General features: G+C 56.4%; 51 protein-coding genes, 1 other RNA gene and 1 riboswitch (1 of these 53 running past the window's edge). Of the genes, 34 read left to right on the top strand and 18 right to left on the bottom strand.

Going from position 1 to position 57,671, the window contains the following annotated elements:
* Positions 1–703: the 5' portion of a sensor histidine kinase gene (locus O9H85_RS33370; RefSeq protein WP_269885688.1), read on the bottom strand. The gene continues 452 nt to the left of window position 1, outside the view; the window shows 703 of its 1,155 coding nt (coding positions 1–703); the start codon lies at positions 701–703; its stop codon lies beyond the left edge, outside the window.
* Positions 704–1,138: 435 nt separating this feature from the next.
* Positions 1,139–1,329: a transfer-messenger RNA gene (gene ssrA, locus O9H85_RS33365) on the bottom strand.
* Positions 1,330–1,764: 435 nt separating this feature from the next.
* Between ssrA and O9H85_RS33360 the strand changes: the two genes are divergently transcribed.
* The 6 genes from O9H85_RS33360 to O9H85_RS33335 all read left to right on the top strand — a co-directional run bounded on the left by O9H85_RS33360 (position 1,765) and on the right by O9H85_RS33335 (position 9,934).
* On the top strand, positions 1,765–3,480 hold the full coding sequence (locus tag O9H85_RS33360) for an efflux RND transporter periplasmic adaptor subunit (protein ID WP_269885687.1): 1,716 nt from the start codon (positions 1,765–1,767) through the stop codon (positions 3,478–3,480).
* A gap of 41 nt (positions 3,481–3,521) precedes the next feature.
* Complete coding sequence (locus O9H85_RS33355) at positions 3,522–4,250, top strand: ABC transporter ATP-binding protein (RefSeq protein WP_269885700.1); 729 nt, start codon at positions 3,522–3,524, stop codon at positions 4,248–4,250.
* A complete protein-coding gene (locus O9H85_RS33350) occupies positions 4,247–5,425 on the top strand; it encodes an ABC transporter permease (protein ID WP_269885686.1) in 1,179 nt (392 codons plus the stop codon). The genes O9H85_RS33355 and O9H85_RS33350 overlap by 4 nt, the downstream gene beginning before the upstream one ends.
* Before the next feature lie 169 nt (positions 5,426–5,594).
* A complete protein-coding gene (locus tag O9H85_RS33345; protein WP_269885685.1) occupies positions 5,595–8,015 on the top strand; it encodes a hypothetical protein in 2,421 nt (806 codons plus the stop codon).
* An 88-nt stretch (positions 8,016–8,103) separates the two neighbouring features.
* Positions 8,104–8,868, top strand: coding sequence for a TIM barrel protein (locus O9H85_RS33340; RefSeq protein WP_269885684.1), 765 nt, complete (start codon positions 8,104–8,106; stop codon positions 8,866–8,868).
* A gap of 97 nt (positions 8,869–8,965) precedes the next feature.
* The gene (locus O9H85_RS33335) at positions 8,966–9,934 is read left to right on the top strand and encodes an acetylxylan esterase (RefSeq protein ID WP_269885683.1); all 969 of its coding nucleotides are present in this window, start codon (positions 8,966–8,968) and stop codon (positions 9,932–9,934) included.
* Here the strand turns inward: O9H85_RS33335 and O9H85_RS33330 are convergent.
* Positions 9,926–11,098, bottom strand: a complete 1,173-nt coding sequence (locus O9H85_RS33330) for an acyltransferase (RefSeq protein ID WP_269885682.1) — start codon at positions 11,096–11,098, stop codon at positions 9,926–9,928. The genes O9H85_RS33335 and O9H85_RS33330 overlap by 9 nt on opposite strands.
* A 138-nt stretch (positions 11,099–11,236) precedes the next feature.
* Here O9H85_RS33330 and O9H85_RS33325 point away from each other — a divergent pair, with 138 nt between their 5' ends.
* The 6 genes from O9H85_RS33325 to O9H85_RS33300 all read left to right on the top strand — a co-directional run bounded on the left by O9H85_RS33325 (position 11,237) and on the right by O9H85_RS33300 (position 15,964).
* On the top strand, positions 11,237–11,410 hold the full coding sequence (locus tag O9H85_RS33325; RefSeq protein WP_269885681.1) for a hypothetical protein: 174 nt from the start codon (positions 11,237–11,239) through the stop codon (positions 11,408–11,410).
* A gap of 27 nt (positions 11,411–11,437) precedes the next feature.
* Positions 11,438–12,661, top strand: a complete 1,224-nt coding sequence (chrA, locus tag O9H85_RS33320) for a chromate efflux transporter (protein WP_269885680.1) — start codon at positions 11,438–11,440, stop codon at positions 12,659–12,661.
* 281 nt (positions 12,662–12,942) lie between these two features.
* Positions 12,943–14,175, top strand: a complete 1,233-nt coding sequence (locus O9H85_RS33315; RefSeq protein WP_269885679.1) for a GTP-binding protein — start codon at positions 12,943–12,945, stop codon at positions 14,173–14,175.
* 48 nt (positions 14,176–14,223) lie between these two features.
* Positions 14,224–14,373, top strand: coding sequence for a 50S ribosomal protein L33 (gene rpmG, locus O9H85_RS33310; protein WP_269885678.1), 150 nt, complete (start codon positions 14,224–14,226; stop codon positions 14,371–14,373).
* A 417-nt stretch (positions 14,374–14,790) separates the two neighbouring features.
* Entirely contained in the window at positions 14,791–15,501 is a 711-nt protein-coding gene (locus O9H85_RS33305) for a hypothetical protein (RefSeq protein WP_269885677.1), read from the top strand.
* Between the two features lie 22 nt (positions 15,502–15,523).
* The gene (locus tag O9H85_RS33300; protein ID WP_269885676.1) at positions 15,524–15,964 is read left to right on the top strand and encodes an NUDIX hydrolase; all 441 of its coding nucleotides are present in this window, start codon (positions 15,524–15,526) and stop codon (positions 15,962–15,964) included.
* A 25-nt stretch (positions 15,965–15,989) separates the two neighbouring features.
* Here the strand turns inward: O9H85_RS33300 and O9H85_RS33295 are convergent, their stop codons facing one another.
* Entirely contained in the window at positions 15,990–17,156 is a 1,167-nt protein-coding gene (locus O9H85_RS33295) for an MFS transporter (protein ID WP_269885675.1), read from the bottom strand.
* 226 nt (positions 17,157–17,382) lie between these two features.
* Here O9H85_RS33295 and O9H85_RS33290 point away from each other — a divergent pair, with 226 nt between their 5' ends.
* The 3 genes from O9H85_RS33290 to O9H85_RS33280 all read left to right on the top strand — a co-directional run bounded on the left by O9H85_RS33290 (position 17,383) and on the right by O9H85_RS33280 (position 19,893).
* A complete protein-coding gene (locus O9H85_RS33290) occupies positions 17,383–18,249 on the top strand; it encodes a M15 family metallopeptidase (protein WP_269885674.1) in 867 nt (288 codons plus the stop codon).
* A gap of 188 nt (positions 18,250–18,437) precedes the next feature.
* Positions 18,438–18,896, top strand: coding sequence for a chemotaxis protein CheX (locus tag O9H85_RS33285; protein WP_269885673.1), 459 nt, complete (start codon positions 18,438–18,440; stop codon positions 18,894–18,896).
* A 220-nt stretch (positions 18,897–19,116) separates the two neighbouring features.
* Entirely contained in the window at positions 19,117–19,893 is a 777-nt protein-coding gene (locus O9H85_RS33280) for an SDR family NAD(P)-dependent oxidoreductase (protein WP_269885672.1), read from the top strand.
* A 107-nt stretch (positions 19,894–20,000) separates the two neighbouring features.
* Here the strand turns inward: O9H85_RS33280 and O9H85_RS33275 are convergent, their stop codons facing one another.
* Positions 20,001–20,270, bottom strand: coding sequence for a DUF2573 family protein (locus O9H85_RS33275; protein ID WP_269885671.1), 270 nt, complete (start codon positions 20,268–20,270; stop codon positions 20,001–20,003).
* 270 nt (positions 20,271–20,540) lie between these two features.
* Here O9H85_RS33275 and O9H85_RS33270 point away from each other — a divergent pair, with 270 nt between their 5' ends.
* The 3 genes from O9H85_RS33270 to O9H85_RS33260 all read left to right on the top strand — a co-directional run bounded on the left by O9H85_RS33270 (position 20,541) and on the right by O9H85_RS33260 (position 23,499).
* Positions 20,541–21,350, top strand: a complete 810-nt coding sequence (locus tag O9H85_RS33270) for an alpha/beta hydrolase family protein (protein ID WP_333474299.1) — start codon at positions 20,541–20,543, stop codon at positions 21,348–21,350.
* Between the two features lie 79 nt (positions 21,351–21,429).
* The gene (locus O9H85_RS33265; RefSeq protein WP_269885669.1) at positions 21,430–22,896 is read left to right on the top strand and encodes a DEAD/DEAH box helicase; all 1,467 of its coding nucleotides are present in this window, start codon (positions 21,430–21,432) and stop codon (positions 22,894–22,896) included.
* 45 nt (positions 22,897–22,941) lie between these two features.
* The gene (locus O9H85_RS33260; RefSeq protein WP_269885668.1) at positions 22,942–23,499 is read left to right on the top strand and encodes a hypothetical protein; all 558 of its coding nucleotides are present in this window, start codon (positions 22,942–22,944) and stop codon (positions 23,497–23,499) included.
* A 91-nt stretch (positions 23,500–23,590) separates the two neighbouring features.
* Here the strand turns inward: O9H85_RS33260 and O9H85_RS33255 are convergent, their stop codons facing one another.
* Together O9H85_RS33255 and O9H85_RS33250 are read right to left on the bottom strand one after the other, a co-directional pair.
* Positions 23,591–25,066, bottom strand: a complete 1,476-nt coding sequence (locus O9H85_RS33255) for a DHA2 family efflux MFS transporter permease subunit (protein ID WP_409348244.1) — start codon at positions 25,064–25,066, stop codon at positions 23,591–23,593.
* Positions 25,067–25,165: 99 nt separating this feature from the next.
* The gene (locus tag O9H85_RS33250) at positions 25,166–25,594 is read right to left on the bottom strand and encodes a MarR family winged helix-turn-helix transcriptional regulator (protein ID WP_269885667.1); all 429 of its coding nucleotides are present in this window, start codon (positions 25,592–25,594) and stop codon (positions 25,166–25,168) included.
* Positions 25,595–26,199: 605 nt separating this feature from the next.
* On the opposite strand from O9H85_RS33250, the gene O9H85_RS33245 reads away from it, so the two are divergent.
* From O9H85_RS33245 to O9H85_RS33215, 7 genes are all read left to right on the top strand, one after another.
* On the top strand, positions 26,200–27,210 hold the full coding sequence (locus tag O9H85_RS33245; protein WP_269885666.1) for a LacI family DNA-binding transcriptional regulator: 1,011 nt from the start codon (positions 26,200–26,202) through the stop codon (positions 27,208–27,210).
* A 156-nt stretch (positions 27,211–27,366) separates the two neighbouring features.
* Positions 27,367–28,797, top strand: a complete 1,431-nt coding sequence (locus O9H85_RS33240) for an extracellular solute-binding protein (RefSeq protein ID WP_269885665.1) — start codon at positions 27,367–27,369, stop codon at positions 28,795–28,797.
* A gap of 74 nt (positions 28,798–28,871) precedes the next feature.
* A complete protein-coding gene (locus tag O9H85_RS33235; protein WP_269885664.1) occupies positions 28,872–29,747 on the top strand; it encodes an ABC transporter permease subunit in 876 nt (291 codons plus the stop codon).
* A 6-nt stretch (positions 29,748–29,753) separates the two neighbouring features.
* Positions 29,754–30,620, top strand: a complete 867-nt coding sequence (locus O9H85_RS33230) for a carbohydrate ABC transporter permease (RefSeq protein WP_269885663.1) — start codon at positions 29,754–29,756, stop codon at positions 30,618–30,620.
* A gap of 40 nt (positions 30,621–30,660) precedes the next feature.
* Positions 30,661–31,962, top strand: a complete 1,302-nt coding sequence (locus tag O9H85_RS33225) for a CehA/McbA family metallohydrolase (RefSeq protein WP_269885662.1) — start codon at positions 30,661–30,663, stop codon at positions 31,960–31,962.
* Between the two features lie 11 nt (positions 31,963–31,973).
* Positions 31,974–32,789, top strand: coding sequence for an endonuclease/exonuclease/phosphatase family protein (locus O9H85_RS33220; RefSeq protein WP_269885661.1), 816 nt, complete (start codon positions 31,974–31,976; stop codon positions 32,787–32,789).
* Between the two features lie 44 nt (positions 32,790–32,833).
* On the top strand, positions 32,834–35,506 hold the full coding sequence (locus O9H85_RS33215) for a DUF5054 domain-containing protein (protein ID WP_269885660.1): 2,673 nt from the start codon (positions 32,834–32,836) through the stop codon (positions 35,504–35,506).
* Positions 35,507–35,632: 126 nt separating this feature from the next.
* Here O9H85_RS33215 and O9H85_RS33210 read toward each other — a convergent pair whose 3' ends face one another.
* Positions 35,633–37,258, bottom strand: a complete 1,626-nt coding sequence (locus O9H85_RS33210; protein WP_269885659.1) for an FAD-dependent oxidoreductase — start codon at positions 37,256–37,258, stop codon at positions 35,633–35,635.
* A 293-nt stretch (positions 37,259–37,551) separates the two neighbouring features.
* On the opposite strand from O9H85_RS33210, the gene O9H85_RS33205 reads away from it, so the two are divergent.
* Both O9H85_RS33205 and ilvA read left to right on the top strand, forming a co-directional pair.
* A complete protein-coding gene (locus O9H85_RS33205) occupies positions 37,552–38,826 on the top strand; it encodes an S-layer homology domain-containing protein (RefSeq protein ID WP_269885658.1) in 1,275 nt (424 codons plus the stop codon).
* Between the two features lie 179 nt (positions 38,827–39,005).
* Entirely contained in the window at positions 39,006–40,262 is a 1,257-nt protein-coding gene (ilvA, locus tag O9H85_RS33200; protein ID WP_269885657.1) for a threonine ammonia-lyase IlvA, read from the top strand.
* A 185-nt stretch (positions 40,263–40,447) separates the two neighbouring features.
* Here the strand turns inward: ilvA and O9H85_RS33195 are convergent, their stop codons facing one another.
* Both O9H85_RS33195 and O9H85_RS33190 read right to left on the bottom strand, forming a co-directional pair.
* Positions 40,448–41,656: an MFS transporter gene (locus O9H85_RS33195; RefSeq protein ID WP_269885698.1), complete on the bottom strand. Its 1,209-nt coding sequence runs from the start codon at positions 41,654–41,656 to the stop codon at positions 40,448–40,450.
* 821 nt (positions 41,657–42,477) lie between these two features.
* Positions 42,478–43,785, bottom strand: coding sequence for an aminotransferase class I/II-fold pyridoxal phosphate-dependent enzyme (locus O9H85_RS33190; RefSeq protein ID WP_269885656.1), 1,308 nt, complete (start codon positions 43,783–43,785; stop codon positions 42,478–42,480).
* A gap of 188 nt (positions 43,786–43,973) precedes the next feature.
* Between O9H85_RS33190 and O9H85_RS33185 the strand changes: the two genes are divergently transcribed.
* A complete protein-coding gene (locus tag O9H85_RS33185; protein ID WP_269885655.1) occupies positions 43,974–44,741 on the top strand; it encodes a DeoR/GlpR family DNA-binding transcription regulator in 768 nt (255 codons plus the stop codon).
* 91 nt (positions 44,742–44,832) lie between these two features.
* Positions 44,833–45,666, top strand: a complete 834-nt coding sequence (kduI, locus tag O9H85_RS33180; RefSeq protein WP_269885654.1) for a 5-dehydro-4-deoxy-D-glucuronate isomerase — start codon at positions 44,833–44,835, stop codon at positions 45,664–45,666.
* Positions 45,667–45,744: 78 nt separating this feature from the next.
* Here kduI and glsA read toward each other — a convergent pair whose 3' ends face one another.
* From glsA to O9H85_RS33165, 3 genes are all read right to left on the bottom strand, one after another.
* The gene (gene glsA / locus O9H85_RS33175) at positions 45,745–46,689 is read right to left on the bottom strand and encodes a glutaminase A (protein ID WP_269885653.1); all 945 of its coding nucleotides are present in this window, start codon (positions 46,687–46,689) and stop codon (positions 45,745–45,747) included.
* 167 nt (positions 46,690–46,856) lie between these two features.
* Complete coding sequence (gene csaA / locus O9H85_RS33170) at positions 46,857–47,186, bottom strand: chaperone CsaA (RefSeq protein WP_269885652.1); 330 nt, start codon at positions 47,184–47,186, stop codon at positions 46,857–46,859.
* A gap of 57 nt (positions 47,187–47,243) precedes the next feature.
* A complete protein-coding gene (locus O9H85_RS33165; RefSeq protein ID WP_269885651.1) occupies positions 47,244–47,876 on the bottom strand; it encodes a pyridoxamine 5'-phosphate oxidase family protein in 633 nt (210 codons plus the stop codon).
* 214 nt (positions 47,877–48,090) lie between these two features.
* Between O9H85_RS33165 and O9H85_RS33160 the strand changes: the two genes are divergently transcribed.
* Positions 48,091–48,813 (top strand): metallophosphoesterase family protein, encoded by a 723-nt coding sequence (locus O9H85_RS33160; RefSeq protein WP_269885650.1) that lies wholly within the window; start codon positions 48,091–48,093, stop codon positions 48,811–48,813.
* A 131-nt stretch (positions 48,814–48,944) separates the two neighbouring features.
* On the opposite strand, the gene O9H85_RS33155 is transcribed toward O9H85_RS33160, so the two are convergent.
* The 3 genes from O9H85_RS33155 to O9H85_RS33145 all read right to left on the bottom strand — a co-directional run bounded on the left by O9H85_RS33155 (position 48,945) and on the right by O9H85_RS33145 (position 51,534).
* On the bottom strand, positions 48,945–49,898 hold the full coding sequence (locus tag O9H85_RS33155; RefSeq protein WP_269885649.1) for an NAD-dependent epimerase/dehydratase family protein: 954 nt from the start codon (positions 49,896–49,898) through the stop codon (positions 48,945–48,947).
* Positions 49,899–49,971: 73 nt separating this feature from the next.
* Positions 49,972–50,820: a MerR family transcriptional regulator gene (locus O9H85_RS33150; RefSeq protein ID WP_269885648.1), complete on the bottom strand. Its 849-nt coding sequence runs from the start codon at positions 50,818–50,820 to the stop codon at positions 49,972–49,974.
* Between the two features lie 234 nt (positions 50,821–51,054).
* Entirely contained in the window at positions 51,055–51,534 is a 480-nt protein-coding gene (locus tag O9H85_RS33145; RefSeq protein WP_269885647.1) for a GNAT family N-acetyltransferase, read from the bottom strand.
* 143 nt (positions 51,535–51,677) lie between these two features.
* Here O9H85_RS33145 and pdxR point away from each other — a divergent pair, with 143 nt between their 5' ends.
* From pdxR to O9H85_RS33125, 4 genes are all read left to right on the top strand, one after another.
* Positions 51,678–53,141 (top strand): MocR-like pyridoxine biosynthesis transcription factor PdxR, encoded by a 1,464-nt coding sequence (pdxR, locus tag O9H85_RS33140; protein ID WP_269885646.1) that lies wholly within the window; start codon positions 51,678–51,680, stop codon positions 53,139–53,141.
* A 309-nt stretch (positions 53,142–53,450) separates the two neighbouring features.
* Positions 53,451–54,026, top strand: coding sequence for a cupredoxin domain-containing protein (locus O9H85_RS33135; RefSeq protein WP_269885645.1), 576 nt, complete (start codon positions 53,451–53,453; stop codon positions 54,024–54,026).
* Positions 54,027–54,271: 245 nt separating this feature from the next.
* Entirely contained in the window at positions 54,272–54,697 is a 426-nt protein-coding gene (locus O9H85_RS33130; protein ID WP_269885644.1) for a hypothetical protein, read from the top strand.
* Positions 54,698–54,713: 16 nt separating this feature from the next.
* On the top strand, positions 54,714–55,685 hold the full coding sequence (locus tag O9H85_RS33125) for an HD-GYP domain-containing protein (RefSeq protein WP_269885697.1): 972 nt from the start codon (positions 54,714–54,716) through the stop codon (positions 55,683–55,685).
* 72 nt (positions 55,686–55,757) lie between these two features.
* Here O9H85_RS33125 and O9H85_RS33120 read toward each other — a convergent pair whose 3' ends face one another.
* Complete coding sequence (locus O9H85_RS33120) at positions 55,758–55,913, bottom strand: hypothetical protein (protein ID WP_269885643.1); 156 nt, start codon at positions 55,911–55,913, stop codon at positions 55,758–55,760.
* Positions 55,914–55,944: 31 nt separating this feature from the next.
* Entirely contained in the window at positions 55,945–56,736 is a 792-nt protein-coding gene (gene asd, locus O9H85_RS33115) for an archaetidylserine decarboxylase (protein WP_269885642.1), read from the bottom strand.
* A 563-nt stretch (positions 56,737–57,299) separates the two neighbouring features.
* Positions 57,300–57,405: riboswitch (TPP riboswitch) on the top strand.
* Positions 57,406–57,671: the final 266 nt, after the last annotated feature.

Here is a 57,671-nt window from a genome sequence, read left to right as displayed (position 1 = left end):
AACTTCTTCGCAAATACTGCGCAAACTCAAGCGTCAGCTCTTCCGCTTTACCAGGGTCCTTGACACACAATGCTGCAATCGAATTCAGGGTGTTATACAGGAAATGCGGTTTGATCTGGGAACGCAAGAAGGCGATTTCCGCATCCTGGGCTTTCCGGATCATTTCCCTTATCATTTCGTTTAGCATACTGAAGAACAATAACGCCGCCGCATTAATCACGATATGAAGGTAATCAATCCGAACAACCTCCATGAATGAAAGCCCTCTGACTAATGACACCGACGCTATTCCTGCAACACTGTAATAGAGCAGTAGCATAAACGCAATTTGCACCCGTTTGCTCTTCTTCGCTTTGATGAAAGAATTTTGAAAGAGCAAAATAACCGGCATACTGAATAGAAGGGCCAAAGTGGACGAGTACAGTCCCATATTGAACCCCATATACCAAAGGTACAGGATGATGACGGACGATAAAATAATGCCTGTTCCCGGGCCGCCATATAATGTCCCGAGCAGCAGCGGAACGATTCTGATATCTGTGTGGTAATAGGGAGTGACGGTGGCGGGAAAAGCCATACAAAAAAGGATGGATAGCCCGAATAGTACACTGAGGATGATCTTTTCGCTCTTCTGCCCGGACCTCTCCGCAAAAAATATTTGATAGGTAAAGATTAGCGTTGTTATAAACGCCAGCTGCAGCATAAAGTCCTTAAATAAAACTAAGTTCATCCTATCACCTTTGCAAAATAAATCGCTACAATTCTATAATATTCGACTTTATTTTCAAAATTCCTGTAACCTTTTCCTTGGAAACCTAATCCAATTTCGGCTTAGCAGCTACGGTTCCCTTTGCCAAAACATCGTACACCCCGACGCTGTTCCCCTACACTCTGCCTATCATTAGAACCCTCTGAACCCTCGGGGGCAAGGCAGACGATGGTAAGAACTGCCCCGACAAACGGAAAAAGCAGCAGTAAACAGAAGAATTCCTGCGACAACTGCTTTCTCAGTTCTAAGCCCCTATAGCAACCGCGACATTCCCGAGATCAAGAAGTTCATCGGCAGCTATGTGGAAAAGGTAATCGTCTATAAAGAGCATGTAGAGGTTAACTTTTAGCTCCAAGTTGTGGATTTTGCATATGGAGGCGAGGGGAGTTGAACCCCTTTCCGAAAATAACACCACACAAACTTCTACGGGTGTATTCCCAGTTTTGATGTCACCCGAGCATCACCCCGGAACCGGTTACGCGTTGGGTCAGCCTGATTGTCTTCTTCAGCTAGCCGCAGGCGAGACTAGAACCATTCCCGTCGAATCCAAGAACGCCCCCGCATCATAAATAACTATCAAAAAAATCATGCATATTTTTGCCGAACCTAAAATCATGCCTATGCTTGCCAAAGCGGCAAAATTATGACTGATTTTTCATACGCAGCAATGGGAGCTGTAGTGAACCGCCGGTCGCTACTCCTCCTCCTTATGAACCTGGGTTCGACTGACCACCATGCACCGCCGTTAACGCGTACGGCCTGGAGCGGCTAGCATCAGAAAGCATGGCAGCAACCGCTTCGCATCCTCCTCTCGGGCAAAGGCTCCGCCTTGATAAGCAAGGAACATGCAGCCGTAAACTTTGGGTATCCTTTAAGCGGGCGCTCAACTTCGTTTCACACTTCATTCACAAATCGCTTTTACAATTTTTCATAGGATGTGGCGCGAAGTCCGGAGCCTGAGGCCGAGGGATGCGTGTGAAGGAGGAAGAGGAAGCATGAGGCTGAACAAGCCATGGATCGCCGCCGTAACCGCCGTTGTCGTGCTGGGCGGGGCAGGCGCCTATTATTTTTTCCCGAAAACGAAGGCCAAATCGGCGGCCTCTGCGGTGACGGAGACGACGGTTACCGTGACCAAAGGAAATATCCGCTCGACGATATCGGGCACTTCCCAATTTGAAGCGAAGGATCAGCAAAATATTATTGCGCCCGCCGACGGCACCATCAAGACGATGAACCTGACGCGGAACCAGGCGGTGAAGAAGAGCGACGTGCTGTTCGTTATTTCAGATCCGACCAAGGAAACGAGCTTGCAGGAGGCGCAAAATTCGCTCGATCAGATGCAGAAGGATCTTGCGGATTTGCAGGACCAGAAGGCTCATATGACGTTTTTTGCCCCGACGGAAGGGAAGCTGACGCTTTCGAACAACATCGACGTTGGCTCGAATGTGAGCAAGAATGCGAAGATCGGCACGATCTCGGATTACAAGCATTTGAAGGTGACGCTGCCGTTCCCGCTCGACAGCGCCGTGCAGCTGAAGCCGGGGGATACGGTCGATCTGAGCGTGGACGGCTTTAAGCTGAGCAAATCCGCGTCGGTCCGCTCCGTCGACACAACGGCCAAGGCCGATTCCGACGGCTCCAAGCTGGTCGATGTGGAGCTCGCCGTCGATAACGACGGCACGCTGGATGCGGGCGTGAAGGTCAAGGGGTCGTTCAGCGTAAACGGGTTGAAGGTCGAATCCCGCAGTCAGGCGGCCTTGGATTACACGACGGTGGCCAATATCATGTCCGGAGCCTCCGGCAGTATCAAGCAGCTGAACTTCAAGACGGGAGATATGGTGCCGAATGGGGCTGTTCTAGCCGTGATGGGCAGCGACACGCTGCCTAACGATATCGTCAACAAGCAATCGCAGATCGAGCGTCAGCGCAATACGGTCGCGGATTTGACGAACAAGGTGAACGAGCTGACTGTGGTGGCGCCGTTTGACGGCGTGTTCTCCACCGATTTTGCCAACAAGAAAGCGAATGTCCTCGCCAGCTACCCGGTTGGCTCGAAAATTACGGCCAACACCCAGCTCGGCGCAGTAGCCAGCACTGACAGCATGCAGCTGCCGATTCAGGTGGACGAGCTGGATTTGCCGCAGATTAAGATGGGCATGAAGGCGGACATCAAGGTTGACGCGATTCAAGGAAAAACGTTCCAGGGCGAGGTCAGCCAGGTGTCGACGGTCGGGACGACGACCAACGGCGTGACGGCGTACGACGTCGTGCTGAGCGTTAAGGATACGAGCCAGCTGAAGTACGGCATGACGGCGACGGCGGATATATTGATCCAGGACAAGAGGGATGTGCTCCAGCTGCCGATTCAGGCGCTGCAGTCGCAGAGAGGGAACTACTCCGTCACGCTGCTGAAGCCCGACGGGACGCGGGAGGACAATCATGCGGTGAAGATCGGCGTCCGCAGCAAGACGAACGCCGAAATTACGGAAGGGCTGAACGAGGGAGACAAGGTGATCGTGAAGAGCCGATCCACGCAGCAAAGCTTGAGCCAACAGGAGCTCGACCGTTTGCGCCAGCAAATGCAGGGAGGCCAAGGATTCCCCGGCGGGTTCCAAGGTGGTCAAGGGGGCTTCCAAGGAGGAGGAAACTTCCAGGGCGGCGGCGGCTCAGTTCAGATTCAGAGAAGCTCTGGCGGCGGCAGAGGAAATTGATAGCTCAGAAGCAAGCGGGAAAGGAAGTGCCGCAAGTGAATATGATCGAATTGACGGATATCGTCAAGACGTATCAGAGAGGCACGCAGCAGCTGCATATTTTGAACCGGATCTGCTTCACCGTGGAAAAAGGCGACTTCGTCGCCATCGTCGGACCCAGCGGATCGGGCAAATCGACGCTGATGAACACGATCGGTCTGCTGGACGTGCCGAATTCCGGTACATATAAGCTGGACGGGATCGACACAATCAACATGTCGGATAACCAGCTGGCGGAGCTGAGGAACCGCAAGATCGGATTTATTTTTCAACAATTCAATCTGCTGCCGCGCCTCACGGCCATGGAAAACGTGGAGCTCCCGATGATTTACGCCGGCATCCCGCCCAAGGAGCGGAGGGAGCGGGGACAGGCGATGCTGGAGCTGCTCGGCATGGGTACCCGGGGCCACCACAAGCCTAGCGAGCTGTCCGGCGGACAGCAGCAACGGGTGGCGATCGCCCGGGCGCTGGCCATCGGCCCTTCGCTGCTGCTCGCGGATGAACCGACGGGAGCGCTCGATTCCAAGACCGGCGAAGAGGTGCTGGAGCTGGTGCAGAACCTGCATCGGCAGGGCAATACCATCGTGCTGATTACGCATGACCATCATATCGCCGAATCGGCCAGCCGGGTCGTCTCCATTCGGGACGGCATCATCGTGAACGATGAGCGGAACCTCCCAATGCTTGCGGAGGACCGCGCTAAAACGTTGGCCGGAGGTGCCGCGGTATGAGAACGATAGAGCTGCTGGCCATGGCTCTGCGTACGGTCACCGGCAATCCGATGCGCAGCTTTCTCACGATGCTGGGCGTTATTATCGGGGTGAGCTCCGTGGTGACGCTGGTTGCGATCGGCCGCGGTTCGTCGGATCAGATTGCGAAGCAGTATGAGAATATGGGCACGAACCAACTGGTTGTGAACGCGGGAGGGACCGGGAGAGCGACTCAGCTCGATTATAACGAGCTCATGCAGCTGGAGCTGTTTCCCGAGTTCCAGACGGTCGCGCCGACGATTTCTTTGAACGGCGCCAACATCAAATATGATCGTACGCAGGATAAATATAATGTCATCGGCACGAACGACAGATATTTGCCCTTAATGAAAGCGGATTTGGCGGAAGGGCGAAACATCGCGGAGGCGGACCTCGATTTCCGCAATCCGGTAGCGATTTTGGGCAGCGAGGTGGCTGACAAATATTTCGGCAATGCAAGTCCCATAGGCGAGGATATCAATATTAACGGCGTTGTATTTACGATCGTCGGCAAGCTGAAGAGCAAAGGCTCGAACACGGCCGGAACGTCCATCGATAAAGCGGTCATCGTGCCGCTCGTGACGGCTCAGCGCGTGTTCAAGCTCGGCCAAATCCGAACCACGTATATTGAAGCGTCCTCGAGCGATCAGCTCGCCAAGGCGCAGGATTTCGTCAAGCGCTACTTGACCAACAAGTTCAAGAGTGATACGGGCTTCACCATCATGAACCAGGAGGAGCTCATGAACGCGCGGATCGCAGCGACCAGCACGATGACGAACCAGCTGATCAGCGTAGCCGCCATTTCCTTACTTGTAGGCGGGATCGGGATCATGAACATCATGCTCGTCACCGTCAGCGAGCGGACGAGGGAGATCGGGATTCGAAAGTCGATCGGCGCGAAACGGCGGAACATCCTGTTCCAGTTCCTCGTGGAGGCCGTTGTGATCAGCGGTCTCGGCGGGTTGATCGGGCTGATCCTCGGGATCGCCGCCTCCTACGTGTGGCCGATGCTGAGTCCGGGTCAGGCGACGAAGGTCTCGTGGGATATCGGATTGTACTCGTTCCTGTTCTCCGTGTTCGTCGGCATGGTCTTCGGATTGTATCCCGCGAACAAGGCCTCCAAGCTTCGGCCGATCGATGCGCTGCGCACGGATTAAGCCGTTATGCCAGGAAGCTTCTCCTTAATCATAACGCCAAGAGATTAGTTATTGGAAAGCAACAAAGTCCAGCCAGAAATACTACGAAAAAGGCTTGGCCTCGCAAAGCCCAACCAGAATGCTTTACGAAGAAAGCTTTGCAGCGCCAAGCCCGGAGGAGGTAAACGGATTGAAAAGACAACCATCATGGAAACGCGCAGCCGTCAAAACCGCCATTACCGCAGCTTGCCTCGGTCTTATCCTTCCTGTCGTTCCTGCGCCAATGGCTCATGCAGGCAAGGAAGGCGTATTCATTAACGATGTCACTTACTTCACGCTGGAGGAAGCGCTGCTGTCGACCAGCGCCGATTCCGGCACCCTGCAGTTTACCGTGCGCCTGAACAACGGCGGCAGCCAGGCCGTTGACTTCAACGCCTACGGCGTTAGGGTGACCGACGACAGCGGGCACAGCTTCGCCGCCAGGCTGACGGAGCAGCAAAGCGCAAGGGTGCAAGCAGGGGAGAACCGCGATTTCCGGTTCACGGCCCAAGTGCCGCCGGGAGAGAAGCCGGGCCAATTGACGGTGAATATCATTGCATGGGATTATGGCAGCTCGTCGCTTTCGCGGGAGGTAGGGGGACTCCATGTCGGCTACGTGGCCGCTCAGGACACGAACCTGAAGCGTACCGTGATCTCCCTGAACGAGGTCGACTCCACGCTGCCGCAGAACGCCACGGTATCTTTTACCGCCGGGCGCACCGTGCCGGCTGCCGAAGACGGCAAGCTGATGCTATACACGGACGTTACCGCGCGCAACGTCGGCTCCAGCAATTTCAAGCTGCCCTCGGCATTGAAGTTCCGTTACAAGGATAACAGCGGGCAATATTATACCGCTTCCGTTCAGCAGGGCGGCGATCAGGCGCTGCTACCTAAACAGGACCGCAGACTCGTCTTCAAGACGGAGGTTCCGCTCGCTGCATCGAGCAGCGGGTATACGCTGGAGGCGGCCTATGCTAAGGACAGCCAGGACGTGGTCATCGGAGCTCTTCCGCTCGGCGCGGTAACGGACCCGATCGCCCTTGGCGGCAAGACTCCGTATTCGTTGACGACTGGAACCGGGCTGCAGCTCACGGCGGACAAGGCAGTCATCTCCAGCCAGGACGACGGGCTTCATGTGCAAACGACCATTACCGTCAGCAACGAAGGCAATCAGGTCGAAGCGCTGCCTCAGCTGTCCGCTTCGTACCAGTTCGGCAAAGACGGCGCAAGCGTCGCTTCGAGCGACCTGGCGGCTCACAGCAGTTTCCTATCGCCCAAAGAAAAGGCCAGCTACTACTTCTATGTTCTGCTTCCGCTGGGGGTGGACCCGAAGTCGCTTCAGATGGTTGTGCTGGAGAACGGTCAAGCGTCCGGCAGCACATCCAAAACAACGAGCGCCGGCAGCTCGGGCAGCAGCTCCGGCAGTTCCGGGGGCTCGGGCAATACCGCCGGCTCCGGCATTACGAGCAGCAGCACAAGCGCCGGCTCAGGTAGTATAGGCAGCAGTACAAGCACCGGCTCCGGCAGCACAAGCTCCAGCTCCGGAAGTACGGGCAATACAGGCAGCGGAAGCGCAAGCGCCGGGTCCGGCTCGGCGTCGTCCGGTACGAGCGGTGCCTCCGGAAGCTCCTCAAGCTCCGGCTCTTCCTCGGGAACCGGCACGACGACGTCGGCACTTTCCGGCAGCAGCGCCTCTGCGGTTCCGGTCATCGCCGTAAGCTTGGCCGATGCCCAGTCCGTGGATGCCGCGGGCATTCAGGCCGTCGAAGCGCAGGATTATCAAATGGGCACTCCATTCCCGCTGCTCGCTGACGGTGTGCTAGATAAGCACCTGCAAATCGCGATGATGGAGTATACGCTGAACGAGAGCAGCGACTACGGCTATAAAACGATCATCGGCAAATACAAGCTAACGAACAGCGGAACTTCTTCGATCCCGATGCCGAGCTTCCAGACCGAGCTGCTCAGCGGGAACGGCTTCACCTACGGAGGCACCAAGCAAGCGGTCTCGGCGGGCGAGATTCTCCCGAATACGAGCGCAGTGGTCAGCTTCGCTTACTCGCTGCCGGAATGGGAGACCGGAGAAAATCTGGCGCTGCACTTCTACGATACCAAGTCTTCGGCCGCTTACAAGCGTTCCCTCGGCACTTACAAGGTAGCGCTGCAGACGGAGCCGAAGCCGGAGGAAAGCAAAGATACGGATCCGATGAATCTGTATCCGTTCAAGGTTGCGATCGAGAACTATCAGCTGAGCACTTCGTTCAACAAGAACGATTTCACCTACTCCTACCAGCTGAAGCTGAATCTTCAGGTGGACCGGACGGATCCGGTCGTCGTCGACCAGAACTTCTCCAAGCTGGAATTCGCCGTCGTCGACAGCCGCGGAAGAGAACTCGGCACGCAGTCGTTCGCCTTCACAGGTCAGAATAAGCTGGTCAGCGGTTTGCAGTACGTCAATTTTGCCAGCGTGAAGACGGATTACTTCGAGGCGAATACAACCATTAATATATACGAGGTGATCTCTACGCCGAACGGCGAAATGAGACGGCTTGTGAAGCAGCTGAAGCAATAAAAGAAATAGTTGCCAATCCCGGTCCCGTATGGTAAACCAATCAATGAAGCCATATTATCGTCCTGCGGGACCGGGGGAGCGATCGGACATGAACTATTCGCTGTGCATCGGCGCATATCGGGGTCAAGATGCGCTATATCATCTGCGCAAGGTGAAGGAGCACGGGCTCGGCGGCTTGGAGGTTTACAAATGGTGGGAGCTGGGCGACCTGCAGTCTTTTGCGGCTGAACAGGAAGCGATCGGCGCGGGCATCACGGCCACCTGCACGAAGGTGTTCGATTTGGTGGACCCGGCGAAGCGGGAGAGCTATCTGGACGGGCTGCGGCAAACGATTGAAGCCTGCCGTCTGCTCGGGATCCGTTCCATCATTACGCAGACCGGTCAGGAACGGGCGGGCGTTTCAAGAGTGCTTCAACAGGAGGCCATGGTAGAGACGCTGAAGCGCTGCGCCGAGCTGCTGCAAGGCACGGAGATCGTGCTGGAGGTGGAGCCCTTGAACGGACTGGTAGACCATCCGGGTCATTACCTGCAGCGCTCGGATGAGGCGGTTGAGGCGATCGACCGGGTGGGGAGCCCGAACGTGAAGCTCGTTTTCGACGTGTACCACCAGCAAATTACGGAAGGCAACGTCATCCGCAACATAAAGGCTTACGCCGGGCGAATTCATCATTATCATATCGCCGACAATCCGGGCCGCAAGCAGCCGGGGACGGGCGAATTGAATTTTGTAAACATTTTGCGGGCGATCCGGGAAACGGGGCATGACGGCTATATCGGTTTGGAATGCGGGTATACCGTAGACACGGATGAAGCGCTGCAGCAGTTCAAGGAACAAATTCTGGCAAAGCTCTGAGAATAATGAAGAAGTCCGTTAAGCCGTAACGCGGTAAACGGACTTTCTTGCCGTTTGCCGTTAGCGGATAATAGAGCAGGAAGGGAAGGAAAAGCAGATGCCCGAGAGCTACGCGAATGCCATTGAGAAACGAATCCAGGAACTCTATCACTACATGCCGCCCCGGACGGCCAAATCCGATTTATCGGCCTTCTGGGAACGGAATCTGCGTTCCATCGAGAGCAAGCCGCTGAACGCGAAGAGGGAAGCGGCCGTAACGCCGTTAGCTGCAGTAACGGCTTACAGGGTCACCTATGAAGGGTTCGACGCTACGCCGATTCACGGCTGGTTTCTTCTGCCGAAGCATGGCGGCGCGGAGCCCAGGCCGTGTATCGTCAAATTTCACGGGTATACGGGGGGAAGCGAGTATCCGGAACAGCACGCACAGTGGCTGCTTATGGGCTATGCCGTTTTTGCAGTCGATATTCGGGGGCAAGGCGGGGAGACCGGCAATCTGCTGCCTCAAACGTTCGGCATGACGAAAGGGTGGATCACCCAGGGAATCCTCGATCGGGAAGCGTGCTATTACAACGCCATTACGGCCGATGCCCTTAAGGCGTTAGCCTGGGCAAGGGAGCAGCCCGAGGTCGACTCCAGCCGCATCGCCGTCGTCGGCAGCAGCCAGGGAGGCGGCCTTGCCTTGATGACGGCCGCGTTGTCGGACATTCCGTCCGCAGCCATAGCCCACATTCCGAATATGTGCCACATGGATTACGGGCTCCTCCACTCCACCGGGTCGCTGACGGAAGCGGCGGCATTCGTCGCCAAATTTCCGGATCGGCTGGAGCGGGTGCTGGAGACGTTGAGCTATTTTGACCTGATTAATCTCGCGGATCGGATCTCCATCCCCGTTCATGTTTCCGTAGGATTGAAGGATACCGTCTGTTTGCCGGAAACGGTGTTCGCCGCCTGCAACCGGATTGCCGCGCCTAAGATAATCGAGGTCCATCCCTTTAGCGGTCATGAGGTAGGTACTTATCAGAACCGTCAGGGCTTGCTGTTCCTGCAGGAATGGCTATTAGGCTGACGGGGTCCGGGGCTTCCGGACAGCTTCCTGCCGCCCGGCAGAGATGCGGCGCAGCAGCGCGGCGCTGGCCGACCGGATGACGCAGGCCAGAGCTACGGAGAGCAAACTGCAGAGCGCGAAGGCCGTAACCGTGCGCAGCGTTGGAGAAAGCGCCGGCAAGAGCTTGTCGCTGATGACTATGGCAGGCGTCAGCAGCAGCGCATGAGCCAGATAAGCCACATAGGAATAAGCGCCGGTCAGGGTCAGCATCTTCTTCCAAAAAGCCGAGGCGCCCTCATCCAAGGTCAGGGCGGCCAAATACATGGCGGGCATGGAAACGATCAGCATGAGCGCCATCCTCGGCTGCAGCAGAAATGTGTCGTTATATTGGATCGATAAAGGCGCAAGCTCGAAATGATTCACGATCCGGTACAGCATCCACAGCAGCATTGCGCCGAACAAGCCGAGCACGCCGTTACGGTAATGCCTCAGCAGCCCGCGGAACCGGTCCAGGTGAAGCCCGGCAAATGCACCCATCACCAGATAGTAATAAAAATATAGGACGTTCCGGTCGCCGTACTCTCCGAAGAACGCCGAGACGGCCGGAATGCCAAGGCTTGCGGTCCAGTCCTGGATCGCGGATATTTGTCCCGTCAGCCATACATAGATGACGCCGAGTCCGAAGACGAGGGCGAGACGGAGCCGATCCGTCAGCATACGGTCCAGGCGCAGCACGGCTCTATGGAACAAGGGAAACAGCAGATAGCATTGAAAGATCATGACGACATACCAGAGATGATAGCTCGCTTTGCCGGTGAGCAGCTTCAGCCCGAGGGCGTACCAGCCGCCGGACCACGGCCAATCCCAGCCGTCCCCGTCGATGGACGCATACAGAAGCGCCCAAGGCAAATACGGGAGCAGTATGTCCTTGCCCCTTTTGCGAAGAAAGGTGAAGTAAGGAATGCCGCTTTCGCGGTACCGGTAAAAGAGCAGCAGTCCGGTAATGAAAATAAACGCGGGAACCGCGAATTTAGCAAGCAGCAGGAGTATGCCCAGCAGCACACCGTCGGCCAGCGGCGTACCGGGGATATAAGCGTAATGTCCGATCGCATGCTGCAGGACCACCGCCAAAAAGGCAAAAGCCCGCAAATATTCCAGTTCCGTAATTCGGGCCGGTTTTCCCATGATGCCATCCTTCCCTTCTTTGAAAAATCCATTATATTCGTTTTGGGAATAGATTGCATTAAAAAAAATTTCCCGCAGCGGAGAAATAAGGTATACTTAGCGCTGAAAACCGCAACAGACATGAAGGGAGTGCATCCGATGAAAATATATGTGGTTATCGCGTTAAGCGGCGAACAAATGGATAACGTCTTCGTCACGACCGAAGAGGAGCAAGTGAACGCGCTGACGCTGGAGGATTTCGAAGCATGCGACGCGCTGTTCGTCGAGGTATGGGAGAACGGCGGCAAAATCGACGATTACCGGCTGATCTGATCCGGATGAAATGAGGTTAAGCAGCGAATGAACGACAATCCTTCGATCCATGAAACAGCCCCGTCGGCCCAGGCCGCTCCCGGGGGCTCGCTTCGGGAGCTCTTCGGCGCAGCGCTGAAGCTGGGGCTCACCTCCTTTGGAGGACCGGTGGCGCATTTAGGTTATTTCCGCGAGGAATATGTGAAGCGGCGGCAGTGGCTGGATGAAAAAAGCTACGCCGATCTGGTCGCCCTGTGCCAATTTCTGCCCGGACCGGCTTCCAGTCAGGTAGGCATCTCGATCGGGATGATGCGCGCTGGCATTCTGGGAGGCATCGTCTCCTGGATCGGATTTACGATCCCTTCCGCCCTCGCGCTGGCGGCGTTTGCCTTCCTGACGAAGGGAAGTGATACGGGGGGAGCCGGCTGGCTGCACGGTCTTCTGATCGTCTCGGTAGCGGTGGTCGCCCAAGCGGTATGGGGAATGGCGCGTACGCTGGCTCCGGACCGCACGCGTGGTACGATTGCGATCGGGACCGCGATCCTGACGCTGGCTTGGCCGTCGGCCTACGGCCAGCTGATACTGATCGCGGCTGCAGGTCTGCTCGGCCGGCTGTTGCTGCCCAGCGGCGATGTGCCCGAGAGGCCCCGGATTGCGATCCGGATCAGCCGCACTGCGGCCATCCTGTCGTGGATTGTGTTTTTCGGGCTGCTGCTGGGGCTTCCGCTGTGGAGACAAGCTTCCTCCTCCGCCTGGGTGGCGATGATCGACAGCTTCTACCGCGTCGGCTCCCTGGTATTCGGCGGAGGTCACGTCGTGCTGCCGATGCTGCAGGCGGAGCTCGTTCCTCCGGGCTGGATGACGGATGCGCAGTTCTTGGCCGGATACGGCGCAGCCCAGGCGGTGCCCGGTCCTTTGTTCACGCTGTCCGCCTATCTCGGCGCCGTTATGAACGGATGGCCCGGTGCGCTGGTGGCACTGCTCGCCATGTTCCTTCCGTCCTTCCTGCTCGTTACCGGCTCGCTGCCGCTGTGGGACGCGATTCGGAGCAGACCGAACGTCCAGTCGGTGCTGAAGGGCGTCAACGCCTCGGTCGTCGGCATCCTGCTCGCGGCCTTGTACCATCCCGTATGGACGAGCGCTATCCGTACATCTTACGACTTCTGCCTTGCGCTGGCGGCCTTCGGGCTGCTGATGCTGTGGAAGCTTCCGCCTTGGGCGGTCGTCCTCTTCGCGGCGGCAGGCGGAGCCTTGATGCCGCTCCTCAGTTAACAGCACTTGGCAAGCTGCAAGAAAACACTTGAACGGCAACCATCACAAGCCCGGGGCAAGCTTAGCCCCGGGCTTGTTCGCATTTGCATTGGCATTGAAGCGCGGGCCGCGGCGGTTCCGCAGTAAGTCCATTAATAGTAATTAATACTATTTACAAACGAATCGAGATAAGGTACACTTTCACTACGTAATAGTAATAATTACGTTTACGAACCGGGGCGACGGTTCCGGTCGTACATATTAGCCTCTGTTACAAGAAACCGTATGAGGGAGAATCGAATATGAGTGAATCGAACGGCAAAATTCCGGTGACGGTGCTGAGCGGCTATTTGGGCGCCGGCAAGACGACCGTATTGAACCATGTATTGAATAACCGACAGGGACTTAAAGTAGCCGTGATCGTGAACGATTTGAGCGAGGTGAACATCGACGCGGACCTGATTAAGCACGGCGGCGGGATCTCCCGCACGGAGGAGAAGCTGGTGGAGATGTCCAACGGCTGTATCTGCTGCACGCTGCGCGAGGATTTGCTGCGCGAGGTGGAGCGTCTTGCGACGGACGGACGCTTCGACTATATCCTGATCGAATCGACCGGCGTGGGCGAGCCCGTGCCGGTAGCTCAAACCTTCTCTTATATCGATGAAGAGCAAAACATCGATTTGACCCGCTACTGCCGCTTGGATACGATGGTCACGGTCGTGGACGCCTACCGGTTCTGGCACGACTTCTCCAGCGGAGAGACGCTGCTGGACCGCCAACAGGCTGTCGGCGAAGACGATACGCGCGATGTCGTGGATCTCTTGATCAGTCAAATTGAATTTTGCGATGTGCTTTTGCTCAACAAATGCGATCTGATCGAAGAGGAAGAGCTGAACGAGCTGGAGCAGGTGCTGCGGAAGCTTCAGCCGAGAGCCCGGGTCATCCGCACGACGAACGGAGCGGTCGACCCGGAAGCGATTTTGAATACGAACCGGTTTAGCTTTGACGAAGCGAGCACATCGGCTGGGTGGATGCAAGAGCTGGAAAAAGGCCATCATACCCCCGAGACGGAGGAATACGGCATTTCCTCGTTCGTCTATGAACGCCGCCGTCCGTTCCATACGGAGCGTCTGACCGAATGGATGGCGGATTGGCCGGAGAGCGTCGTCCGTGCCAAAGGCATTCTCTGGCTGGCGACGAGAAACGACCTGGCGCAAAGCCTTAGTCAAGCCGGTCCTTCGATTCAATTCGGTCCGGCCGGTCTGTGGGTCGCTTCGCTTCCCGAAGCGGAGAAGCAGACCGTACTGGCCGAGGAGCCTGAGCTCGCGGAAAACTGGGATGCGGAGCATGGAGACCGCATCACGAGATTTGTCCTGATCGGCATCCGGCTCGACCGCGCGGCGATCACAGAGCAGCTCGACCGGTGCCTCCTGACCGACGAGGAGCTGCGCTCCGACTGGGGCCTCATCCCGGATGTACTGCCGAACGCCTCTTCCGAGCAGCTGGCATCCATCCTGACGGACGCAGCGGATTAAGAGCTGCTGCCGTCCGGACAGCATTACAGCGAGAAAGGGGGGAACCGCATGCGCGTGATCGTTACTTTGGCCTGCACCGAAACCGGCGACCGGAATTACACGACGACGAAGAACAAGAAGATACATCCCGGCCGATTGGAAATGAAAAAATATTGCCCGCGTCTGAAGCGGGTGACGCTTCACCGAGAAACCCGTTAACCATGGAGAGTGCCGCCCGGGCAGGGCGGCCGAGGCTGCCCTAGAAAGCGGTGAATTGAGGTGATAGATGTTACGAAGGGGTGGGGTATCTACTTCCGGTCGCTGTTGTCTGCAGGAAATTTTTATTCGAAGCCGCTTAGTAGCGGGTATTTCCCGCAGACAAAGGCGAACGCTATCGCTCCTCCAGCAGATACCCCATCTCCGTATGCTTCTCTATTCTTGTCAAACACCACTTTCTCAACAAACTAGCCGCCCGGGCAGGGCGGCCTTGCTTTTTTAAGCTATCTTTCCGGGTGTGAAGCATGGGAACAAAACGGAGCATAGGATAAGGCATAAAAGATTTTCCCTTTGAAACCTTGGCAGCGAATCCATCGTCTTATACTTGGAACGATTTGGAATCGAGGGGGACGTTTGTCCATGCATTTGGCTATTCGTACGGCAGCTTTCTGCCTGCTTACCGCCGCCATGCTGCTCGCCGGATGCGAGCTTTCCGGGAAGCCTGCCGATAAGCCGCTTCCGAAACCGGAGGATGAGCCTGCTCAGGAGCTGCTCCAGCAGTCCGCCACCGGCACGGCGGCGGTTCTTCGGCCCCGTGCCGAGGCCGCCGCGAAGGACGGCCTGCTGCAAATCGTGCCTCTCGGTCCGGAGAAGATCGCGAAGCTTGGCGCGCCCAGCTGCTTGGGCAAGGAAGAGGATGTGACGATCCGCGGCGATTATGAAGTCCGCTTCACAAGCAAGGACGGCCGGACACAAATCCTGGATACGCTACGGGACTGGGAAATCATCCAGCCCCGCGATCAGCCGCTCAAGCCTGTGAAACTTGATTTTCCCGGGATGGAGGCGTATTATTTTATGCCACGGTATTCGGATTGCCACGGAGTGGAGTTTCGCGTGTACGGCATTCGGAACGGGGAGGCCGCCCTCTTCGAGTTCCAAACCGGGCAAGGCGTCTTCAAGGAATTCACGACAGGCATGGAGCCGGATCGGAGTCCCCGGGCGCAGGACGGCCAGCTGGCGGTTACGGGAGGTTACGCCGCCGGAATGGACGGCGTGACCGTCTATTATTTTGAGCCTCAAGCGGCGGCCGCGAGATGGGTGCTGACTCGGACGGAACGGAAACCGTTATAACAACACGAGAGAAGGATGGCCAATGGCAAAACGTTGGTTTGCCGTTTATAGCGCGGTTTATTTACTGTTCATTCGAGATGGACAGCTCCTGATGCTCAGGCGGGCAAATACGAATTATGAAGACGGAAAACTCAGCCTGGTCGCCGGGAAGCTCGACGGCGGAGAAGAAGTGAAGCAAGCCGCCGCGCGGGAGGCCTTGGAAGAAGCGGGTGTCAAGGTCGATCCGGAACAGCTGAAGGTGGTCGGCGTGATGCACCGCCATTCGGATTCGGGGGAGTGGATCGATTTTTTCCTGAGGGTAGAAGATTGGGAAGGGGAACCGTCGAATATGGAGCCGGACAAGTGCTCGGAGATGGGCTGGTTTCCGCTGGATGAGCTTCCGGAGGATACGATTCCCCATGTGCGGCTTGCGGTGGAGCAGGCGATGAAAGGCACTTTTTATACGGGCTACGGATGGGAATAAAAAGGAGAAGATATTCTCCCCCTCGTTACGATCCGGTCGTCCCGTCCGTACGCATTTGCGTACCGTAAACCCGCTGCAGCACGAAGCTGAACAAGAGGCCCGCGAAGGACATGCCGGAGATGAGCAAATATAGCGAGCGGCCTCCGAGCGCTTCGAACAGCCATCCGCCCAGGTATGAAGCGACGATTCCGGAGACGCCGAAGAAGAGGAGCGCCAGCACGGTCTGTCCCGTCGCCCGCCACTCTTCCGGAACGATCCGGTACAAATATTGAATCGCAGCCGTATAGAAGACGGGAAAAGTGAAGGTTTGCAGCAGCTGCAGCAGCACCAGAACTTGCGGATCGGTTATCCATGCCGACAAGAAGAAGCGGATCACATAAAATGCGCCGGCAAACGAGATGATCATCAGCTCTTTGCCTCGGCGCAGCCACCAGAAGCTCAGTGCGAATACGAGAATTTCACTGCCCGCCGCAAGAAACCAGGCTTGGCCGACGAGCTCGCTGCCGCCGCCCAGCTGGCGGATATACACGCCGAGGTACGTATCGTTGATGCGCTGGGGAACGGCGGTAATGAAGATGAGCACGAGGAACCAGAGCGTCTCTCCGTAGCTTAGAAAGCTGCGCAGGCTCTTCAGCGTGACGGGCTTGCCGGTTACGGGCGCGTCGGGAAGCCCGAGGCAGACGAGCAGGCTGATCACGCCGATGCCCGCGAACAGCAGCGCCAGACTGCCGAGCCCCAGATACAGCATGGCGTAGCCTACGGCCAGCGACATGACGGCGTATCCAACCGCTCCGAACGTCCGCATCGAGCCGTAGCTTACGCCGCTGGCTTCGGCGGCTTGAAAGTTCAGGCTCTCCGTTAACGGGTCGAGCGGCATCAAGAAGAAGTAAAGCAGCATCGTGAATACAAGAAGCACGATAAAGCTGCCTGACGCATACAAGAAGGTTCCAAGCACCGTAGAGCAGACCGTGAGCAGCACGATAATTTTTTTGATCGTTTTGGTCCGGTCGCTGATCATGCCCCACAGAGGCTGCGCGAAAATCGTAATGATCCCCCCGGTCCCGATGATGAGCCCGATCTTCGTTGTCGGAAGCCCCTGGGCATCCAGGTAGACGGGGAGGAATGAAATAAACATCGCCAGCAGGGCGAAATACAAAAAGTTGTACATGCGCAAAAAATAAATCGGTCTCATGAATTCGTTAATCCTTTCCTTCTATACACATGGTTAGCGGCCTGAGGCCGGCCCGTGAGGCGGCACCGGCATTCCGGCTTCATTGTAACACGGAAGCCGCCTGCGCCCAAGCTTACGGTTCCGGGGACAAGTCCCGGGATGCCGGAGCGAAGCGCGGGTTTTGCCGCCGATCGCACCTTTCTTGTACAATAGAACATATCATCGGATAGAGGAGCTTAGACCATACATGAACTCATTTCGCACCCCCGTCACGATCGTTCTGACCCTTGCCGGTATGCTAACCCTGCTCGCCGGCTGCGGAAGCACGCCGCCTGCGAAAGGAAGCGCCGGCGACGCCGGAGCGACAAGCCCATCCGCCGTTCAGGGTAGCGCCTCGGCGCCATCCTCGCAAACGACGGCCCCGGCCCAAGACCCGGCTAAAGCCGGCGCAGGGGCATCAGGAACGGGCAGCGCAGCAGGCAAGCCGAATGCGGCTTCGGGGCAAGGAGGCGCGGTTCAAGTCGTGGCCAAACCGGACGATATCGCCGTTCTGGTGAACAAGACGTACGCGCTGCCGCCGAACTATAAGCCTGCCGATCTTGTCGAGCCGAATATTCCGTTCACCTTCAAGGAGCAGTCGGAGAAGCGCATGATGCGCAAGGAAGCCGCCAAGGCGCTCGAGTCGCTCGTCGCAGGAGCGAAGAAGGACGGCTTCTCGCTGGCCGGGGTATCGGCCTTCCGCTCTGAGAGCACGCAGCGGGTTCTGTTCAACAACTATGCAAAGGCGGACGGCGAGGAAGCCGCCCGCAAATACAGCGCCCTGCCGGGCCACAGCGAGCATGAAACGGGGCTTGCCATCGATCTGTCGGGCAGCGACGGCAAATGTCAAGCGCAGGACTGCTTCGGGGCGACTAAGGAAGCCGATTGGCTCGCGAAGCACGCTTCGGAATACGGTTTTATCATCCGTTATCCGAAAGGGAAGGAAGACGTGACGGGCTACCAATACGAGCCTTGGCATATCCGGTATGTCGGCGTGACGTTGGCCAAGGAGCTGACAACCAAAGGCTTGACGCTTGAAGAATATTTGCAAAACTCGGTGCCTGTGACGAAGTAGATGCGGCTGCTGTGACGATTCTATGCTCCTTTAACGAACAGGGTGTTTCTGGAATCCCTGGATAGTCCATTCTAAATTTGTATGAAAGGTGACAAAGGTTCTATACTTGACTCCAATCTTTGGGTATAATGGATTGAGGATAAGGTCCTAAGAAGCGGGCCTATTGTCGAAAAGGAGACCGGTCATCTATGAAGGCAGAGTTGATTAACCCGTTCTTGGAATCTGCTAGGATCGTCATTGAGCAAGTCGCAAATGTTCGACCAACCACCGGGCAATTGGGCGTCAAGGATGTGCTGTTCGTCGAGAACTATATCTGGATCCAAATCGGCATGACCGGTCAGATGCACGGGGACATCGTGTTCGGACTGCATGAGGATGTGGCGATGAAGGTCGTTTCGGCCATGATGGGGGGCTTTACGGTTACGGAAATGGACGAGATGAGCAAGAGCGCCATCTCGGAGCTGGGCAATATGATCAGCGGCAACGCCAGCACCATGCTGTTCAATCAAGGAGTGCGCGTCGATATTACGCCGCCGAAGCTGTTGCACTCCTCCAATTCTACAGGTTTCTCGGCCAAGAAGGCTTTGACGATTCCGCTCATTATGGACGGCATCGGCGAGCTCGACATCCAAGTGCTGATCGCCTGAGGAATGGCGGAGCAGAAGACGAAGAAGCGGATGCCTTGCCGCCGGGAAGCCGGCGATGAGGCATCCGCTCTTTTTTTGAAATAGAGTGCATGGATTAAGACCCTCCCTGCGCTTCAGCGTATGGGTAATCATGCGAAAGGCCGTCGATTCTATGACGGTTTTTCTTTTGCATCCCGGGGAGTACAATAGAGAGCAAGACGAACGTTTAGGGGGGGCGGAGATGGACTGGAACAAGAAAATCGCGGTAATTACGGGAGCGTCCAGCGGGATCGGGGCGTTGATGGCGCGTGAGCTGTCGAAGCGCGGAGCGGTGCCGATCCTCATGGCGCGGCGCGAGGACAAGCTGAAGGAGGCGGCCGGAGCCGTTCGGGGTGAGCATGGCGTGTACCTGCTGGACGTGACCTCCACCGAGCAGGTGGAACGGACCATGAGGGAGGTGATCGGTCGGTACGGCCGCATCGACCTGCTGATCAATAATGCGGGCTACGGGGTGTTCGACCGGTTCGTGGACGCTCCGGTAACGGAATTCGAGAGTATGATGGATGTCAATTATATGGGGACTGTCCGCTGTACGAAATCGGTACTGCCGCACATGCTGCGGCAGGGAAGCGGACACATCGTGAATATCGCATCGATGGCGGGAAAGATCGGTTCGCCCAAGTCGAGCGGTTATTCGGCGTCGAAGCACGCCGTGCTCGGGCTGACGAACTGCTTGCGGCAGGAGCTGAGGGGCACAGGCGTCTATGTGACGGCTGTCAATCCGGGTCCGATCGACACGCCGTTCTTCGACAAGGCCGATCCCGGCGGGAATTACGTCAAGAATGTCAAATGGTTCATGCTGAAGCCGGAGCGGGTGGCGGGGCAGGTGCTGGCGGCGGTCGAGCGCCGGAAGCCGGAAATTGACTTGCCGCTCGCAGCGGCTGCGGGAGTGAAGCTGTACCAGCTGTTTCCCCGGCTGTTCGACGGGGTTGCGCATAAGCTGCTGAACCGGAAGTAAGCCTCCCGGGCGGGGAGCGGACCTGTCATATATTGTGTCAATACTCAAAAACTAAAAGCCGGAAACCTCTGAAATAAAGGATTTCCGGCTTTTAATACTTTGAGCTCTTACTTTTCTTCGCTGGAGGAAGCTTTGTTCTCGGCCTTTAGCTTCTGATTCAGATCGCGCACCTCTTCAAACAGCCTGCGGATGTCGGCTTTGCTCTCCGGATGATTCTGATTCCAGTGGCTGGCCAGCGCGGGCATCGTTTTATGAATATGGTTGTATACGGACCAGAGCTTGATTTTTTCGATCGTTTCGGGAGAGGCGTCTCCTGTCAGAAGCTCGGCGAATTTCTCCACCAGGGCGTCAAATTCCGTTTGAAAGCGGGCATTCATTGAAAATCCACCTTTCAGGCCATAATATAGTCAGTGTAGCTCTTGAAGGCCTTTCATGTCAAAAACCGGCACGGCCGGCAAGTGTTCAGGCTGTTATTTCAGTAACCTATCAAGCCGGAATTTAAGGAATGAGAATAAGTGATGGATTCGCATATCAGCGGTAAAATGGATCTGCTGCATAGCGGGACGCCGGATGGCGGGCCGAAGGATGCCTTAACCCGGCATCAAGCGGAGAATTCGGAGGGCGGCGCGGACAAGCTGCAGGGTGGCATGCTGGTAAGCCGCGAACCGCTTCGCAGCCCGAACAAGCATATTGCGCTGCATCTGGTTACGTATATGAGCCAGGGACTGCAGGTGAAGGGGCTGTTAGCTGTGCCCGCGGCGCAGGCTCCCTTGCCTGCGGTCTTATTTTGCCGCGGAGGCATCCGCAAGGTCGGGATGGTGCGCAAACGGCGGGTGCTCTCGATGGCGAAGCGGGGGTATGCGGTGTTCGCTCCGTATTATCGGGGCAATGAGGGTGGAGAAGGACGGGAGGATTTTGCCGGAGAGGATCGGCACGACGTGTTGCATGCGCTGACCCTTGTGCAGTCGCTCCCGGAGGTGCGCCCGGGACGCGTGGCGCTGATCGGGTTCTCCCGGGGCGCCGTGATGGCGATGCTGGCGGCCAAAGAACGCCCCGGTACGGGGCCGGTCGTCGTCTGGAGCGGCGTCAGCGACATGTTCGATACTTACGAGGAGCGGGTTGACCTGCGCCGGATGCTGAAGCGCGTCGTCGGACATCCCCGCAAGGATGCGGAAGCTTACGAAAGGCGCTCCCCCGTCTACTGGGCGGAGGCGATCCCGGTTCCCGTGCTGATCGTGCACGGCACGGCGGATTCGCAGGTCAGCGTAGGCCAGGCCAGGAAGCTGGCGGCGGCGCTGGAGCGGGCGGGCAAGGATTATGCGATGGATTTATACGACGGGCTGGAGCACCGGTTCCCCCGGGAGACGGAGGAGCGTGCGCTGGACGCCGTGTTCGCCTGGATCACGCGCAAGCTGGAGGAAATGAGCGGCTCCCTAGGAACGGAACGGGCACGCTGATTCGCATCCGTCTTTCCTTTGCGGGCGGCGGCCCGCGTGGTATACTAGTTGAATGGAAAGGTCAGGAAGGAAGGATGTTATGAGTCAAGGATTCGCTGCATTATCGATTCAACGTTTTTTTTTGAAACGGCTTCAAGAGCTGGGGATTCAGGAGCCCTCGCCGATTCAAGCGGAGGCCATTCCGCTGATTTTCGAAGGGAAAGATATAGTAGCCCAGTCCCAGACGGGCACGGGCAAGACGCTGGCGTTTGCGCTTCCGCTGCTGCACCGGATCGATCCGGCCGCACGCGAGGTACAGGCGCTTGTTCTCGTGCCGACGCGCGAGCTCGGCATGCAGATCGTGCAGACGCTCGAGCAGCTCACAAAGGATACGGATGTGCGCGTGCAGCAGCTGATCGGCGGCGCGTCCATCGAGCGCCAGATCGATAAGCTGAAGCTGAAGCCGCAGGTCGTCGTCGGCACGCCGGGGCGCGTACAAGAGCTCGTGAAGCTGCGCAAGCTGAAGCTTCACCAAATCCGTACGGTCGTTGTTGACGAGGTCGACCAGGTGTTCGAGCTCGGCTCCATGCAGGATGTGGAGGCGCTGTTCAAGGGCATGCTGCGCGAGAAGCAGCTGCTGTTCTTCTCCGCGACGATGCCTGCGCCCTTGCAGCAGGTGGTGGACCGCTGGATGCGGGAGCCGGTGTACGTTCGCGTAAATCCGGCGCAGCGGACGTCGGAGACGCTGGAGCATCTGTATTTTGTCAGCGAGGAACGGGATAAGATCGATACGCTGCGCCGCTTGGTCCGGCAGTATAATCCGAAGGCGGCAATCGTATTTATTAATGAGACGGACGAAATCGGCGAGGCGGTGGCCAAGCTGCAGTATGCCGGTTTGTCCGTAGAAGGGTTGTACGGCGATTCGTTCAAGCAGGAGCGGGCCCGGACGATGCAAGCGTTCCGCGCGGGCCGGTTCCAGCTGCTGCTCGCTACCGATGTCGCCGCCCGGGGGCTGGACCTGCCGCAGGTGACGCACGTGATCAACCTGGATCCGCCGACCGACGCCGATCATTACGTGCACCGCGTTGGGCGGACCGGCCGAATGGGCCGTCAAGGCCTAGCGCTGTCCATCGTTACACCGAAGCAGCAGTTCATTATGGACAAGTTCTCCAAGACGCTCGGCATCTCGATCGAGCGCAGGGAGCTGTCGCACGGGCGTATTTTTGACCCGAAGCAGGAGCTGGAAATCCGGCGTGAGGCGAGGAAGCGGAAGGAGCTCCGCAGCGCCGCGCCCGCGGAGGGCGAGGTACGGACCTCGGCCAAGGAGCCTAGACGCGCTTCGGCGGAGCCGGGGAAGGCGCAAGGCGCATCCGCCCGGACCGCCGGTAAGCCCGTGCGGCCGGTAAAGCCGAGCGCGTCCGTCCCTGCCGCGAAGCCGTCCAAGCCGGCTGTCGCGAGTCCGCGGAAGACGGAACGCGAACGGGAGCAGGACCGCAAAAACAAAGGGGCTCCGCGCTGGCTGAAGGAGAAGCGGCAGCAGGACGGCGAGGGGAAGCCCCGAGCCTAACCGCTTGTCCCGGCCGATATCGGCATCCGGGCAAAGGCGAAAATGGTGGGGGAGGGATTTTCGCTGAAGACGCTGCTGAAGGGGCTGACCGGCCTCGTATTTCTCTGCGTGGTGCTGCTGGCGGTCACGTTATGGTACGTCCAGCCTAACCAGAAGTTGGATTTGTCTTACGCCGAGCTGCCGATGAAGGATAAGGTGTTCAGCATGCTGATGTCCCGGAAGCTGGAGGTGACGCTAAGCGAGCAGGAGGTCAACGATCTGCTCAAAAAAGCGCTGGCCCAGCATACGCAGGTTAAACCCGGGGTCACCTTGACAGGGGCCCGGTTCTATCTGCAGGGAGAGAGGCTGACAGCCGACGTGAACCTGCTCGTTCAGGGCAGCTATTTGGCCGAGGCGACACTGGACTTCGAGCTGGGGTGGGAGGAGCCGAACTTGACGGCTATCCATACGGGCACTCGAATTAAAGATATTAGGGTGCCGCTCGGCTGGTTCCGTCTGGAGCCGCTTCGGCTGCCGCTGAACGACTATTTGCCGAGAAGGCTCACGGTCCGGGATATCGGCTTCAGCGGCTCCACGGTCAAGGTCGGATTTAAGCTGCGCTAAGACGGCATCGCCAAAAAAGGAAGCATACCGGGAAGGCTGAATATACAGCCGACCGGTTTGCTTCCTTTTTGTTTTGTTCCACGCGGGTGGATTAAGCCTTCTGCAGCGTGCCGGCTTGCTTCGCAGGCTGCGGCTTGCCGCCGCGCGAAGGGCGCAGAGTCCAGGCCAGAGGCATGCCGATCAGGACGATGATCGTGGCGGCGAGGTAGACGTCGTTTACGCTGGAGGTGAAGGCGTGAGCTTGCACATCCCCCGGGCTCGCGCCCTCGCCGGCCTGCCGGGACAGTTCCGCCGAGTGAACCGCCATCCGGGCCGAGAGGAGCGATGTGAACATCCCGATCGAGAACGAGCCGAACCCTTGGCGAATCCAGTTGTTCACTGAGGAGGCATGACCGGTCAGCTCCCGCGGGATGATCTCCATGCCCGCATTGGTTGCAGGCATCGTGGAAAGCGAGATGCCGATGTTCCGGACGGTCATCCAAAGCACGACATAGAGGTGCGGCGTATCCACACGCAGCTGACCCATGGCGAGCGTGCCGACGGCGATCAGCAGCACGCCGGCGGCGATCAGCCAGACCGGACCGACACGGGCGTACAGCTTGCCGGTGATCGGCATGAACACGGCCATCGCGAGCGATGCGGGGAGCAGGATGAGACCGGTGTCCAGCGCGCTGGCGTGCTGAATATTTTGCAGGTAAACCGGGGTCAGGTACGTGCCGGAATATAAGCTGATCGTAATGACGACGGCCAGGATCAGACTGTACGTATATTTGCCGTACCGGAACACACGCAGATTGAGCAGCGGCTGAGGCACCGTCAGTTCTCTGCGGATGAACAGGATCAGCGCTGCAAGACCGAGAGCGATCAGCGACACGATTTTCCAGGAGGTCCAGCCCCACGCGTGCGCTTCGCTGAAAGCGATCAAGAGCGTAGTGCTGCACACAACTACGGTAATCAAGCCCGGCGTATCGAATGTTTTGACGGCGGCGACCTTGTAGAAAGGGACTTGCTTCAAGGAGACGGCAATGGCCGCGATGCCGAAAGGGATGTTCATCAGGAACAGCCATTCCCAATTAAACGTTTGGATGAGCCAACCGGCCAGCGTCGGCCCGAAGGCCGGGGCCAGCATCGTGGCGAGACTCCACATGCTGAGCGCGAACGCCTGCCGCTCCCGGGGGATGACTTGGTAAATGATCGTCATGGTTGACGGCATGACCATTCCGCTGAATAAGCCCTGCAGCACGCGGAACGCGATCAACGACTCGATGTTCCAGGCGAAGGCGCAGAGGGCCGAAGTCAGCGTGAAGCCAACCAGGGCGCCGACGTATAAGTATTTGGTGCTGAAGCGGTCGCCCAAATACCCGGTGACCGGGGCGATGACGCCCGTAGCCAGCATAAAGCCGGTCAAGGTCCATTGGACGGTATCCAGTCCGGCGTTGAAATCCTTCATCAGCACAGGCAGGGCGACATTGATCGTGCTAATGCCGAGAATCGCCAGGAAAGACCCGAAAAATAACGCGATCATGACCGGCCAGAACGGTACGGTCGTTTGCTCTTTGGCTGACAAATGTGTGATCCTCCTTCTTAATATAACGCGGCGTTAGATATCCTGCCGGGGCTGAGCGGACGCCGATCTTATGGATGCGTATCCGGCAGGAAGCGGCTCTTACTGCCGGAGAGGCGCTTCCAGCGCTTTACCCAGCAGCCGGTTCAACTGCTCCGTCTCGTCCGGCGTCAGCGCCGACCACAGCTCGCCCGCCATTTGCGCCGCCTGCCGGTCCAGCTCCTGGAGCGCCTTCAGGCCCTGCTCCGTTATGCGGAGATGAATGACGCGGCGGTCCGAATCGGCCGGGACCCGCTCGATATAGCCTCCCGCCACCAGCTTGTTGGCAAGATTGGTGACTGCGGGCAGCGTGATTTGCAGCGTATCGGCGAGAACCGTGCAGTTCAGCTTATTGTCGCGAACCGCCTCCAGCAAGTAGAACTGGGCGGTCGTCAGCTCGGTTTTCAGCTTGGCGGCCATGCCGTTCTGCCATCTCCGGAAGATCATCCGGGTTCGTCTCTCCAATTCCGATGAAGCGCGGGGTTCCAGCACCCTCCATCCTCCTTCATGATTTAGCATTAAATAATTCAGTCTTTGAACTATTTAGCGATTGAATTAAAATAGTGTACTATCGCTCCCCTGGAATTGTCAAAGCAAGCATCATAGCGCAGGAATGAGAAAAGACGGGATGTATGCGTTTGAATGGAGGCTGGAGGAAAGTTTTTGGCTTATTGGATAAATCCGGCTGCGGCTCTGCGCCTGACGGAATGACCTGTGTATGCGGTTCGGCTCCCAACGACGCTTCCTATATGCTGTGGGAGCTGGCGCTCCGCCTACTTGCTCCACAAGCATGAACTGCAGGGAACCGGCTTTACGGCTCGCAGCCATAGAGAGCAGCCTATGCATTCGCTGCGCGCAAGCTTGTTAACCATGAAGTCCTCGCAACGCTTGCAGTCGCTGCGGGGGCTTCTTTACGTAATCTTCATATCCAGTTAACGCAAAACGGTGGTTTGCCGGACGGCTTGGTTAGTATAATGACCACGTAAACATCGTTAAACCGGTTTAACGAATGATAAGGATTTTTTTCGATAATCATTAAACCGGTTTAACGATCATAGTCTTGTTCTGAAGAGAACGAAGGAGAGAACCGGAACAACATGGCAACGATCGATGACGTGGCAAAACTGGCGGGGGTGTCCAAGGGCACCGTATCCAGTGTATTCAGCAAGAAAAGGCCGATCAGCCAGGAAGTAACGGAGCGCGTACTGTCGGTCGCCAAGGAGCTGGGGTATTTCCCCAACCACGTTGCCCGAAGCCTGGCGATCAAGAAGACGATGATCGCGGGGCTGAAGATGCCGCTGTCGAAGGACGGTCGCATGTCCGCCTTCGAGACGCAAATGATCAGCGGCGTCATCAAGGAATGCTCGGCCCACGGCTACCGGCTGCTGCTTGATACGCTACCGGAGCATGACGATCCGACGCAGTTCTCCCTGGATCCCGTCGACGGCGTCATCATGCTGAATCCGCGCAAGGATGATCCGAGGATTGCGCGTCTGCAGCAGATGGGAATCCCGCTGGTGCTTGTCGGCCGGCCGGATCCGTTGGACGACGCCGTCAGCTTCGTGGATAACAACAATACGGAGGCGGCTTATCAAGTCGGCGAATATTTGCTTAAGCTGGGACATCGTTCCGTCTTGTTCCTGAACGCTTCCTCCGACATGACGGTGGCGCTCGACCGGAAGCGGGGACTGGCCGACGCTTACCTGCAGCAGGGCCTCGTGCTTGCCGAGGAGCAGATTCTCCATTACTCCCGCAAGCTTTATGCCAGTCAGATCGATTACGGTTATCGTTCCATGATGAACACTTACGGCAAAATGAACTACACCGCCGTCATCACGGATACGGATCGCGCAGCGGTGGGGGTGCTCCGAGCCGCCAGAGAGATGGGCATCGCCGTGCCGGACAGGCTGTCCGTGATTGCGCTGAGCAACGATGCGACGTTAGCCCAGGAAACGACGCCGAGACTGACCTCCGTCGAGCTGTCGGCCGATAAGCTGGGAGCGGAAGCGGCCAGGCTGCTGGTGGAGAAGATGGCGAGACCCGAAGTGGTGAAACAAACGATTATCGACGCAGCGCTTGTATTTAGGGAATCCTGCAAGTCCATATAAACCGGACATGGCGGAGGAGGTGGCTCCAGGCGGGGCTTACGGGCTTCGAGGACGATGATTTGGGAAGCTGATAATTCTGAGCAATGCTGAAGAACCGACGGCTAATTCGACCGAATTGGAAGGATCGCAAACACAAGAACCCATAGGAGGATGAACATGTCAAACCTGTCTAAACACAAAAAAATCGTAAGCTCCTGGATGGCCCTCTCCCTGCTTGGAGCCGCGCTTGCCGGCTGTTCCTCGTCAGGCGCTGGAAAGGATGCCGGCGCGCAGGCCCCACAAGCGCCGGATAAGAAAGAAGAGCGCACGCTGCGGATCATGTCCGGCGTTATCGGGGGCAAGACTCCGGAGGAGAACACCTTGTTCGAGAAGGAGATCGAGCGGCTGACGGGGATTAAGGCGAAGCTGGAAAAACCGGCCTCCGATTACGACCAAAAGCTGATGGCCGCCATGGCGTCCGGCGAGAAATATGACCTGCTGCAGGTCAGCAAAGAGACGATGAACAAGCTCATCGATCAAGGCATTCTTACTCCGCTGACGGATCAGGTGAAAGCTTCCAAAACGCTCTCCGACCCGAACGTGCTGCCGACCCAGGAATGGGATCAGGTGAAGACGAAGGACGGCAAAATTTACGGCGTATTCACGAAGTTTCAGGGCGGCACAATGCCGATCGTACGGGCGGATTGGTTGAAAAAGCTGAATTTGCCGGAGCCCAAGACGCTTGACGATTACTACAACGTGCTCAAGGCATTTACCGAGCAGGATCCCGACGGCAACGGCAAAAAGGATACGTACGGTCTTAGCACGGCGGGCATGTATGAGCTTCAAGGCTTCTTCAGCGCGGCGGGCCTGAAGCAGCGCTACGTGGAGAAGGACGGGAAGCTGGACGTGCCGTATTCCACGGACGCGGCGATTCCGGTCTACGAATGGCTGAACAAGCTCTATAAGGAAGGGATTCTCGACCCGAACTTCGCAACGAACGATACAGGCAAAATGCGCAACCTGTTCCTTACGGACCGGGTCGGCATGATCACCTATTGGGATGCGTGGGTCGGCATGCTGAACAATACGCGCAAAGAGCAGGATCCGAACACGACGTTCCAAGCGAAAGGACTGCCGGGCGTCGTCACGCCGAACGGCGGCTACATGCTGCGGCGAGGCGATCCGGATGTATGGGTCATTCCGGTGAACGCCGAGCATCCGAAGACGGCCTTTGAATTCATCGAATGGTGGCATTCCAAGGACGGCATTATGCTGGGAAGCCTGGGCATCAAGGACAACGATTACACCGAGAAGGACGGTAAATACGAGCTGACCAAGACAGGCAAAGAGCACGGCATGGATCACGGCGTGCCGTTCTGGTACAACAAGAACGTTCCGGCGCCGTTCGGCAAGCTCCCGGGCGTGCAGGAAGCGCAGGACCTCGTTATGAAATACGGATCGCTGGAGCTGACGCCGCCGAAATGGTCGGACGCGGAAAAAATCATCAACGAGTATTCCTTCAAAGCCATTATGGGTCAAATGCCTGCGGCGGATGCCGTGAAGAAAATGCGCGAGCAGCTGAAAGCCGCCAAGCTGATCGACTAATGCTACGGAGAGGGAGTATGTCCGCATACTCCCTTCCTATTTTGCTTTAGACGCGCTCGTAGGGGGGACATGATGTGAAGGCTGTATGGAAATTTAAAATGCTGTACCTGATGATGCTGCCCGTGATGGCTTATTTCTTTCTTTTCTCTTACTACCCGCTTGTGCGGGGACTCGTCATCAGCTTTCAAAACTTTCGTCTGATCGGCACCCGTCCGTTCGTCGGCTTCGAGAATTACATGACGGTGCTGCGCGATCCCGCATTCTGGGACGTGTTTCAGAACACGCTGGTCATCGGCGGCGGCACGCTGCTGGTCGGGTTCGTCATGCCGATCGTGCTCGCCTTGTCGCTGAACGAGGTGGCTTCCGTATGGTACAAGAAGCTGACCCAAATGATTGTCTACTTGCCTCATCTATTTTCTTGGGTCGTCGTAGGCGGGATGTGGATCCTCATGCTTTCGCCGGATACCGGCATCGTAAACCAACTGCTGAAGGCGTTCGGAGCCGCGAAGCCGATCAGCTTCATGGCTACGGAAAGCTACGCCCGTTCGGTCATGGTAGGCACAGCCGTGTGGAAGGAGATGGGCTTTACCTGCATTCTTTATTTGGCTGCGATTGTGGCGATCAATCCGTCCCTGTATGAGGCGGCGCGGATCGACGGAGCGAGCCGCTGGCAGCAGGTGCGGTATGTGACGCTGCCTCAGCTGGTCTCGACGATGAAGGTGGTCGTCATGCTGAGTATGCTCGGCGTACTCCGGATGTTCGACCAGATCGTCGTCATGCGCAACGGAGCGATTGCAAAGAAGGTCGATGTCATCATGATGTATACGTACCAGAAAGGGATTCTGGAATTTAAAATCGGAACGGCTTCGGCGGCGGGCTTCATCATCATTGCGGCGACGCTGCTGCTGACGGTGATTACGCGTGCTGCGATCCGATATGACGAGGGGTGAGCGGGGTTGACTTCATTAAAACATACGAGCTGGCAAAGCCGCGTCTTCGACGCCATCAATACGATCTTCCTGCTCGCGCTGATTGCCACGATGATGATTCCTTTCCTCAACACGTTGGCGCTGGCCTTCTCCAGCAACTTCGCTTCGATGCAGCCCGGTATCGTGCTCTGGCCCAAAGAATTCAGCGTGGAGGGCTTTACGACCGTATGGAACCGGATGCAGCTGTATGTGCCGTTCGCCAATAACGTGACGGTGACCTTGATTGGAACCGCAGGTCATGTGCTGCTCTGCTCCATGGCCGGTTACGTGCTCGTACAGCAGGGGCTGCCGGGAAAAAAGCTCATGATCTCGATGATCCTCGTCACGATGATGGTGCCGGGCGAGGCGATCATGATTCCGCTGTACGTTGTAAACAAAGAGCTCGGGCTGCTCAATACGTTAAGCGCATTGATTCTATCCGGACTTGTGTCCGGGTTCAGCGTACTGCTCATGCGCAATTTCTTCTTGAGCGTTCCTTATGAAATGTCTGAATCCGCCCGGATGGACGGCGCCGGTGACCTGCGGATCTTTGCCATGATTTATTTGCCGCTCGCGAAGGCGGGGCTTGCCACCGTGACGCTGTTCGAGTTCGTCAGCCGCTGGAATCAGTTCACGCCGGCGCTGCTGTATATTAATGACCATGCCAAATTCACGCTGCAAATCGCGTTGAAGTCGCTGATCGTCGATACGGATGCGACGTCCAGCAATTTTATGATCACGACGAACGTCCGGATGGCGGGAATCGTCATTGCGCTCGTGCCGCTGATCCTCATTTATCCGTATGTGCAGAAATATTTTGTGAAAGGCATTTTCGTCGGGGCGAACAAGGAATAGCGGATAGCGGATAAGCCCTGCGGTGAAGGAGGAGAAGAACATGGCTAAAAACACGGAGCGGCGGAGGTCAACCGCCGTATATACGAGGCAGATCAAGAAGGAAGAGCAGAGCGGTTATGTGGAGCTGCCGTTCGAGATGCCGGAAGGCGTGGAAGAGATTCATGTAGCCTATGAATTCGTATCGCACGGAGAGACGAAGGCGGTGATCGACCTGGGTATCCGGGACGGGTCCCGGGTTCGGGGCTGGAGCGGCGGAGCCCGCAGCGAATTCCGGATGGCGCGCCATGCGGCGACCCCTGGCTATATGCCGGGACCCTTGGAGCCTGGCGGTTGGGCTGTGCTGCACAACGCCTATAAGGTTCCGGAAGAAGGCTGCCTCGTGACGGTGACGATCGAGTTTATTTACAAGACCCCCCGCTGGCTGAAGGGGGATCTGCATACGCACAGCGAGCACAGCGACGGTTCGTTCACCCTGGAGGAAAACGCAGCGATTATGGAATCGCTCGGGTGCGACTTTATCGCCATGACGGACCATAACACGATCAGTCAAAATTTGGCCTACCCGCGCCATACGAACGTTCTGATGATTCCGGGAACGGAGTTCACGACGAATTTCGGGCACAGCAATTTCCTCGGGGTGACGGATCCGATGGACGATTTTCGCGTGAGCGGGCAGGCGGATGTGGAGGAGAAGCTGCGGACGGCCCGCAGCCGGGGAGCCAAGATTGTGCTCAATCACCCGCATTGCGACTGGTGCCCATGGGAGTGGGGCTTTTCCGTGGAGCACGACTGGGTGGAGATTTGGAACGGCCCTTGGTCTGCGCGCAATGCCAGGACGCTGGCTTGGTGGCAGGAGCAGCTTGCGGCCGGAAGGCGGCTTGCGGCAGTCGGCGGCAGCGACGTGCACCGGCCGGATCCGTTCGTGAAGCATGCCATGCCGTGCACTTGGGTATGGGCGGAATCCAAGACGGTGGAGAGCATCCTGGCGGGGATCGATCGGGGTCATGTGCTCATCACGTACGCGCCGGACGGGCCGTTCTCGGAGCTAGGCTGCGAAGCGTACCGGATGGGCGACGTCGTACCTCTTGCCGCGAAGCAGCGGGAGGTGCTTGTACGCGCGGAAGACCTGCATTCCGGCGACCGGGTGCTGCTGATCAGCGACCGGGGCGTGGAGAGGGAAACCGTCGTTGCTTATGAAGGAAGTCTGGAGTGGAAGGAAGCCTCCGAAGGCCGGCTGTTTCTCCGGGTGGAGATTTGGCGGTATTTTGAGGAGGCCGGCGAGATGCTGTTGGCTGCGCTCACGAACCCGCTTTATTTTGAACGACTTTCGGAGGAAGGTTGAGGTGGCGCACCATGCGGTTTCAGGCTATGACGTTTAATTTGCGGTACGATAACCTCGGCGACGGTCCGAATCAGTGGTCTTACCGGATCGATGCCGTCGCTGCGATGATCCGGGAGCATGACCCTCTGGTCGTTGGAACGCAGGAAGGGTTTTATTCGATGCTGATTCCGCTGGCGGAGTGGCTGGACGATTACGCCTGGACGGGAACCGGCCGCCTCGGCGGGCAGGAGAACGAGCACTGCGCGATTTTTTATAAGAAGCGGGAGCTTCAATTGGCGGAGACGGGGACGTTCTGGCTTTCGGAGCAGCCGGATACACCGGGCTCGAAGAGCTGGGACAGCAATCTCCCCCGGATTTGCACTTGGGCGCGGTTCATTCACCTGGAGACGGGGCTAGAGCTGGCAGTGTTCAATACGCATTTGGACCATATCGGGCAGAGAGCCCGAAGTGAAGGCGCGCGAATGATTAAACGCGCCATCAAGAGCTTGCGGGAGCGGCACGGGATCGCCGTTCTGCTGACAGGCGATTTCAACAGCCACCCCGGAGACGATCCGATCCGGTTCCTGCGGGGCGAGACGGATGCGGCAGAGACAGAACCGAAGATGCTGACGGATGCTTATACGGCGCTGCAGGGCGATATCGGCCTGTCGGCTCACAGCTTCCAAGGAGGGGCCGAAGGGGAGCCGATCGATTATATTTTCGCTACACCGGAGCTTCACATTGCGGAAGTCCGGATTGACCGCAGCCGTATTCAGGGCCGTTATCCCTCCGATCATTATCCGGTCATTGCCGGAATGGAGTTTAGGAGAGGCGGCGCATCGGTCTAATCTCCACGCGAGCCCTGAAAACGAATGGATAAGGAGAATGCATCATGCCTCATAAACTGGAAAAAATCTATGTCGTTTTCAAAACGCATTTCGATATCGGCTTTACGGGTCTCGCTTCGGAGGTCGTTCAGCGATACCGCACGGAGATGCTGGATGATGTTCTCGATATTTGCAAGCAAACGGAAGCGAATCCACCAGGCGAACGGTACGTATGGACGATGTCGGCATGGCCCCTGCTTCAATCGCTGGAAGGGGCGGAGAGCGAAGCCAGAGCTCAGGCCGAGGAGCTGATCCGCAGCAGGCGGCTGATCTGGCATACGCTTCCTTATACGACGCATACGGAATTTTGCGGAATGGAGGAATGGATTCGCGGCATGTACGTGTCACGGGCGCTGTCGGAGCGGTACGGCTACAAGCCGGCGGACGCCAAAATGACGGACGTACCCGGACATACGTGGTCCGTGCCGTCGCTGCTGGCGAAGGCGGGCGTGAAGCTGCTTCACCTGGGCTGCAATCCGGCGACGACGCCGCCGGACGTGCCGCCGGTCTTCTGGTGGGAAGGCCCGGACGGGGCGCGGCTGCTGACCTTCTACTCGAAGGGCTCGTACGGAACCGGGATCCTGCCACCTGAGGACTGGGAGCATCCCGTATGGCTCGCCATGATCCAGACGAGCGACAATCACGGGCCGCACAGTGCTTCCATCATCGAGGAGATGAAGGCTAGCATTACGGAAAGCGGACAGGAGACGGAGCTCCACATCGGCAGTCTGGGCGATTTCGCCGAGGACTTCCTGTCGCGCCGTCCGGAGCTGCCGGTCATTCGCGGCGACTTGGCCGATTCGTGGATTCACGGGGTCAGTACGGCCCCGAGAGAGGTGAGCTTGGCTCGAGCTATGCGCGGGCGGGCCGCGGTGGTGGAGAGCGCCCTCGCTTTGGGGGAGCTGAAGGGGGAGCTCGGCGATTTCGCTGCAGCGAAGAAGCTCATGGCGAGCTGCTATGAGCGACTCCTGTTGTTCGGAGAGCATACCTGGGGGATGGATTGCAAGACGTTTCTTTTCCCGAGACGCTACGAGAAGAAAGCGTTCCTGGAGGATAAAACAAGCGAGCGGTACCTTCGGATGGAGCAGTCGTGGCAGGAGCAGAGGGATTACTTGACAACGGCCGGGCAGGCGATGGAGGATGCGCTCAGCTCGATGAAAGCGGGACTTCGGCTTGGTGCGGAGCCCGGCGAGCTGTCACACGGGAACCCGCGGGCCAGGGCTTTCCGAGTGTATAACCGGCTCGGCTGGAAACGGAATGCGCGGGTATGGATCGAGGCCGAGCCGATACCGGCCGGACTTGCGGTCAAGGGTACCGGGGAGCCTGTCCGCTTGACGCTTGGGGAAGGCGGCGTATGGGCGGAGGTGCGGGAGCTCCCGGCGCTCGGGTTTATTACGCTGATCGAGACGGAGCGGAATCCGGCGCTTGATGCGGTGGAAGAGAGCATTAAGGCCGTTGCCCCAGCGCTTCAGGCTTATATGAACGAAACGGAGGCGGTGCTGGAGAACGGCCGCCTGCGGATTGAGGTATGCCGCACAACCGGACGGCTCCTCAGCCTGCGGGATAAGCTCTTGAACAAAGAGTTCGTGGACGACCGGTCCCCTTATGCTTTCGGGCAATATGAATATAACGTATATTCCAATGAAGAAATCACCCGGTATTTGAAGAAGTACGCTTACCGGTTCTATGACTGGGGCGTGCACGACTTCGGCAAGACGGGTTATCCCGAAGGGCAGAAGCGGCAGATGTTTACGCCAGGAGAACCCGTAGTCCGGGTGGAAACGGATGAAGCGGGGGCCCGTATCGTCTGCGTATATAAAACGGACGATACGTCGGTCAAGGATTACGGCAACGCAAGGGAAGTGATCTGGTCCGTGTCGCTTGCGGCGGGTGCGGATTATGCGGACTTGGAGCTGAGGCTCGGCGGCAAGGAAGAGACGCCATTGGCGGAATCCGGGAGTCTAGTCTTCCCGCTCAAGCTGAACGGGGCGAAGTATCGCATCAACAAAATGGGAAGCGTCGTCGATCCCCTTGTCGATCTCGTACGATCCTCCAGCACGCTGCTGAACTGCTGCGAGCACTTCGTCGACGTGATGGATAAGGAGGGGGGCATGGCGGTCATTCCCCTCGACACGCCGCTATTGTCCATCGGCAGGAACGGAATGTGGGATTTCGAGCACGAGTACAAGCCGGAGAAGCCCGAGCTGCATTTTAACTTGTTCAACAACCAGTGGGGCACGAACTTCCCGCAATGGACGGGGGGCGATTTCCGCTTCCGTTACCGGCTGATGCCCCATGCGGGCGGCTGGTCGGAAGCCGAGGTGTGGAGACGTGCGGAGGAGACGATGTCCGTGCCCCTGATCATGCCGGCTGCAGCGGGTGCCGCCGTGTCCCGGACGGAGCTGCTGCCGGAAGGACTTGACGGTGCCGCGGTCGTGAGCTTCAAGCCGGCGGAGGACGGCGACGGCTTCATTCTGCGCCTTCGCGACTGGTTCGGCCGGGCGCGGGAGCTTGCGCTGACGTTTCCAGCGGAAGTCGCCGGCGTAACGGTTACGGATCTGCTGGAGGCTGACCGCGGGACACTGTCTTGGACAGCGCCGAACGAAACCGGTAATCGGCAGGTTGGTCTCCTCACGCAGCCGTTCGAGGTTCATACGCTGAGGCTTCGTTTTCGATAGGAGAAATGGCATCCACCAGGATAAACGGCTACGCCGTCCTTGTCTTACAAGGACCAGCGTGTTTACCAAGGTTGAACTAAAAATACCCCCCAGTCCGTTTACCGGCCGGGGGGGCTTTTGCATGCTCTATTTCTTCCGTTTGTTTACATACTGTGCATACACAATCTCGCCGGAGTCCAGCTTCGCGATCTCATCCGCCGACCAGCCGGCCAGCTTGTTGTTGCCGGTGACGCCGGTGACGTGAATGTTGTACTTCGTCGCGAGTGTTTGCTGCAGCGCCGGCATGTCGGCTTCGTGCAGCTCGCGCAGCTTCTTCTTCCCCTGAATCTGCCCGAGGATAATGCCGATGGATTCGGCCGCGAGGCTCGTGTTCGGCTGAATGCGTGCGCTGCCGTAAGCGATGGCGGAGGCGCCGACATTTTTCCCCGCCGTGATCACGTTATCGTAATCCTTCAGCAGGAAGCTGCGCAGCGGCATCCCGTATTTATCCGGCCGGCCCATCTCGATGCCCCATTTGTTGGCGCTCGTGCCCTGCAGGTCCAGCGGGTAGCCGGCGATGCTGACGTTATCCCAGAACATCTTGGCGCCGAGCATGTCGGACGGCTTCAGAACATAATCCGTTTCGTAATGATTATATTCGCGGATGTACAGGTAGTTCGGCGGCGTGTTCAGCTCCGCGTGCTCCCAGCCCGGAATGTTTTTGCGGAAATGCTCGAGCAGCATCGGCATTTCCTTCTTGCCGAGGTCCACGGCTTCGGCGATTGACTTGTCATCCGAAGGATCGACGGTATAAATGAGTAAAGCGTTGATCAGCACCTCGCCGTCCCGCTGGTTGATCGCATTGAAGCCGCGCAGGAATAGCCGGTCGTTCGAAGGCTTGTATTTGCTTGTCATTCCCGACAGCCCGATGGCATAGCTGCCATCCACGATGCCCCAGCCGTATTTGGCGCTGCGCTGATCCTGCGGCATGTCATGGAAGGTCTTCTGAAATTTGGCCCAATCCACGTTCTTGAATTTCATCATCATGCTGCTGCTCATATATTCAATGTTCTTCTGGCCGTAAAATTGCTCGAGCCCCGGCAGCCGGGTCGACTTCAGCCTGCTGAGCAGCGCGGCGTAATCCGTATTATCGACCCAGTACGACGCGCTGATGCGCTTCTTGACGCCGTCCTTCGTCGTATATGTGATCGAGTCGACCGCATTCGGGCCGAATTTGCCGGGCACCTGCTTGATGTCGTCCAGCTTCAAGCCCTGCTCCACCGGAATGTCCTTCTTCAGCTTGTCAAAATATTGCTCGAACTCCTTCAGCTTGCGGATCTTGCCGCTGCGGAAGCCGTCGAACAGCTCCTTAACCCGGCCCTGCACCAGCAGCTTGTGCTGATCGTCGCGCGTCTCGTCGAGGAACAGCATCTCGCCTTGCAGCACTTGTCCGCCGAAGGCGCTGCGCGGATCAAGTACCTTTACCTTCAGTCCTTCGTCCGCGGCCGCCCGGGCCAAGTACAATCCTTCCAGCTCGCTGCCGATCACAACCACATCCGCCTGTTCCGCCGGCAGTTCGGGCTCCTTCGGCTCCGGCTTGACCGCCGGCGTTACGGCAAGCTTGTCCGAACCCGGCGGCTGCGCCTGATTCTTGGCCCCGTTACCGCTGCCGAGGGAGAGGAAATGCATCATGCCGTAAATCACCCCTACGGTAACGAGCGCCAGCACGGCGAGGGCGAGGCCTGCGGTCAGCTTTTTGCGTTTCCGGTTCATCCTTTCAACGTCCACTCCTTTGCAAAGCTAATGCTTTTTTAGTCTAACATTTTTGGCAAAGTTGTTCAAAAGCACCCCCCGAATCGGTTCTTGGAGGGCGAAATGTTCTAGTGAATCCAGAAACCCTTCGCGAAGGTTCTGAACTCCTTTTCTTCTTTTATCTACATACATGGCGCCGTTCGCATCAACGCACGGCTGCTGCCGGATCATTCCAGTCCCGGCTTTCGTCAGAAAGCGATCCGGTATGATTAGGCAACCCAACCCAAAACCGAACCTAAAAGGAGAATGAACCAATGAACAACACACTCAAGAAGACGGTACTTTCCGGATTGACACTTGCAATGGTGGTAGGCGGTAGCTCCGCAGCTTTCGCCGACGGCAAAAAAGGCGACCGCGACGACCGTGACGATAATAAAGACCGCGGCAAAGATTTCAAAGTGATCCAGACTTGGGACAATTACAACAATAACGGCAAAAATGCTAACGTGAATGTCAACGTCAACATCAAGCTGACTTTTGACGATCTGAAAGGCAAAGACGTCGAGTGGGCGCAAAGATACATCGCCAGCCTCGCTTCCAAGCGCGTATTCGAGGGCTATGAGGACGGCACGTTCAAGCCTCGCCAGACGATCTCCCGCATCGAGGCGATTACGGCGGCGGTTCGTTTGATGGGTCTTCGCGACCAAGCGGAATCGGCTGATGCCAAGGCTTCGAACCTGAACTTCAAGGATGCCGACAAGCTGAAGCAGAAATATCCTTGGGCGGTAGGTTATGTAGCGGTAGCGCTGCAGAACGACCTGTTCACGGAGAGCGATGATGCCGTTATGCCGGAGAAGGAAGCCGACCGTCTGTGGGCGACGACGCTGCTGGTGAAAGCTTTGAAGCTGCAAGACGAGGCGAAAGCCAAAATGAACGCGAAGCTGCCTTTCGCCGACGCAGGCAAAATTCCTGCAGGTTCCGTAGGCTATGTTGCGGTAGCGATCGAGCACAAGCTGGTGGACGGCTACGACGACAATACGTTCCGTCCGAACAAACCGGTAACCCGCGCCGAGCTTGCCGCGCTTCTTGACCGCACGGGCAGCCAGCTGCCGGACCACGCTTCCGTCAAGGGCACGGTCACAGGCGCATTCGCGAACAACCTGCTTCCGATCAAAGCGGACGACAACACCGCCCTGAACGTAGAGCTGGATCCGAACGCCTTCATCTTCCGGAACGGCGTACGCGCCGGCGCAGGAGATCTGCAAACCGGCGACCAAGTGCTGATCCGCACGTACGGCGGCAAAGCGATCTACGTGGAAGTGCTGACGATGGCTAACCAGCAGCCGGCGCAGCAAACCGACTTCTCCGTAACGGGAGCACTCAACAGCTACCAGCTGAACGCGCAAGGCAAGATCGGCACGATCTCGATCAACCAAACGGTAAACAACAACGTGTACAGCGTTCAAACCGCCGTATACAACGTAGCGCCAGAGCTTTACATCTCCGGCGATCTGAGCCTGCTGACTCCAGGACGTTCCGTGGAGCTTCAGGGTAAAAACCAGCTCGTAAACTCCATCATTATCCGATAAATTTAAAGAGCGATTCAAAAAGGTTAGAGTTGCAGCGGGAGCAGCCTTCCGACCGCGCCTTCAGGCGCGCGCCGGTAGGCTGTTTCTTTTTGCTTTAGTTCGGGGCGGGACGGGTGTATAATAGAACAAATCCGGCGGATCAGAACAGTCAGCACGGCAACGGAGGAGAGAGACCGAATATGTCACAGGGAACGCAAGTCAAGCTGGAGGATATCATCGTGGCCAGCCACGTGCTGAAGGAGGCCATCCATCAGACGCCTCTGCAAAAAAATTTCATATTGTCTGAGAAATACGGCTGCAACGTCTATTTGAAGCGCGAGGATCTGCAGGTGGTCCGGTCGTTCAAAATCCGCGGCGCGTACAATCTAATCCGCAGCTTTCCGGACGAGCTGCTGCAGAAGGGCGTCGTGTGCGCCAGCGCCGGCAATCATGCCCAGGGCGTTGCGTACTCATGCCATGCGCTGCAAATTCCAGGAAAAATCTTCATGCCCACCACCACCCCGCGGCAGAAAATATCGCAGGTCAAGCTGTTTGGCGGCTCCTACGTCGAGGTGCTCCTGATCGGAGACACGTTCGACGATTCGCTGCGCGAGGCGCTGGACTATTGCGAACGGGAAGGACTTCAGTTCATTCACCCGTTCGACGATCCCAAAATCGTCTCCGGTCAGGGCACCGTCGGGCTCGAGCTGATGACGGATATGCGCGATACGGTCGACTATGTATTCGGCGGCGTCGGCGGCGGAGGCTTAATGGCCGGCGTCGGCACCTACATCAAGAGCATCAGTCCGGCCACGAAGGTCATCGGCGTCGAGGCGGCGGGCGCCCCGGGGATGAGCGAGTCGCTTCAGCAGGGCGGGATTGTGACGTTGGAGGAGATCGACAAGTTCGTGGACGGCACGGCGGTGAAGCGCGTCGGCGAGCTGACGTACAAAATCGTCAAAGAGGTGCTCGACGACATCATCATCGTTCCCGAAGGGAAGGTGTGCACGACCATTCTCGAGTTGTACAACGAGAATGCGATCGTGGCGGAGCCAGCGGGGGCGCTGCCGGTCGCGGCGCTTGAATTTTACCGCGAGCAGATCGCGGGCAAGAACGTCGTCTGCATCATCAGCGGCGGGAACAACGATATCGACCGGATGCAGGAGATCAAGGAGCGGTCGCTCATTTACGAGGGGCTGAAGCATTATTTCATCGTGAATTTCCCGCAGCGCGCCGGCGCCTTGCGCGAATTTCTGGAGCATGTGCTGGGGCCAAACGACGATATCACGCGCTTCGAGTATACGAAGAAGACGAGTAAGGAGAACGGCCCCGCCCTCGTCGGCATCGAGCTGAAGAACAAGGACGATTACGGCCCTCTCGTCGAGCGGATGCAGCAGAAGGGCTTCCGCTTCAGCGAGATCAATAAGGATCCGCACCTTTTTAATCTGTTGATTTAGTGGAGGTTAAACATAAAGGACTTTACTTATTCATTATGTTGAATAGGTAAAGTCCTTTTTTGGTTGAATAGAATTTATAAGTTTTCTTAGCTTATAGCTTCGCATGGTAAACGCGCTGGTCCTTGTAAGACAAGGACGGCGTAGCCGTTTATCCTGGCTGCTCCGGGTCGCTAACGCATTGACCGCTATTGTTCCGAAGGCGCCGCGCTTCCCGTATGGAACACCTGAACCAGCAGCAGTGCGCCGGCCAAGAAAAGAACGCCTCCTATAACGTACACCGTCAATAGGGAAAGGCTGTTCATCAGTAAACCCGCCACGGACATGCCCGCTACCATCATGCCCATAAACATCGGGAGCATGACGCCGTTGACCCGGCCAACGAACGATTCCTCCGTATTTTGCAAAAATATCGTATTGATTCCGGTTTGGATACACGGGAAGAATAGTCCGTTCAGTACTTGGAATACAAATGTCAGGGGAATGAGGGTGGACCAGCCGATGCCCACGTTGCATACGGTGCTGACGAGCAAACCGAGCGCGAGCAGTTTCGGCGCCGGGATTTTTTTCGACAGCCCAAACACCAGCCCGCCGCCGACCAGCATGGCCACACCGTTAGCCATCAGCAGCCATTGAAGAATGCTTTTATCCATTCTCAGATTTTGAACCGCCACAAACACCATCAAGGGTTGAGTGAGGCCTACACTCAGACCGGCCAAAGCAAAGGTGCCTCCCAACGTTTTCAGGATTTTCCGCTCGAATACGTAACGAAAGCCTTCTTTTAGCTCATGTGTAAAGCTTTGGTGAGCGGCGGCTCCGTCAGCATGTTCTGCAACCTCATCCTTGGGTAAAAAGGAGAGCGTAAGCGCCGAAAGCAGAAACATTGCGCCCATAACGGCAATCGACACATGGATGCCGCAGCTTTGGTACACATACGTCCCGATGGCGGGACCGATGACCATAAAGATGCCCACCAACGTTTGAAACATAGCCATTGCCGGCTGGAGCTGCTCCTTAGGCACGTGCCGCTTGAGCAGTTTCATCGCCGAAGGCATCGAAAACTGCGATAAGATCGCCGAAACCAAGGTGACGAAGAAGATCATCTGCCAGGAACCGAATAGAAGCGTGAGCAGCACGACGAATACGGATAAAGCGGAAAGCAGATCGCACCCGATCATCGTTCGTTTCGGCCGCCAACGATCGGCGAATGTGCCTCCAATGAAGGAAAAGATGAAGATGGGTGCATATTCGGCAACCGAAATAAGCGAAACATAGACGGGGCTGTTGTGTGTAATGTCCGTTACGTACAGCAGGATGGCGAAATTGCGCACCCAAATGCCAAGCTGCAGCAATAAATTTGAAGCGAGAATCGCCTGAACGTGACGAATTCGGAACAGGGAGCCGGCCGGCTTTGCCGTCGTTTCTTCCGGAGCTGCCAGGCTCTGTGCTCCCAAATGACTTTTGGACGTATTCATAATGTGCTCATCTCCTTTTGAATAGTTATAATTTGGCTTTCGGGATACAGTGCATATGTATTGGGACAATAACAAAACAATGTTACGCAAATATGCTCTTTTGAGCAAAAAAATGCCGGGTATTTGCGCAGACTATGCCAATCGAACCGTACGGTGTCTTAAGAATACCGGGCCACCTGCTAGTGAAAATCCGGTTCTAAAGGCTTTTTCAGAAACAGGCACTTGATCACTTGGTTTACCCCCTTCATAAAACAATGTAACATAACATTGTTACGTTGTAAAGCCAGTCTTTTAAAAGGTATTTTAACCAACGACCGTTTGTACAAAAAAACCAGGCTGCCATGGAAGCAGCCTGGTTAATTATGGACAATCTTATTATCGTCCATTCGATCAAGTGATGTTCTGCAGCAGATTTTAAAGGTATGGTAGCGAAAAGCGAAGCAGCCCGTCGTCAGGATGGCGGATCACTTTTCCCCTTCCCAATTTCCCGCAACCTCATGTCGTCCCCAGCACCGCCTGAACGTCTCGCTTCGGTTCCACAGCCCATTGGCTTCCTAAGGAAAGATTGCCCAACATAGCGAAAATAATAGCAGACCACGTAAAATTGCCAGGAATCGATGAAGAAATGGGAGGATCAAGCACTTCAAGAAAGCTATACGCAGCGCTTGTATTGAGGCTTTGGAACATATAGCTAAAAAAAAGAGGATGCTCTGTCCTTGGGGAACAGGCCTCCTCTGTTTGCTTTACTTCGCAGAGACTTTCTCCAGATCCTGCACGCCCTGGAAGATCGTCTCGAACAGCTCGTCGAGATTCGCTTCCTCGATGCACGAGAACGCGACGCGCAGGTCGGTTTCGCCGAGGGCGATCGTGCCGATGCCGTACCGGTCGAGCAGGTGGACGCGTAGCGTCTCGGCGGCGACGGTTTTCAGCTTCAGGCACATGAAGTAGCCGGAGTTGAATGGGTAGTACTCCCAAGCGCCGTCGAACTTGCCCGTGTCGAGCAGCGCCTTCACGCGGTTGGCGCGGCCCTTCATGATGTCGAACTTCTCCTGCTTCTGGGCTTTGAAGTCCGGAGACTGCAGCGCCTTCAGCACGAACGTCTGCGACGGGTGCGGTCCGCTCGAGATCGTAGCGCGGATGATGCCCATCGTCTTCTGCTCAAGTGCGGCCAGCATCGCTTCGCTCTGTCCGCAATAAGTGATGAAGCCGACGCGGAAGCCCCAAACGTACTCTTCCTTGGTCGCTCCGTCGATCTTCACGGACAGCACGCGTTCATGCAGGCCGGCGAGCTGGCCTGCGAGCGATTCCTGGAGGGAATCCTCGAAGAAGAGGCCGAAGTATGCGTCGTCCGTCACGGCAACAACGTTGATTCCCGCTTCGGCGGCTTCCTTGATCGCGGCGACGATCGCTTTGCCTTCCTCTACGCCCGGGGTATAGCCCGTCGGGTTGTTCGGGAAGTTCAGCACGACGATCGCTTTGCCTTTGCTCTTCTGGGCAAGCAGCGTGTCGCGCAGGCCCTCCGCATTGAAGCGGCGGTCGCTATTGTACAGCGGGTAGAAAGCAAGCTCGGCTCCGCGGCGGATGCCGAAGGTCAGCTCGTAGTTCTCCCAGTTTTTGTCCGGGATGATGACAACGTCGCCGGGACCCGCGAACAGATCGGCTACGATGCTGAGGCCATGGGTCAAGGCGTTCGTGACGATCGGGTTGCCGAGTCCTTTTCCCGCGAGGGACGGATTTTCTTCCACCATCTTGCTCTTCCAAGCGGTGCGCAGCTCCGGCTTGCCGGCCGGCGGCGCATATTCGTAAATGTCCTTCGGATCGTATGCGGACAGATTATCTTGAATGACCTTGAGGTGCATCGGCTTTCCGTTCTCAAGCGCGGTGCCGATCGTTGCATTAAATTTCTTCGCTTTCGCTTTGGCTTCGGCCGATTGGCTCAAGATGCCTACCTTAGGGAAATAAATTTGTCTTCCGAGCTCGGAGAGCATGTCGTAGACGTGGCGGTTTTCCTGAGCTATCGTATCGTTCAGCTGCGCAGCAAGAGGGTTCATGAACTTTATCCATCCCTTTCATCAGATCATGTAACGTAAGATAGCCCATATTATAACACTTTACGGCAGCACCGTCACCGTGCATTTGCTGCCATGGGGGCTCCCTTACCTATTTCGAGAAAAATCTTGGTTTTCGCAGGGCCGCTATGATACCATAGGGACAACATCCCGCGAAGCGGAGGAACGAAATGTCTGCCATCAAGCGCTACGAACTCATCATGCAGCATCTGCTCGCCTCCGGAGAAGTGACGGTAGGGGAGCTCGCCGAGCGGCTCCACGTCACGGGCAAAACGATCCGTCAAGACTTCGAGAAGCTCGAGGGCAAAGGACTGCTCCGGCGGACGCACGGCGGCGCCGTGCTGGCGAGCGACAGCTACTCCGGGCTGTTCCGTGAGCAGGAAGCGGGCTCCAAGCATCCGGACGAGAAGCAGCAGGCGGCCCGGTGCGCGCTCGCACATATCGGGCAGGGCGATATTATCGCTCTCGACAGCGGCAGCACGACGCTGGAAATCGCCAAGCTGCTGGACAACATGCCCCTCACGGTTATTACGAACGATCTGTACGTCATCGGAGAGCTGATCAAGAAGGATCAAATCCGGCTCGTCGTCCCCGGCGGCGTCCGCAGCCGTAACCAGCTCGTGAACGAGAACGCCGGGAATTTCCTGCGCAAGCTGAATGTGCAGAAGGCATTTTTATCAACTACCGGCATCCATCTGGAGTACGGTCTCACGATTTTTACCCAGATGCATGCCGAGCAGAAACGGGCGCTCATCGAATCGGCGAGAGAAGTTTACTGCGTCGCCGACCACAGCAAGTTCGATAAATGCGCGCTGTTCACCTTCGCCAAGCTGCAGGAGGTCGGGACGGTGCTGACCGATGCCGGGCTGACGGACGAGCTGCTGCACAAATACGAAACCGCCGGCGTCCGGATCGAACGGTTTTTGCACGTGCAATAGGGTTCATTTCGGTTCACGAACATTTCAATTGAACTTAAATGAACATGAGTTTATACTAGACATGAACCTAATTACGGGAGGAATCATGATTATGGAAATCCGTTACGCAACGAATCCGGCTTCAACGAAGAGCTACGATACCGAAGGACTTCGCAAGGAATATTTGATTGACAATCTGTTCGTGCCGGGAGAGCTTAAGCTGACTTACTCCCACGTGGACCGCTTCATCGCCGGCGCCGCCATTCCGACGAAAGAGCCGATCAAGCTCGAAGCGGACAAGCATACGATGGGCTCCGACTACTTCCTCGAGCGCCGCGAAATCGGCATCATCAACATCGGGCCGAAGGGCTTTATTACCGTTGACGGCACCGAATACGAAATCAACAATAAAGAATGCCTTTACGTAGGTCTTGGCAACAAGGAAGTCGTTTTCCGCAGCGCCGACCCGGCGAATCCTGCACGCTTCTATTTCAATTCCACACCGGCCCACAAGAACTATCCGACGGAGAAAATCGACCTGGATTCCGCGGAATCGCAGCACCTCGGTTCGATCACGAACTCGAACGAGCGGACGATTTACCGCTTCATCCACCTGAACGGCACGAAGAGCTGCCAACTCGTGATGGGCATGACGCTGCTGAAGCCGGGCAACATGTGGAACACCATGCCTTGCCATACGCACAACCGCCGCTCCGAGATCTATCTGTACTTTGATATGCCGGAAGACGGAGTCGTGTTCCACCTGATGGGCGAGCCGAACGAAACCCGCCACCTGGTGATGCGCAACGAACAAGCGGTCATCAGCCCGAGCTGGTCGATCCACAGCGGCGTAGGCACTAGCAACTATACGTTCATCTGGGCCATGGCAGGCGAGAACCAAGAGTTCCACGACATGGACGCCGTTCCGATGAAGGACCTGAAATAATCGTTGCACGCTACAAAAAAGCACAAGACTTCGCACGCCCTAGCTGCGAACTTGTGCTTTTTCTTGTTGGCCTTGAGCTTAGAACATGCTCCAGCCGTTCGACTCCGACAGCGTCCGCAGCAAATGAACCCCTGCGGTGCTGTTGCCCTTATCGTTCAGTGCCGGACCTACGACACCGATCCCGTAGCGGCCCGGAACGAGGGCGAGGATGCCTCCGGCTACGCCGCTCTTGGCCGGGATGCCGACATGAATGGCGAACTCGCCGGACGCGTTGTACATGCCGCAGGAGACCATGAAGGTCTTGGCGATCTGCACGAAGCGTCTCGGTACGAGCGGCTTGTCCGTGATCGGATCCGTCCCGTTATACGCTAGCACCAAGGCCATCCGCGCCAGATGACGGCAGGTGACCAGAACGGAGCAGTGCTTGAAGTACACATCCAGCACCTGCTCCACGTCGATTTCTTCGCCGAGCACCTCATTGTCCTTGAGAAAATAGGCGAGCGAACGGTTGCGGTGGGCTGTTGCCGATTCGGAGCGATAGACGGCCTCATCGATTTCCAGTCCGCTATCCCCGCTCAGCTCGCGGAAGAAAGCCAGGATGCGCTCCACCTTCTCCGCGGGCGTCGCTCCGTGAATGAGCGAGGAGATCGTAATGGCTCCTGCGTTAATGAGCGGATTGAACGGGATGCCCGGCTCCACCAGCTCCAGCTTCAGCATCGAATTGAAGTCGTCGCCGGTCGGCTCCATGCCCACCTTGCGGAAGACGGCTTCCTCGCCGTTATCCATCAGCGCCAGGAGAAGCGTGAATACCTTGGAGATGCTCTGCATCGTGAAAGTCAGTCCGCTGTCTCCTGCGGCTATCTCGTGGCCCGCTCCGTCGAGGATCGAAATGCCCAGTGCATCCGCAGGCGCCTTGGCGAGCTCGGGAATATAGGCGGCAACCTGTCCGAACGCTGCCTGTTTGCGGCTTTCCTCCAACCAGGCGGGAAGCCGATCCATCCATTTCACTGCAGCACTAGTCATGGGATCAAGCCTCCTTTTTCTCTATTTTACCTCAATCGGCCAGTTTCCCGAAAGATAGGATTTGCAGGCGCAGGGTGGGCGAGGCATCCGCTAGGGAATGGACGGCCGCCATCCGGCTGGCTCGGGCTCAAGTTTAGGTTAAGATTCAGGTATCGTTGCGGCAAAGCTTAAGCCACCGGCGTGCCGTTCGGTACGGGTTCGTCCGGCTTCAGCAGCACGACATCGCCTTCCTCCGGCGTCCCGCCCAGCACGAGTACTTCGGACTGAAAGCCGGCGATCCGTCGCGGCGGAAGATTGACGACGGCCGCGACCTGCTGTCCGACAAGCGTTCCGGGATTATATCTTCTCGTAATTTGGGCGGAGGAGCGCTTGATCCCGAGCTCGCCGAAATCAATCTCCAATTTGATCGCCGGTTTGCGCGCTTCGGGAAAAGGCTCAGCCGAGATCACGGTCCCGATGCGAATTTCCAGGGCTAAAAAATCGTCTATGGTTGCCATAATGAATGTAAACTCCTATTCCTGCAGATTATGGCCTTATTTTACCATAAACTGAATTTACAAACGATCAGCATCCTTGTTATGAAAAGGACAATACCGCTTCATCATTTCTACGGTTTCCGGATCTCCGGCCAGACCGCGTTCCTCCAGTCCCTCCATTACCTGAGCCAGACGGTCCTCTTTCAGGTTTTGGCCGAATTTGAATTTTGCAGTCAAGTCCTCCACCGTAATCCTGACCACGGAAACGGCTTTCAGCTCGCCTGTATACAGCGGATCGTCAGGGGTGATGGGCGCATACCCGCCTTCAGGCTGCAGCTTTTCCATGAGTCCGGACAAGGCCTCCGCTTTCTCATGCAAATCATCAACCGGCTCCGCGATTCCCCGGATATGAACGGATTTGAAAAAAGCCGTCGCCGGACAAGCCTGGCGGGGGTCGGAGAAGTAAGAGGGAATAACGGCAAACTCCTTGGCTACGGCAAAGCTGACTTTATGGGACTTTACGAGCTCTTTCATTTTGCTGCCGGCTTTCGACCCGTGAAAGTAAATATGGCCGTTCTGATACGTATAGTTCAGCGGAGTAATGTGAGGATATCCGTCCTCGCCGGACGTTCCCAGAAAGCCGAACGACATGCTCCGCAGAAAATCCTCAATCTCCTGCTGCTCCTGAACCGAAAATTCTTTTCTTCTCATGGTGTGTCCCTCCATCTTTTTTTCATTTATCATAAAGGAGGGGTGGATCGTAAAAAAGATCCAATTTACTATGGTTTTATTGGACCACTTATGCTCCGTTGACAAGAACGCCGATTGTATCGGTATAATATGGGAAAGCAGTACCATGATCGTTGTTCCACGAAAAGGGGGTTCTCGGGGAAGGAACTCTACACAATAACAAGAGGTGAATCCAATGAAAATCGCGTTTATTTCGGATATACACGGCAATGCCATCGCGCTGGATGCCGTTCTGGAGGATATTAGGAAGAAGGCAGCGGACCGAGTTTATGTGCTTGGCGATCTGTGTTACCGCGGACCGGATCCGAAGGGAGTGCTCGAACGGGTCCGGTCGTTAAATACGAAGGTGATTAAAGGAAATGCGGATGAATGGGCCGTTCGCGGCGTGCGCCCGGGAGAAGTTCCGGATCACGTCTTGGAGCTGATGAACCGGGAACGCGACTGGACAGTCTCTCGGCTGGATCAACAGGACATCGACTATTTAACCGCTCTGCCGACCGAGCTTCGGCTTGACGTCGAAGGGGTGTCGATCAACGCATTTCATGCGACGCCGGACAGCTTGTTCGATATCGTAGTGCCGGGTGCGGGCGATGATGTTCTGCAAGCGAAGCTCATGTCGGCGGGGAAGGCGGACATCTACATCTATGCCCATATTCATAAGCCGTACATCCGGTATATGGAAGGTAAAATCTTGATGAATACCGGAAGCGTCGGCCTGCCGTTCGACGGTTTGGCCCGGGCATCCTATGCCATCGTTGAAGTGAGTGAAGGAACGATAGGCACGTCCATCGAGCGGGTTCCGTTCGATATCGAAAAAGCCATCCGGCAATACGAGGACGAGCAATATCCGAATGCGGAGATGATGGCTAGGATTTTGCGGAATGCGAGCGTAAAATAACAGAGGAATTTTCTGTTTTTTTAGTTGATAAGAATTTATAAGTATTCGTAACTTATAGCTTCGCATCAACCTTGGTAAACGCGCTGGTCCTTGTAAGACAAGGACGGCGTAGCCGTTTATCCTGGAAGCGTTCATTTATTCCCGACGTTACGCATACTTCTGTACCAGTGTATCGTTTGCCTAACCGCCTCTTTATGCGGGGTTGTAAGATGGCCGCCGAATTCTCCCGCAAATTTGCTATGATCCACAATAAAAGGCCGCTCAAATTCATAAAAAATTTCTTTAATTTCCTTCATCATTGGATGAAACATGGATAAAATAGAAACGACGCTTCGCGAAGAAGCACGAACTTTACCGTTTGTACCCAATTCGTCAAAAACCAACTGAAGCAGCTGCCTTGTCGTAATCGTTTCCGCGCTTGGAATATGCCAGACTTCCCCTAATGCCCGATCCTCTTGTCCAAGAGTGGCCAAGCCTCTGGCGAAGTCGTCAATGTAAGTATACGTATGGAGTACATCCAAATTTCCCAGCATATCAACGGGTTTCCCGTTTAATGCAAATCCAAAAACTCTTTCGCCCATAAAAGACTGCAGAACCCCGGGGCCATAAAAGTCGGACGCTCTTCCGATGGCTGCGCGGACCTTCCCGTTCTTATGGGCATTCATTAATTCCTCGGCCATCTTCGCCCTTGTAATGCCCTTTGAGCCTTCCGCTCTATACGGAAGGCTTTCCTTTAACGGAGTATCTACACTACCGTACATGTAAAGATTATCCGCATAGATTAGCTTGGCGTTCGCAGCGGCGGCTCCCTCTAAAATCCCTTTTGTTATAGCCGGGAATTGTTTTGGCCAATTCAAATATCCCGGTTGTGCGCAGTGATATATGACAGAGGCATCTTTACAAATTTCGATTGCTTTGGAAACTTGCGACGCATCCCCTTGGATTACCTGAACCTTATCGGCACCAGGCAGTCGGCCGCTGCGATTCACCATGCGAATATCTTGTACCCCTCGTAATTTCAATTCGCGCAAAAGAGCCATTCCTACGGGTCCGGTACCGAAAATCACGTGAGTGTTGTTGTTCATCCTCATCTGCTCCCTTCAAGATCCAGTACCCAAAGGATACTGTCTTACGTAACAGGAGAGTCAAGGATCAACGTTATTTATTTTTAATTATAGGGATTTGAAGCTCCACGACGACCGAATTATAGTCATCATGATTATTTTCTTTGCCGAACAAATGAAGTTCTCGAATCGGCCCGGTCGGTGAGAACCCATGAAGTGTAATCCATTTGAACAACTCTGATAAAGCATAACCGACTTGCATAAAATTGCCGCTATGAATCAAACTGGCAACAACCGCTTCGCCTGGTAAATGACGAATGGAAATAGATTCCGAAACGGCAGGGATTTCGCCGGAATAACTATCATTATCGATCATAGCTGCTGTTTCAATATCGAAGTTATGGTCAACAAATTCCCTTGTATGATACAGCACCAATTCCTGGCTCGCCGTGATCCGATGATTCGTCAGCCATAAGTAAAGCTCGTCGAACATTCTGCAGCGATAGGCAGCCATATCGTGAATGGTTGGGACGATATCGCGGATTGAAACGATGGAGCAAGGAGCTGCATTTTTCAAGATCACTTCGTATGGCGAAGGTTTCCCCTCTTGTTCTATTTGCAACAGTCGAGCCTCGATGTTTCTCAATTGACGGGTCGATTGCTTTATTTGTTCGGACAGCTCCTCTTGTTTCGAGCAAAGCATGGTTCGAAGCTGATCTATCGATAAATTCCGATTAACCCACTCCGAAATTTGTTCCAACGAAAGTCCCATATCCTTGAATGCCAGTATGCGGGTTAACCGCGGCAGCTGATTTAGGGTATAATATCGATAATTTGTCGTTGGGTCGATAAACTCAGGCTTTAATAACCCAAGATCATCGTAATGTCTCAACGTCCTAATGGACACTTGCGCCAACTGGGAAAATACCCCGATTTTAATCAACGGAACACCCCACCCATCATTCAATATCCAAGCAGTCTACTTAATAGTACAGCTCCAATAAGTATAATGCTATACCGGCAAATAAATATGTAAGTGAAAATGACATCCGTCAATTACAGTGTTAAACCGCCCGTTTTGCGGAACGAAAAAAATAACGGCTGCCAAAGCAGCCGTCAGAGTGACGAGAAACCCGGATATGCAGAAAAATGCAAAAGTCAGTAGGTGATGATTTATCTAGACCGGCTGGACCTGAAGCGAGTAATGGTAAAATTGTTCGTCCCGCACATAGCTGAGTGATTCATACAGCCGCTGCGCCGCGGCGTTATCGCATGCGGTGGACAGCTCGAGCCGGATTGCACCCGTCTCGGCCGCATGGAGCCGGGCGGCTTCCATTAATTGCTGAGCAACGCCCTGTCCCCGGGCATCAGGCGAAACGAACAAGTCGTTCAAGATCCAGATCGGCCGCATGGATACGGAAGAAAAGGACGGATACAGCTGAGTAAAGCCGATCGGCTCCCTGCGAGATGCCCCGTAGGCGAAGTAAATGACGGAAGTTCCCTTGTCCAATTGAGAGCGGAGGAAGCTTATCGCTTGCGGGAGGTCGGAAGAGGCCTTGTAGAATACGCGGTACTGATCGAAGAGCGGGGCAATCCGTTCCGCATCCTCAGGCACTGCCTGCGCGACAGGGAAGGAACGTGTTTGTGAATCGGTCATGTGCAAGAACTCCTTTGTATGTCCGGAAAGGACGGTGTGGAATATGCACATCATCATAACCGCTCGATTGACAACGGAAAAGGTCCAATTTAGAGTAAAATCAATAAACCACTTAATGTGGTGTGGAATAGAGGTGTATCGTTGTGCATTTTCAGCTTGCTTATCACTCCTATATAGAACGTTACCCTACCAAGCTGCTGGCGTTGTACCATGCGCTGCGAGACGCCATGGTAGAAGGACGCGTCGTCGACTGTGGAACCCGCTTGCCGTCGACCCGGGAGCTGGCCGCTTTGTACGAGCTGTCCCGCGGAACCGTGAATCAGGTGTACGATATGCTGGCCTCGGAAGGGTATGTGCACTGCGTGATCGGGAGGGGAACCTTCACCGCTTACCGGAACGATCGGACGGAGAGCGAAGCGGACGGGTCAGGGCGGGAGTCGGTCTACCCGTTATCCGGATGGGGAAAGCGGTTCGAATCTGCGGCTCAACTTGAAGAAGCGGCGCCGCTGCAGAAGCCGGCCGTCGTCGATTTCGATCGGTTCGCTCCGGATCTGCACGCTTTCCCGTTCGAGGCCTGGCACCGCTGTTTATTCGCGCAGGTCCGAGAGGTCGGCGGCGATGCGCCCAGCGAGCGGGTGCCGCCGCAAGGCTACGAGCCGCTGCGCGCCGCGATCTCGCAGATGCTGCGGCGTTCGCGCGGCATCGTGGCCGGGCCGGAGCAGATCGCCGTGACGGGCGGCTCCATGCAGGCGATCGCGCTGCTGGCACAGCTTCTCGCGGGCCCGGACGAAACGGCCGTGGCGGAGACGCCGGCGTACAAGGGCATCCGCCGGGCGATCGCGGCCGCCGGCGGGAGCTGCATCGACGCGCCGGTCGATGCGCAGGGCATCGTGCCCGCCGATTGGGAGGCGGCGGCGCTGTTCGTCACGCCCGCGCGTCAGTTCCCGACAGGCGCGGTGCTCTCGCTGGAGCGGCGGCAGGCGCTGCTGCGGTGGGCGGAGACGCGTAATGCAGTCATCGTCGAAGACGATTATGACAGCGAATTCCGCCACCGCGGCAAGAGCCTGGAGCCGCTCAAGGTGCTTGACCGCGGCGAGCGCGTCGTGTACCTCGGCAGCTTTACGAAAACCATGCTGCCTTACGTGCGCATTGGCTATGCCGTGCTGCCCCCGGGCCTTGTCGAGCCGTTCCGCCGCGCGATGGAGCTGTACGCTCCTCAGCCGGTGAACCTGCTGGAGCAGCGGGCGCTTGCTGCATTCATGCACAGCGGGGAGTACGAACGCCATCTGCGCCGCATGAAGCGGGTATACAGCCGGAAGTTTGCACTGCTGCTGCAGGAAGTGACGACTGAACTATCGGCCTGGTTCGATTGGGTGCCCAGCGATGCCGGACTGCACGTGTTCGGCTGGTGGAAGGGGAGCGCGGAATCGTATTTCGAATGCAAGCGCCTTAGCGGGGAGCTCGGCGTTCGATGGTCCGAAGCGCAGTCGGAGGACGCCCTCACCGGAAGGAGAAGGATGGGAGTCTATTTGAATTTCCCTCATTTGTCGGAGGAAGACATCGAAAGGGGAGTCCTGAGGATCAAGCAGGCGGGAGAGGCTTTATAAGCCTTCCTGCCGTGCGATGTCCGTCATACGTCAAACCTAGTGCTGGAAGCAAGATTCGTTAGTCTCTGCCAAAGCGTTTTCCGGCTTAACCAAGCCCATACTCCGTTTCGGGTGCCGCCTTCGTAACTCCGGTGCTCGCGCCGGATCCGGAACCGCTCTGGGCATAGCGGCGGCACAAACATTCGATTATGACTTCAGCGTCAATCTGGCGCTTGCGCTCGCGTTCTCGGCGATGGCGGGTTCATCGGCGGCAAACCGTTCGGCCGGTCTGCGGCAATCAACGGTGCGTTGACCGGCTCACTCGGGGCGATGCTCGGTACCGTTATCGGCAGCCTGCTTTTCAGAACCAATCTAGTCCTCATGGTTACGGACATTGCGTTCATTCTAATCGTGTTCCTCGTTCAGAAAACAGGGGAAAGGCTGATCGACCGCGCTGCTGTGAAGAAGCCCGCTAAGGTATCGGGCAAGCAAACGCGCTATATCGGTACGGCCATGCTGACGGCGGCTGTGTTGATCTTTGCGTGCGGGATCGCCTTGCAAAAAAATCAAATCGCCGCGGGCTCCATAGGACAACCGCAGTCGCAAAAGGCCGCGATGGATGAAGAGAACGACCTGCAGCTGGCAACGATCGAGATCAACGCCTCAGGATTCAGTCCCAAAAATACGGAGTTAAGATCCGGCTCGATGGTCAAGGCGATTGTTAACGTGAAATCGAACGCCGGTACCGGTCTCAAGCTTGTTTCGAAAGAGCTGAACCTGAGCGCGGATTTGAAGGCGGGACAAAACATGTTCTTGATCAATAATCCCCAGCCGGGTATCTATGAACTCATTTTGGAGCCTAAACACCTCAAGAGCACGCTTACGGTAAAAGCCGGAAGCAAATAATTCCGCGGCGGGGGAACGAGCCGATTCATCGAAAGACACAGCACGGCAACCAGAATCGGTCCCCATGGGTCCCTTCGACCTTCCTTGCTTTGCGTACTCCCAGTACCGCCGTTACCTCTTATTGTTCAGTACCCATCTTTTGATGCGGGCTTGGAAGGAATATTGGGGATTGGGTCGAATTTACTATGTTTATAGGACTTTATTGGTAAATTTCGCATTAACGGTCGAATGGAGGAGAGTCTTTCATGAAGGATGGGAAAGGGAAAGGGGCCATGCCGCAAGAAACGACAAACCCGTACAGACGGTTTACGCTGACTCTAGGGGTCTCGGTGCTGCTGATCGGGTTGGCGTTATGTGCGGTTTCCATTTGGACAAGCAACGGTTTCGTGACCCGGGAAACGGTTTCCCTGACCGAGGCCGCTATCAGCAAGCATTTTGCCAAGCTGCCGCAGCTCGGACAAGTATTCGTTGATGCGGACGCGGCTCCGGCCGATAAGGAATACGCGGCGATGCCGAGCTCGGGGGGCCACCGGCATGACCAGCCGGCAGAGCGTGTCGCGGTAAAGGATTACGATGCGCTGAACGCGCTTATCCGCATGCACTTTGACCTCTACTCCATTACCGATACGGCCTTCTATTATCCCGACGGCTTGATTACCTTGTTATCATAAGGTTGAAGTGGGGCAAATGGTCCCGGACGGAAAAAGAGAAGGACTGCTCCAGGCGGCGCATTCCAAGCGGGTGGTCTCGGAGAGGCTTCCCGGGCACATGCTGCACCTCTGGATCCCTGTGCTTAACGGGCAAGGCCAACTGACGGGGCTTGTCGAGCTGACAAGAGATATTACGGCGCAGGACCGTCAGATCGGATGGCTGGAAATCATGCTCTCGGCCGTCATTTTGCTCGGCATGCTGGCGCTCTTCTTCGGCCTGAGGCAAGTATTCGTAGCGTCGGCGAAGCTGATCGACGGCAAAAACCGGGAGCTCGGCCGCATGGTCGCAGTGATTGAGCGGACCTACGACGAATCTTTACAAGCGCTTTCCAGTGCGCTCGATTCGCGGGATAACGAGACGCAGGGGCATTCCTTCCGAGTGACTTCTTATGCGCTGCGTCTCGGACAGGAGATGAGGCTGTCGGAACGGGAGCTTGGACTGCTCGCCAGAGGGGCGCTGCTGCATGATGTAGGTAAAATCGGAGTGCCCGACGCCATTCTGCTGAAGCCGGATCGGTTAACCGAGGACGAATGGAACGTCATGCGCAGCCATGTGGCGATCGGCTACCAGATGCTGCGGCATATTACGTTCCTGGAGCCTTCGCTGGATGTTGTGAGATATCACCATGAGCGTTGGGACGGGAAGGGATACCCCTTCCAGCTGGAAGGAGAACAAATTCCCCTCTATGCTCGCATATTCGCGGTTTGCGACACCTATGACGCGATGACCTCGGATCGTCCTTACCGCAAGGGACGAAGCTGCGAGGAGGCGAGGCAGGAAATCGCCCGCTGCGCCGGCACCCAATTTTGCCCGGAGGTGGCGGAAGCGTTTCTGCGCATTGATCCGGAAGAATGGGGCGAGATTCGCCGTCTAAGCCAGGCAGGGGAGAGCGAGGATCTGCTCGACCGCATGCTATATAAGAACCGGCCCATTCCCCAAGCCGGATAACAATTCAGGCTAAAACAGCCCTCTGATCCGATTCCCGAGCAGGAATCGGATCAGAGGGCTGTTTGTTCTGGCTTAGCTGCGGCCCTGGGTTTCTTCGGACCATTGCGCCAGCATTCGGTCGTAGAGACTGATGGCCGGCAGGATGCGAAATACGGTCGGCTTAACCTGAGCTCTCGCTTCAGGCTGAATGACTGTACGCACCGCCGCTGAGCCGGATGATGCGGACATGCGTGAGCCTCCTCTAATGGTGTATATGTCTTTAGCTGCGGGTTAGGAAGGTTCCGAGCGGCTCGCCCATCTTTACTTTGCTTCCGACGTTCAGATCGGGCCGGCAGTTCAGTGTTCCGTTCTCCGTAAGCAGGACTACGGTGGAGCCGAACTCAAAATAGGCCAGTTCGCCGCCCCGTTCCAGCTGTTCGGGCAGCGGGTCGACATATCGGATCGAGCTGACATTCAGTGCGCCGACTTTCACGACGGCTACTTCACCGTGCTCGTGCTGCACGTAAGTGATCAGGCGTTCGTTCCGGCTGAGCACGCGGCGCATGTGACGGAGGCCGAATTCATTGACCGGGTATACCTTCCCCCCCACGTGTTCCTTCTCAATAATGCGTCCGTTCACGGGGGAATGAATCCGGTGATAATCGGTGGGGCTTAAATAAAGCACATAATAAAAGCCGTTTGTATAATTAACCAGCCGGGGGCTGTGATTGAGCAGCTCTTCGACCGTATAGTCCTGGCCTTTGACGTTCAGAATAAGACCTTCCCGGATGGGACCCATCCCGGTAATGAGAGCGTCCACCGGGCTGACCAGCGTATCCGGCGCGTCATGCACGGGACGCAATCCGGGCTTCAGGCGGCGAGTAAAAAAATCGTTCAGCGATCCGTATTCGTGAAGCGGCTTCTCCGCTTCTTCGATGCGGATGCCGTACGTCCGGGCGAAGCGGGGAATGAGCGAGCGGCTGGTTCTGGACTTGGCGAAAGCTCCTGTTGCCCGGGATACCGATTTGCGGGAGGACAGCTCCGTAAGCAGCCGAAACAACGATGTTTTCATAGTATTTCTATATCACCTATTCTTTAAGTTGTGAGTTTCCCATACTATAGGAAGGTTTTGCAATCTAACGCTTATCTTGACATAGAACCGGTTACAAATCAACCCTTCCGGCCAACGCAAAAAGGCTCCGACGGGAGCCCGATTGGCCGAGAATGTGCGATTAATTCTGGGGCTCAAGCCCTTGTACCGATTTCTTGTATTCCCCGCAGCTGAGGCACGTGTCGAAATTCACAAGCACGGGCCAACAGGACCCGGAGAATTTGGTGCACGAAACGGGCGTTTTGTACTCCGGGGCTTCGGAAACCATGGTGCAGTAAGTGCAGTACGCAATAAGCTGTGGATTGATAAGAGGGGCAGGAATCAACTGATAACCCGATTTTTTCATAACATGCATCCCTTCCAAAAAAGGTAGCGTTTTCATGATGAGATTCGATAAGAATTCCCGATACAGTGAACCTGTCAGGCGGAGAAACAAGCCTATTGTATCATAACTTTTACAGATTGTACCAGTAAATTTTGTTTAAGGTTCCCATTGACATTTTTTACTATCATGCTATCATGAGGTATGTCACTAGGGGAGCCTTCAAGGCTGAGATTGGATCAATAGATCCTAGACCCTCTGAACCTGATCTGGATTGTACCAGCGTAGGGAAGTGGATAGCCGATTGTTCGCGCGCGTTCATGTGCTGACAAAGCCGTTTCCATTCCTATGGGAACGGCTTTTTTCGTTGAGCGTGCCCAGAGGCACGCATCTTCTTGCCGGTGAAAGTCCGGTCGCGGGAGGGACCAAGCCCCCGCGTAGCTAGGATGCCTACGTATAGCGAAAGCAGTACGTAGAAGCGCATCGACGGAAGTACCTGTCAGAGACAGGGCAAGCAACATGCCAGGCCGTAACATAAAGTGAATCCTGCCGCGTCGTTAAAAAGGCCTCGCAA

It is taken from the genome of Paenibacillus gyeongsangnamensis, assembly GCF_027533625.1.
Lineage (GTDB): Bacteria > Bacillota > Bacilli > Paenibacillales > NBRC-103111 > Paenibacillus_G > Paenibacillus_G gyeongsangnamensis.
This window is presented reverse-complemented; position numbering and strand designations above follow the sequence as displayed.

Coding starts and splice junctions, on each gene's coding strand:
- O9H85_RS33220 (WP_269885661.1), top strand. CDS start 31,974: ATGCGGTTTCAGGCTATGACGTTTAATTTGCGGTACGATAACCTCGGC.
- O9H85_RS33265 (WP_269885669.1), top strand. CDS start 21,430: ATGAGTCAAGGATTCGCTGCATTATCGATTCAACGTTTTTTTTTGAAA.
- O9H85_RS33295 (WP_269885675.1), bottom strand. CDS start 17,156: ATGAGACCGATTTATTTTTTGCGCATGTACAACTTTTTGTATTTCGCC.
- O9H85_RS33120 (WP_269885643.1), bottom strand. CDS start 55,913: ATGTCCGCATCATCCGGCTCAGCGGCGGTGCGTACAGTCATTCAGCCT.
- O9H85_RS33165 (WP_269885651.1), bottom strand. CDS start 47,876: ATGAGAAGAAAAGAATTTTCGGTTCAGGAGCAGCAGGAGATTGAGGAT.
- O9H85_RS33145 (WP_269885647.1), bottom strand. CDS start 51,534: ATGACCGATTCACAAACACGTTCCTTCCCTGTCGCGCAGGCAGTGCCT.
- O9H85_RS33215 (WP_269885660.1), top strand. CDS start 32,834: ATGCCTCATAAACTGGAAAAAATCTATGTCGTTTTCAAAACGCATTTC.
- O9H85_RS33355 (WP_269885700.1), top strand. CDS start 3,522: ATGATCGAATTGACGGATATCGTCAAGACGTATCAGAGAGGCACGCAG.
- asd (WP_269885642.1), bottom strand. CDS start 56,736: ATGAAAACATCGTTGTTTCGGCTGCTTACGGAGCTGTCCTCCCGCAAA.
- O9H85_RS33130 (WP_269885644.1), top strand. CDS start 54,272: ATGAAGGATGGGAAAGGGAAAGGGGCCATGCCGCAAGAAACGACAAAC.
- O9H85_RS33245 (WP_269885666.1), top strand. CDS start 26,200: ATGGCAACGATCGATGACGTGGCAAAACTGGCGGGGGTGTCCAAGGGC.
- rpmG (WP_269885678.1), top strand. CDS start 14,224: ATGCGCGTGATCGTTACTTTGGCCTGCACCGAAACCGGCGACCGGAAT.
- O9H85_RS33315 (WP_269885679.1), top strand. CDS start 12,943: ATGAGTGAATCGAACGGCAAAATTCCGGTGACGGTGCTGAGCGGCTAT.
- O9H85_RS33340 (WP_269885684.1), top strand. CDS start 8,104: ATGAACTATTCGCTGTGCATCGGCGCATATCGGGGTCAAGATGCGCTA.
- O9H85_RS33335 (WP_269885683.1), top strand. CDS start 8,966: ATGCCCGAGAGCTACGCGAATGCCATTGAGAAACGAATCCAGGAACTC.
- kduI (WP_269885654.1), top strand. CDS start 44,833: ATGGAAATCCGTTACGCAACGAATCCGGCTTCAACGAAGAGCTACGAT.
- O9H85_RS33300 (WP_269885676.1), top strand. CDS start 15,524: ATGGCAAAACGTTGGTTTGCCGTTTATAGCGCGGTTTATTTACTGTTC.
- O9H85_RS33210 (WP_269885659.1), bottom strand. CDS start 37,258: ATGAACCGGAAACGCAAAAAGCTGACCGCAGGCCTCGCCCTCGCCGTG.
- O9H85_RS33275 (WP_269885671.1), bottom strand. CDS start 20,270: ATGAATGCCCGCTTTCAAACGGAATTTGACGCCCTGGTGGAGAAATTC.
- O9H85_RS33290 (WP_269885674.1), top strand. CDS start 17,383: ATGAACTCATTTCGCACCCCCGTCACGATCGTTCTGACCCTTGCCGGT.
- O9H85_RS33205 (WP_269885658.1), top strand. CDS start 37,552: ATGAACAACACACTCAAGAAGACGGTACTTTCCGGATTGACACTTGCA.
- O9H85_RS33225 (WP_269885662.1), top strand. CDS start 30,661: ATGGCTAAAAACACGGAGCGGCGGAGGTCAACCGCCGTATATACGAGG.
- O9H85_RS33240 (WP_269885665.1), top strand. CDS start 27,367: ATGTCAAACCTGTCTAAACACAAAAAAATCGTAAGCTCCTGGATGGCC.
- O9H85_RS33135 (WP_269885645.1), top strand. CDS start 53,451: ATGCTCGGTACCGTTATCGGCAGCCTGCTTTTCAGAACCAATCTAGTC.
- O9H85_RS33185 (WP_269885655.1), top strand. CDS start 43,974: ATGTCTGCCATCAAGCGCTACGAACTCATCATGCAGCATCTGCTCGCC.
- O9H85_RS33285 (WP_269885673.1), top strand. CDS start 18,438: ATGAAGGCAGAGTTGATTAACCCGTTCTTGGAATCTGCTAGGATCGTC.
- O9H85_RS33330 (WP_269885682.1), bottom strand. CDS start 11,098: ATGGGAAAACCGGCCCGAATTACGGAACTGGAATATTTGCGGGCTTTT.
- O9H85_RS33280 (WP_269885672.1), top strand. CDS start 19,117: ATGGACTGGAACAAGAAAATCGCGGTAATTACGGGAGCGTCCAGCGGG.
- O9H85_RS33270 (WP_333474299.1), top strand. CDS start 20,541: ATGCTGGTAAGCCGCGAACCGCTTCGCAGCCCGAACAAGCATATTGCG.
- O9H85_RS33325 (WP_269885681.1), top strand. CDS start 11,237: ATGAAAATATATGTGGTTATCGCGTTAAGCGGCGAACAAATGGATAAC.
- O9H85_RS33305 (WP_269885677.1), top strand. CDS start 14,791: ATGCATTTGGCTATTCGTACGGCAGCTTTCTGCCTGCTTACCGCCGCC.
- glsA (WP_269885653.1), bottom strand. CDS start 46,689: ATGACTAGTGCTGCAGTGAAATGGATGGATCGGCTTCCCGCCTGGTTG.
- O9H85_RS33190 (WP_269885656.1), bottom strand. CDS start 43,785: ATGAACCCTCTTGCTGCGCAGCTGAACGATACGATAGCTCAGGAAAAC.
- O9H85_RS33350 (WP_269885686.1), top strand. CDS start 4,247: ATGAGAACGATAGAGCTGCTGGCCATGGCTCTGCGTACGGTCACCGGC.
- O9H85_RS33160 (WP_269885650.1), top strand. CDS start 48,091: ATGAAAATCGCGTTTATTTCGGATATACACGGCAATGCCATCGCGCTG.
- csaA (WP_269885652.1), bottom strand. CDS start 47,186: ATGGCAACCATAGACGATTTTTTAGCCCTGGAAATTCGCATCGGGACC.
- O9H85_RS33125 (WP_269885697.1), top strand. CDS start 54,714: ATGGTCCCGGACGGAAAAAGAGAAGGACTGCTCCAGGCGGCGCATTCC.
- O9H85_RS33155 (WP_269885649.1), bottom strand. CDS start 49,898: ATGAACAACAACACTCACGTGATTTTCGGTACCGGACCCGTAGGAATG.
- chrA (WP_269885680.1), top strand. CDS start 11,438: ATGAACGACAATCCTTCGATCCATGAAACAGCCCCGTCGGCCCAGGCC.
- O9H85_RS33360 (WP_269885687.1), top strand. CDS start 1,765: ATGAGGCTGAACAAGCCATGGATCGCCGCCGTAACCGCCGTTGTCGTG.
- ilvA (WP_269885657.1), top strand. CDS start 39,006: ATGTCACAGGGAACGCAAGTCAAGCTGGAGGATATCATCGTGGCCAGC.